Annotated in this window: 55 protein-coding genes (1 of these 55 running past the window's edge); 24 read left to right on the top strand and 31 right to left on the bottom strand. The window is 57.9% G+C overall.

Annotation, left to right across the window (positions count from 1 at the left end; genetic code table 11):
* Nucleotides 1-201 carry the 3' portion of an L-tyrosine/L-tryptophan isonitrile synthase family protein gene (locus AKL27_RS15635; RefSeq protein WP_050463781.1) on the top strand. Its footprint begins 795 nt before the window's first position, so the window shows 201 of its 996 coding nt (coding positions 796-996); its start codon lies off the left edge, out of view; the stop codon is at nt 199-201.
* Between the two features lie 22 nt (nt 202-223).
* On the opposite strand, the gene AKL27_RS15630 is transcribed toward AKL27_RS15635, so the two are convergent.
* Nucleotides 224-1,129 carry a LysR family transcriptional regulator gene (locus AKL27_RS15630; protein ID WP_050463780.1) on the bottom strand — a complete coding sequence of 302 codons (906 nt, stop codon included), beginning with the start codon at nt 1,127-1,129 and terminating at the stop codon, nt 224-226.
* Between the two features lie 106 nt (nt 1,130-1,235).
* Between AKL27_RS15630 and AKL27_RS15625 the strand changes: the two genes are divergently transcribed.
* From AKL27_RS15625 to AKL27_RS15615, 3 genes are read left to right on the top strand one after another with little or no spacing between them, the layout of a single operon-like run.
* On the top strand, nt 1,236-2,132 hold the full coding sequence (locus AKL27_RS15625; RefSeq protein WP_083439085.1) for an MBL fold metallo-hydrolase: 897 nt from the start codon (nt 1,236-1,238) through the stop codon (nt 2,130-2,132).
* A gap of 49 nt (nt 2,133-2,181) precedes the next feature.
* Entirely contained in the window at nt 2,182-2,793 is a 612-nt protein-coding gene (locus AKL27_RS15620; RefSeq protein ID WP_050463779.1) for an NAD(P)-dependent oxidoreductase, read from the top strand.
* A gap of 28 nt (nt 2,794-2,821) precedes the next feature.
* A complete protein-coding gene (locus AKL27_RS15615; protein WP_050463778.1) occupies nt 2,822-3,490 on the top strand; it encodes a DsbA family protein in 669 nt (222 codons plus the stop codon).
* Here AKL27_RS15615 and AKL27_RS15610 read toward each other — a convergent pair.
* On the bottom strand, nt 3,482-4,927 hold the full coding sequence (locus AKL27_RS15610; protein WP_050463777.1) for an aminotransferase-like domain-containing protein: 1,446 nt from the start codon (nt 4,925-4,927) through the stop codon (nt 3,482-3,484). The genes AKL27_RS15615 and AKL27_RS15610 overlap by 9 nt on opposite strands.
* 144 nt (nt 4,928-5,071) lie before the next feature.
* Here AKL27_RS15610 and AKL27_RS15605 point away from each other — a divergent pair, with 144 nt between their 5' ends.
* The 11 genes from AKL27_RS15605 (at nt 5,072) to AKL27_RS15560 (ending at nt 16,850) form a co-directional block, all read left to right on the top strand.
* On the top strand, nt 5,072-6,394 hold the full coding sequence (locus AKL27_RS15605; RefSeq protein ID WP_050463825.1) for an aspartate aminotransferase family protein: 1,323 nt from the start codon (nt 5,072-5,074) through the stop codon (nt 6,392-6,394).
* Nucleotides 6,395-6,407: 13 nt separating this feature from the next.
* A complete protein-coding gene (locus AKL27_RS15600) occupies nt 6,408-7,901 on the top strand; it encodes a CoA-acylating methylmalonate-semialdehyde dehydrogenase (protein ID WP_050463776.1) in 1,494 nt (497 codons plus the stop codon).
* Between the two features lie 334 nt (nt 7,902-8,235).
* Nucleotides 8,236-8,364, top strand: coding sequence for a hypothetical protein (locus AKL27_RS28650; RefSeq protein ID WP_269749228.1), 129 nt, complete (start codon nt 8,236-8,238; stop codon nt 8,362-8,364).
* 107 nt (nt 8,365-8,471) lie between these two features.
* Entirely contained in the window at nt 8,472-9,668 is a 1,197-nt protein-coding gene (locus tag AKL27_RS15595) for an ABC transporter substrate-binding protein (protein WP_083439090.1), read from the top strand.
* Nucleotides 9,669-9,759: 91 nt separating this feature from the next.
* On the top strand, nt 9,760-10,620 hold the full coding sequence (locus tag AKL27_RS15590; RefSeq protein WP_050463775.1) for a branched-chain amino acid ABC transporter permease: 861 nt from the start codon (nt 9,760-9,762) through the stop codon (nt 10,618-10,620).
* Nucleotides 10,621-10,630: 10 nt separating this feature from the next.
* Nucleotides 10,631-11,626 (top strand): branched-chain amino acid ABC transporter permease, encoded by a 996-nt coding sequence (locus AKL27_RS15585; RefSeq protein ID WP_050463774.1) that lies wholly within the window; start codon nt 10,631-10,633, stop codon nt 11,624-11,626.
* Nucleotides 11,623-12,390, top strand: coding sequence for an ABC transporter ATP-binding protein (locus AKL27_RS15580; RefSeq protein WP_050463773.1), 768 nt, complete (start codon nt 11,623-11,625; stop codon nt 12,388-12,390). Before AKL27_RS15585 ends, AKL27_RS15580 begins: the two co-directional genes overlap by 4 nt.
* Nucleotides 12,387-13,091, top strand: coding sequence for an ABC transporter ATP-binding protein (locus AKL27_RS15575; RefSeq protein WP_050463772.1), 705 nt, complete (start codon nt 12,387-12,389; stop codon nt 13,089-13,091). Before AKL27_RS15580 ends, AKL27_RS15575 begins: the two co-directional genes overlap by 4 nt.
* 33 nt (nt 13,092-13,124) lie before the next feature.
* The gene (locus tag AKL27_RS15570; protein WP_050463771.1) at nt 13,125-14,384 is read left to right on the top strand and encodes a Zn-dependent hydrolase; all 1,260 of its coding nucleotides are present in this window, start codon (nt 13,125-13,127) and stop codon (nt 14,382-14,384) included.
* 25 nt (nt 14,385-14,409) lie between these two features.
* A complete protein-coding gene (locus tag AKL27_RS15565; RefSeq protein ID WP_050463770.1) occupies nt 14,410-15,903 on the top strand; it encodes a M81 family metallopeptidase in 1,494 nt (497 codons plus the stop codon).
* 44 nt (nt 15,904-15,947) lie between these two features.
* Complete coding sequence (locus tag AKL27_RS15560) at nt 15,948-16,850, top strand: DMT family transporter (protein WP_050463769.1); 903 nt, start codon at nt 15,948-15,950, stop codon at nt 16,848-16,850.
* A 13-nt stretch (nt 16,851-16,863) separates the two neighbouring features.
* Here the strand turns inward: AKL27_RS15560 and AKL27_RS15555 are convergent, their stop codons facing one another.
* Nucleotides 16,864-18,912, bottom strand: a complete 2,049-nt coding sequence (locus tag AKL27_RS15555) for a putative bifunctional diguanylate cyclase/phosphodiesterase (RefSeq protein ID WP_198155983.1) — start codon at nt 18,910-18,912, stop codon at nt 16,864-16,866.
* Nucleotides 18,909-19,466, bottom strand: coding sequence for a heme NO-binding domain-containing protein (locus AKL27_RS15550; protein ID WP_050463767.1), 558 nt, complete (start codon nt 19,464-19,466; stop codon nt 18,909-18,911). Before AKL27_RS15550 ends, AKL27_RS15555 begins: the two co-directional genes overlap by 4 nt.
* A gap of 296 nt (nt 19,467-19,762) precedes the next feature.
* Here AKL27_RS15550 and AKL27_RS15545 point away from each other — a divergent pair, with 296 nt between their 5' ends.
* Nucleotides 19,763-21,454 carry a methyl-accepting chemotaxis protein gene (locus AKL27_RS15545; protein WP_050463766.1) on the top strand — a complete coding sequence of 564 codons (1,692 nt, stop codon included), beginning with the start codon at nt 19,763-19,765 and terminating at the stop codon, nt 21,452-21,454.
* Between the two features lie 46 nt (nt 21,455-21,500).
* On the opposite strand, the gene AKL27_RS15540 is transcribed toward AKL27_RS15545, so the two are convergent.
* The 5 genes from AKL27_RS15540 to AKL27_RS15520 all read right to left on the bottom strand — a co-directional run bounded on the left by AKL27_RS15540 (nt 21,501) and on the right by AKL27_RS15520 (nt 25,022).
* A complete protein-coding gene (locus AKL27_RS15540) occupies nt 21,501-22,028 on the bottom strand; it encodes a peroxiredoxin family protein (RefSeq protein WP_050463765.1) in 528 nt (175 codons plus the stop codon).
* Between the two features lie 152 nt (nt 22,029-22,180).
* Nucleotides 22,181-22,843: a BON domain-containing protein gene (locus tag AKL27_RS15535; RefSeq protein WP_050463764.1), complete on the bottom strand. Its 663-nt coding sequence runs from the start codon at nt 22,841-22,843 to the stop codon at nt 22,181-22,183.
* Nucleotides 22,836-23,432, bottom strand: coding sequence for a phosphoheptose isomerase (locus AKL27_RS15530; RefSeq protein ID WP_050463763.1), 597 nt, complete (start codon nt 23,430-23,432; stop codon nt 22,836-22,838). Before AKL27_RS15530 ends, AKL27_RS15535 begins: the two co-directional genes overlap by 8 nt.
* A 48-nt stretch (nt 23,433-23,480) precedes the next feature.
* A complete protein-coding gene (locus tag AKL27_RS15525) occupies nt 23,481-23,867 on the bottom strand; it encodes a YraN family protein (RefSeq protein WP_050463762.1) in 387 nt (128 codons plus the stop codon).
* Nucleotides 23,868-23,876: 9 nt separating this feature from the next.
* Nucleotides 23,877-25,022 (bottom strand): penicillin-binding protein activator, encoded by a 1,146-nt coding sequence (locus AKL27_RS15520; protein WP_050463761.1) that lies wholly within the window; start codon nt 25,020-25,022, stop codon nt 23,877-23,879.
* Nucleotides 25,023-25,034: 12 nt separating this feature from the next.
* Here AKL27_RS15520 and rsmI point away from each other — a divergent pair, with 12 nt between their 5' ends.
* Nucleotides 25,035-25,943, top strand: a complete 909-nt coding sequence (gene rsmI, locus AKL27_RS15515) for a 16S rRNA (cytidine(1402)-2'-O)-methyltransferase (protein ID WP_050463760.1) — start codon at nt 25,035-25,037, stop codon at nt 25,941-25,943.
* Between the two features lie 32 nt (nt 25,944-25,975).
* Here rsmI and AKL27_RS15510 read toward each other — a convergent pair whose 3' ends face one another.
* The 7 genes from AKL27_RS15510 to AKL27_RS15480 form a co-directional block, all read right to left on the bottom strand.
* Nucleotides 25,976-26,308 (bottom strand): DMT family transporter, encoded by a 333-nt coding sequence (locus tag AKL27_RS15510; RefSeq protein ID WP_050463759.1) that lies wholly within the window; start codon nt 26,306-26,308, stop codon nt 25,976-25,978.
* Between the two features lie 48 nt (nt 26,309-26,356).
* A complete protein-coding gene (locus AKL27_RS15505) occupies nt 26,357-27,457 on the bottom strand; it encodes a septal ring lytic transglycosylase RlpA family protein (RefSeq protein ID WP_232311005.1) in 1,101 nt (366 codons plus the stop codon).
* 134 nt (nt 27,458-27,591) lie between these two features.
* Nucleotides 27,592-28,701, bottom strand: coding sequence for a rod shape-determining protein RodA (rodA, locus tag AKL27_RS15500; protein WP_050463757.1), 1,110 nt, complete (start codon nt 28,699-28,701; stop codon nt 27,592-27,594).
* A gap of 8 nt (nt 28,702-28,709) precedes the next feature.
* On the bottom strand, nt 28,710-30,638 hold the full coding sequence (mrdA, locus tag AKL27_RS15495; protein WP_050463756.1) for a penicillin-binding protein 2: 1,929 nt from the start codon (nt 30,636-30,638) through the stop codon (nt 28,710-28,712).
* A gap of 13 nt (nt 30,639-30,651) precedes the next feature.
* Nucleotides 30,652-31,164: a rod shape-determining protein MreD gene (gene mreD, locus AKL27_RS15490; RefSeq protein WP_050463755.1), complete on the bottom strand. Its 513-nt coding sequence runs from the start codon at nt 31,162-31,164 to the stop codon at nt 30,652-30,654.
* Complete coding sequence (gene mreC, locus AKL27_RS15485) at nt 31,161-32,279, bottom strand: rod shape-determining protein MreC (protein ID WP_083439083.1); 1,119 nt, start codon at nt 32,277-32,279, stop codon at nt 31,161-31,163. The genes mreD and mreC overlap by 4 nt, the downstream gene beginning before the upstream one ends.
* A 213-nt stretch (nt 32,280-32,492) precedes the next feature.
* The gene (locus tag AKL27_RS15480; RefSeq protein ID WP_050463753.1) at nt 32,493-33,536 is read right to left on the bottom strand and encodes a rod shape-determining protein; all 1,044 of its coding nucleotides are present in this window, start codon (nt 33,534-33,536) and stop codon (nt 32,493-32,495) included.
* 259 nt (nt 33,537-33,795) lie between these two features.
* On the opposite strand from AKL27_RS15480, the gene gatC reads away from it, so the two are divergent.
* The 5 genes from gatC (at nt 33,796) to AKL27_RS15455 (ending at nt 38,853) form a co-directional block, all read left to right on the top strand.
* Nucleotides 33,796-34,098 carry an Asp-tRNA(Asn)/Glu-tRNA(Gln) amidotransferase subunit GatC gene (gatC, locus tag AKL27_RS15475; protein ID WP_050463752.1) on the top strand — a complete coding sequence of 101 codons (303 nt, stop codon included), beginning with the start codon at nt 33,796-33,798 and terminating at the stop codon, nt 34,096-34,098.
* A gap of 36 nt (nt 34,099-34,134) precedes the next feature.
* Nucleotides 34,135-35,601: an Asp-tRNA(Asn)/Glu-tRNA(Gln) amidotransferase subunit GatA gene (gatA, locus tag AKL27_RS15470; RefSeq protein ID WP_050463751.1), complete on the top strand. Its 1,467-nt coding sequence runs from the start codon at nt 34,135-34,137 to the stop codon at nt 35,599-35,601.
* 30 nt (nt 35,602-35,631) lie between these two features.
* Nucleotides 35,632-37,107, top strand: coding sequence for an Asp-tRNA(Asn)/Glu-tRNA(Gln) amidotransferase subunit GatB (gene gatB, locus AKL27_RS15465; RefSeq protein ID WP_269749231.1), 1,476 nt, complete (start codon nt 35,632-35,634; stop codon nt 37,105-37,107).
* Between the two features lie 192 nt (nt 37,108-37,299).
* Nucleotides 37,300-38,208: a TauD/TfdA dioxygenase family protein gene (locus AKL27_RS15460; protein WP_083439082.1), complete on the top strand. Its 909-nt coding sequence runs from the start codon at nt 37,300-37,302 to the stop codon at nt 38,206-38,208.
* Between the two features lie 153 nt (nt 38,209-38,361).
* Nucleotides 38,362-38,853, top strand: coding sequence for a LapA family protein (locus AKL27_RS15455; protein ID WP_050463749.1), 492 nt, complete (start codon nt 38,362-38,364; stop codon nt 38,851-38,853).
* 45 nt (nt 38,854-38,898) lie between these two features.
* On the opposite strand, the gene pyrE is transcribed toward AKL27_RS15455, so the two are convergent.
* On the bottom strand, nt 38,899-39,561 hold the full coding sequence (gene pyrE, locus AKL27_RS15450) for an orotate phosphoribosyltransferase (protein WP_050463822.1): 663 nt from the start codon (nt 39,559-39,561) through the stop codon (nt 38,899-38,901).
* Between the two features lie 105 nt (nt 39,562-39,666).
* Between pyrE and AKL27_RS15445 the strand changes: the two genes are divergently transcribed.
* Nucleotides 39,667-40,443, top strand: a complete 777-nt coding sequence (locus tag AKL27_RS15445) for an exodeoxyribonuclease III (RefSeq protein WP_050463748.1) — start codon at nt 39,667-39,669, stop codon at nt 40,441-40,443.
* A gap of 7 nt (nt 40,444-40,450) precedes the next feature.
* Here AKL27_RS15445 and AKL27_RS15440 read toward each other — a convergent pair whose 3' ends face one another.
* From AKL27_RS15440 to AKL27_RS15375, 14 genes are all read right to left on the bottom strand, one after another.
* Complete coding sequence (locus AKL27_RS15440) at nt 40,451-41,314, bottom strand: DMT family transporter (RefSeq protein WP_050463747.1); 864 nt, start codon at nt 41,312-41,314, stop codon at nt 40,451-40,453.
* 122 nt (nt 41,315-41,436) lie between these two features.
* Nucleotides 41,437-43,125, bottom strand: coding sequence for a Na/Pi cotransporter family protein (locus AKL27_RS15435; protein WP_050463746.1), 1,689 nt, complete (start codon nt 43,123-43,125; stop codon nt 41,437-41,439).
* Nucleotides 43,109-43,912, bottom strand: coding sequence for an HAD-IIB family hydrolase (locus tag AKL27_RS15430; RefSeq protein WP_050463745.1), 804 nt, complete (start codon nt 43,910-43,912; stop codon nt 43,109-43,111). Before AKL27_RS15430 ends, AKL27_RS15435 begins: the two co-directional genes overlap by 17 nt.
* Nucleotides 43,909-44,757 (bottom strand): endonuclease/exonuclease/phosphatase family protein, encoded by an 849-nt coding sequence (locus AKL27_RS15425; RefSeq protein WP_050463744.1) that lies wholly within the window; start codon nt 44,755-44,757, stop codon nt 43,909-43,911. The genes AKL27_RS15430 and AKL27_RS15425 overlap by 4 nt, the downstream gene beginning before the upstream one ends.
* A gap of 16 nt (nt 44,758-44,773) precedes the next feature.
* On the bottom strand, nt 44,774-45,607 hold the full coding sequence (locus tag AKL27_RS15420; protein WP_157056948.1) for a carbohydrate ABC transporter permease: 834 nt from the start codon (nt 45,605-45,607) through the stop codon (nt 44,774-44,776).
* Nucleotides 45,604-46,479 (bottom strand): carbohydrate ABC transporter permease, encoded by an 876-nt coding sequence (locus tag AKL27_RS15415; RefSeq protein WP_050463743.1) that lies wholly within the window; start codon nt 46,477-46,479, stop codon nt 45,604-45,606. Before AKL27_RS15415 ends, AKL27_RS15420 begins: the two co-directional genes overlap by 4 nt.
* 83 nt (nt 46,480-46,562) lie before the next feature.
* The gene (locus AKL27_RS15410; protein WP_050463742.1) at nt 46,563-47,858 is read right to left on the bottom strand and encodes an ABC transporter substrate-binding protein; all 1,296 of its coding nucleotides are present in this window, start codon (nt 47,856-47,858) and stop codon (nt 46,563-46,565) included.
* Nucleotides 47,859-47,909: 51 nt separating this feature from the next.
* Nucleotides 47,910-48,962, bottom strand: a complete 1,053-nt coding sequence (locus AKL27_RS15405; RefSeq protein WP_050463741.1) for an ABC transporter ATP-binding protein — start codon at nt 48,960-48,962, stop codon at nt 47,910-47,912.
* A gap of 31 nt (nt 48,963-48,993) precedes the next feature.
* Nucleotides 48,994-50,511 (bottom strand): glycerol-3-phosphate dehydrogenase, encoded by a 1,518-nt coding sequence (gene glpD, locus AKL27_RS15400; RefSeq protein ID WP_050463740.1) that lies wholly within the window; start codon nt 50,509-50,511, stop codon nt 48,994-48,996.
* Nucleotides 50,508-51,518, bottom strand: coding sequence for a sugar-binding transcriptional regulator (locus AKL27_RS15395; protein ID WP_050463739.1), 1,011 nt, complete (start codon nt 51,516-51,518; stop codon nt 50,508-50,510). The genes glpD and AKL27_RS15395 overlap by 4 nt, the downstream gene beginning before the upstream one ends.
* Nucleotides 51,519-51,794: 276 nt before the next feature.
* On the bottom strand, nt 51,795-54,443 hold the full coding sequence (locus AKL27_RS15390; RefSeq protein ID WP_050463738.1) for a DNA topoisomerase III: 2,649 nt from the start codon (nt 54,441-54,443) through the stop codon (nt 51,795-51,797).
* A 213-nt stretch (nt 54,444-54,656) separates the two neighbouring features.
* Nucleotides 54,657-55,133, bottom strand: coding sequence for a DUF494 family protein (locus AKL27_RS15385; protein WP_050463737.1), 477 nt, complete (start codon nt 55,131-55,133; stop codon nt 54,657-54,659).
* 102 nt (nt 55,134-55,235) lie between these two features.
* Complete coding sequence (dprA, locus tag AKL27_RS15380) at nt 55,236-56,324, bottom strand: DNA-processing protein DprA (protein ID WP_050463736.1); 1,089 nt, start codon at nt 56,322-56,324, stop codon at nt 55,236-55,238.
* On the bottom strand, nt 56,317-57,225 hold the full coding sequence (locus AKL27_RS15375; protein ID WP_157056947.1) for a peptidoglycan-binding protein: 909 nt from the start codon (nt 57,223-57,225) through the stop codon (nt 56,317-56,319). Before AKL27_RS15375 ends, dprA begins: the two co-directional genes overlap by 8 nt.
* A gap of 158 nt (nt 57,226-57,383) precedes the next feature.
* Here AKL27_RS15375 and AKL27_RS15370 point away from each other — a divergent pair.
* On the top strand, nt 57,384-57,671 hold a 288-nt coding region (locus tag AKL27_RS15370), incomplete at its 3' end, for a peptide deformylase (RefSeq protein ID WP_198155982.1).

Below are 57,671 nucleotides of genomic sequence, written 5' to 3'. Positions count from 1 at the left end.
ATGCCCAGCAGAGATGACTGGCTCACGCCGTGGCATGGCGTCGCGGTGAATACCGGCGATCACTTCGTGTTGATGAAGCGCAGCGAAGTCATCGCTCTCGGTGGCAAACTGGCCAGCATCAACGGCCGGCCGAGCCACTATCTGATGCCGCCAGAATCTGCCGCGAGCCGGACTCATCAGCCTGGCCGTCTGGCATCGTGACGCAGCGCCGAACGGTTCGCGATTACGCCGGCGCATCCCAGACCGGTGTCAGCGTCAGCCGTTCGGCCAGAAAGTCCAGCATGCTGCGCAATGCTGCCGACATATGCCGGCGCGAGGCATATACGCCGTAGATATCCAGCTGGCTTGGCTCATACTCCGGCAGCAAGGCCACCAGCTTGCCGCTGCGAATCAGCGGCCCGGCCGAATAAGTCGGCAGAAATGCAATGCCGGCGCCGGCCAGCGCCGCATGCAACAAGACCATCGATTCATTGGCGCTGATATTGCCGCTGACCGCCACCGAACTCGGCTCGCCATCGCGCGTGAATTGCCACAGGCTTTTGCCGACATACGAATGCGTCAGGCAATTGTGCAAAGCCAGATCTTCCACCCGCAACGGCTTCGGATGTTTATGCAGATAGGCCGGTGAAGCGCACACCACCGAACGACACACCGATAACTTGCGCGCGATCAGATTCGGATCAAGCCGGTTGGTAATGCGAATCGCCAGATCAATCCGGTCTTCGATCAGATTGACGGTGCGATCAAGTATCACCATGTCCACCGCTACCTCGGGATAGCGCGCGCCATAGTCCGCGACCACCTGCGCCAGTTGCATCTGAGCAAATGAGGTGCTGGCGGTGATGCGCAGCAAACCGCGCGGCGCCTGTTGCGGCTGGTGCACGGCGCTTTGCATGTCGCCGGCGAATTCCAGCATTTTGCGACTGCGTTCCAGAATGTCAGCGCCGGCCGGCGTCAGACTCAGGCGACGGGTGGTCCGGTGCAGCAAACGGGCGCCGACCCATTCTTCCAGTTCTGCCAGATAACGCGACACCACCGGACGCGACAAGTCCAGTTGCACCGATGCCGCCGACTGGCTGCCGCTATCGACCACCGCGACAAACACTTGCATTGCCGTCAATTTATCCATGATTTGACCGATTTCAGAAACAAACTATGTTCAATTATGCGGTTTTTCTGAGCTTAATAAAGTTTTATTCTTTTGCTTGTCGAATTACTAATCGCATCGGAAATTCATGAACACCCTTATTCGCTCCCTGCTCTTCACCATGGCTGTCGCCGGCGTCATCAGTGCCGCCCCGGCCAGTGCCGCAACACCGGCATCCGCTCCCGCGCTGACGCTGGATGTCTACAATCCGGGCGACAGCGCCATCTTCCCGGTCTCTTCGGTGCTGGTCAGCGGCCAGCACGACGCGATTCTGGTCGACGCTCAGTTCGGCCGTACCCAGGCAGCACAGGTGGTCGAGAAAATCCGCGCCAGCGGCAAGAAACTGGTGGCGATTTACATCAGCCATGGCGATCCTGACTATTACTTCGGTCTCGCGACCATCAAGGCGGCCTATCCGGACGTTCCGGTCTGGGCCACGCCACAGACCGTGGCGCATATCAAGGAAACCATGCAAGCCAAGCTCGGCTTCTGGGGTCCGCAACTGGCCGCCGACAAACCGGAAACGCTGATCGTGCCGGAAGTATTGCAAGGTGACCGGCTGACCCTGGAAGGCAAGACACTGAATGTGATGGGTCTCAAGGGTCCGCAACCGGATCGCAGTTTCGTCTGGATTCCATCGATCAAAGCAGTGGTCGGCGGTGTCGTGGTGGCTGGCAATCTGCATGTGTGGATGGCCGATACGCAAACTGCACAGTCGCATCAGGACTGGCTGGCGACGCTGGCGCAAATCGAACACCTGCATCCGAAGACCGTCGTCCCGGGACACTTTGCCGCCGGTACGCCAATGACAGTAGCGGCGGTGAAGTACACCCGCGATTACATCAAGGCCTTTGATGCAGAAACCGCACGGGCGGCAAATTCTGCCGAACTCATTGCAGCCATGAAGAAACGTTTTCCGGCAGCGCACGAAGAATCATCCCTCAACCTGAGTGCCAAAATCGCCAAGGGCGAAATGAAGTGGTAAGGCATTCCCGACCGCAATAATGAAGTCCCCTCTTGTTAAAGGAAATTATATGAACATCGCCATCATCGGTGCCAGCGGCAATGTCGGCAGCCGTCTTCTGGAAGAAGCCCTGCGTCGTCATCACAGCGTTACCGCCATCGCCCGCAACACGGACACCATTGCCAAACGCGCCGGCGTCACCGCCGTCAGCGTCGACGTGCACGACAGCGCGGCACTGACCGCCGCACTCAAGGGACATGACGTCGTGATCAGCAGCGGCCGCTTCGCCACCATCGGCGCGCAAGATGTGCTGGGTCCGGTCAAGCAGGCCGGCGTCAAGCGCTTGCTGGTGGTCGGCGGTGCCGGCAGCCTGGAAGTCGCTCCCGGCGCAGCGCTGGTCGATACTCCGCAATTCCCGGCCGAGTACAAACCGGAAGCGCTGGCAGGTCGTACCTTCCTCGAAAATCTGCGCAATGAAGCGACGCTGGACTGGACCTTCCTGTCACCGTCGGCACTGTTTACACCGGGTGCACGTACCGGAAAATTCCGTCTCGGCAAGGATCAGTTGTTGACGGATGCCGGCGGCAAAAGCTGGATCAGCATGGAAGATTACGCGATCGCCATGCTCGATGAAATCGAGCAACCACAACACGCGCGGCAACGATTCACCGTAGGGTACTAAGGTCGGACATCAGGACAAGGAGAAGCACATGAGCAGCCCGGTATTGCATTACATTTACGATCCGTTGTGCGGCTGGTGTTACGGCGCGGCACCATTGGTGGCGAGCGCACGTGACGTCATCGAAGTGGTGGCGCACGCCGGCGGCATGATGACCGGCAACAACCGGCAAACCGTCAGTCCGACGCTGCGCAACTATGTCATGCCGCATGATCACCGCATTGCGGCACTGACCGGGCAAGTCTTCAGCGAAGCCTATTTCGACGGCCTGTTGCTGGATCCCAAGGCGGTGTTCGACTCGGCACCGCCGATCACTGCCATTCTGGCAGTGCAGACGCTGACCGGGCGCGGGCTCGATCTGCTGGCGCGGATGCAGATTGCGCATTATGTCGAAGGCCGCCGGATTGCCGACCGCGATGTGCTGACTGCGCTGGCGGTGGAACTCGGGGTCGACTGGGAAGCTTTTGCCCGTGAATACCAGCGCGTCGAACAGGAAGAACTGCAACCGCATATCGACGCCAGCCGGCAATTGCTGGCGCGTGTCGGCGGGCATGGCTTTCCGACCTTCGTGCTGGAGCAGGATGGCCGCATGCATGCTTTTGATACCGGCCACTGGCTCGGACGTCCGGAAGAATGGCGCGACCATTTGCGCCAATACACTCCGGCAGCGGCGGCACCAGCCGCACTGAGTTCAAGCTGAAGCAGTACCTGCCTGCGCCTGTAACTCGCGGAAAAATGCAAACAATTCCGGGGCATCGGCGTAGGCCACATTGAAGCGAAACCACTGGTGTTCCGGCGGCGATAAATGAAAGAAGTCGCCGGGCGCCAGCCAGATGCCTTTTTGCCGTGCGAGGTCGGCCACATCGCGTGCCGACAGCGCACTGTTTTCCATGCGCGCCCATGAAAACATGCCGCCGCGCGGTGTCGTGAACGGCACCAGTCCGGCTTCCGTCAATTTGGCGTTGACCCGCGCCTGCGCCCCCAGCAGCGAGGCGGCCAGACTTTCGACATGGCGCCGGTGATGACCCTCGGTCAATACACTGTGCACCAGACGTTCATTGATTTCGGAATTGGTCAGGCTCAATACCATCTTGGTATGCACCAGTTGCCGTGCCAGTTCGCGCTGGCACACCACAAATCCCACGCGCAGCGAGGGCGCGATGGTCTTGGAATAACTGCCGACATAAATCACGCGCTGCAAGCCATCGAGCGCTGCCAGCATGGGATCGGTGGCTTGTCCCAGTTCGCGGAAAATATCGTCTTCCACTACCCAGAATCCATGTCGCTCAGCGGCCTGCAACACCCGCATCGCACACGCCGGGGTATAAGACGTGCCGGTCGGATTGTGCAGCACGCTGGTGGTGAAAAACAGTTTGGGCCGATGGATGCGCGCCAGATTTTCCAGCATCTCGGTATCGATGCCGGTCGGAGTGCGCGGAATGCCGATCACGTTGAGGTCGGCCATCTTCAGCATGGCGATCAGATTGCAGTAACCGGGATCATCCACCATCACCGTGTCGCCGCGCTTGACCATGGTGCGGATGATCAGGTCCAGCGCCTGTGTCGCACCGTGCGATGTCAGGATCTGGTCGAGCGACACTTCCAGCGACCAGTTGCCGAGAAATTGCGCGATGATCTGCCGCAAGGGCGCATAACCGTAGGGATGACCATAGCCGACCTGCTGCGCTCCCGGCGAGCGGATGATGCGCCGCTCGGCCTGATGCAAGCCCTCATCGTCCAGCCACTTGCCCGGCAGCCAGCCGCAACCGGCCTTGATCGGCACCCGTTCATCGGCAAACATTTCGGATAGCAGCCAGGCCGAGTCGATCACCGGCTCGGGCGGCGTGAACGACAGCGCCGGACTGATCTGAGTGCCGCGCGCGGCGACGAAAAAGCCGGCGCCACGCCGGGCTACCAATACACTTCTGGCAACCAGTTGTTCATAAGCTTCCACCACGGTGGAGGCGCCGATATCGTGCTCCTCGGCAAATTGGCGCACCGACGGCAAACGTTCGCCGGACCGCAATTCGCCCTGAGCGATAAGCTGAGAAAGGCCATTGACCACTTGCTCGACCAGCCGCGAAGGGCCGTTTCTCTGCAAATCGAGACGGAATCCGCTGCGTGAATTTTTTGCCATCGTCGCTGCCAGCCTTGAAGTGTGAACAATACAGATTATTAAAAACGGCAATACAGTTTTTCATCTAATTGAAAAGTGTATCTGACAATATTGCTGATGTCTCGCAATAATCAGATCATTCTCAACTCGCCGATGGTGCGCCCCATGAACAGCCCTGCAAAAGCTTCCGACCTGTCCGCTTACTGGATGCCGTATACGGCCAACCGCAATTTCAAAGCCAGTCCGCGCATGCTGGTATCGGCTGAGGGCATGTATTACCGCGACGATGCCGGCAATGCGATTCTGGACGGCACCGCCGGCTTGTGGTGTGTACCGCTCGGCCATGCGCAACCGAAAATCGTTGCCGCCGTGCAGAAATCGGTCGCCACTCTGGATTACGCACCTTCGTTCCAGCTCGGTCACCCGGATGCCTTCAAACTGGCCGAACGCATCAAGCAATACACCGGCAATCGTTTCGATCACGTGTTCTATACCGGCTCCGGTTCCGAAGCGGTCGACACTGCGCTCAAGATTGCGCTGGCCTATCACCGCGTGCGCGGCGATGCCACCCGCACCCGCATGATCGGCCGTGAACGCGGCTATCACGGCGTCGGCTTCGGCGGCATGTCGGTCGGCGGCATCGGCGGCAACCGCAAAACCTTCAGCACCGCTTTGATGGCCGGCGTCGATCATTTGCCGCACACCCACAATCTGGAAAAGAACGCTTTCACCCGTGGCGAACCCGAATACGGTGCACATCTGGCCGATGAACTCGAGCGTCTGGTGGCGTTGCACGATGCGTCCAACATCGCCGCCGTGATCGTCGAACCGGTAGCCGGCTCCACCGGTGTTCTGATTCCGCCCAAGGGTTACCTGAAACGCTTGCGCGAACTCTGCACCAAGCACGGCATCCTGCTGATTTTCGATGAAGTGATTACCGGCTTCGGTCGCCTCGGTACACCGTTCGCATTCGATTACTTTGATGTCGAACCGGATATCGTCACCACCGCCAAGGGCCTGACCAACGGCGTCGTGCCAATGGGCGCGGTATTCGTCAAGAAGCACGTACATGATGCCTTCATGAACGGTCCTGACGGTATCGAACTGTTCCACGGCTATACCTATTCCGGCCACCCGCTGGCCTGCGCCGCCGGCCTGGCGACACTCGATGTGTTCGAACAGGAAGGCGTTCTGGAACACGCCCGCAGCGTGGCTGACTACTGGCAAGATGCTGCGCACGCGCTGCGCGGTCTGCCGCACGTGATCGACATTCGCACCATCGGCATGATCGTCGGCATCGAACTGGCGTCGATTCCCGGCAAAGTCGGCGCCCGCGCCTACGATGCGTTCCGTCGTGCCTTCAATGACGGCGTCCTGATTCGCGTCACCGGCGACATCATTGCGTTGTCGCCACCGCTGATCATCGAAAAGAAACACATCGACGATTTATTCGGCAAGCTCGCCGCCATTTTGAAAACACTGGACTAGGACGTATCGCGACATGGAAACAATTACCCACTTCATCAATGGCCGTCGCGTTGACAGCAACAACGACCGTTACGCCGATGTCTTCAATCCGGCGCTCGGCGTGCCGGTGGCACGCGTCACGCTCGGCACTGCTGAAGATACCAATGATGCCGTCGCCGCGGCGGCGGCCGCATTCCCGGCATGGTCCAACACCCCGCCGCTGACCCGCGCCCGGGTGCTGTTCAAATTCCTGAATTTGCTGCAGCAACACGCGGATGATTTCGCCACGATTCTGACCCGCGAACACGGCAAGACTTTTTCCGATGCGCAAGGTGAAGTAGCGCGCGGTATCGAAGTGGTCGAGTTTGCCGTCGGCATTCCGCAAATGCTCAAGGGTGAATACACCGACCAGATCGCACGCGGCATTGATGCCTGGTCGATGCGCCAACCACTCGGCGTGGTCGCCGGCATTACCCCGTTCAACTTCCCGGCCATGGTGCCGATGTGGATGTTCCCGATTGCACTGGCATGCGGCAACTGCTTCATCCTGAAACCTTCCGAACGCGATCCGTCGGCATCGTTGCTGATGGCAGAATTGCTCAAGCAAGCCGGTTTGCCAGATGGCGTGTTCAATGTCATCCAGGGCGACAAGGTCACCGTCGATGCCTTGATCGATCATCCGAAAGTCAAGGCCATCAGCTTCGTCGGCTCTACTCCGATTGCCGAATACATTTATGCACGCGGCAGCGCCAAGGGCAAACGCGTGCAGGCATTGGGCGGCGCCAAGAATCACATGGTCGTGATGCCGGATGCCGACATGCAGCTCGCAGTTGACGCGCTGATCGGTGCCGCTTACGGTTCTGCCGGCGAACGCTGTATGGCGATTTCGGTGGCGGTCGCGGTCGGCGATGCCGGCGACAAGCTGGTTGCAGCACTGGCGGAACGCACACGCAATCTGAAGATCGGCGATGGCATGGAAAAAGATGCCGAGATGGGTCCGGTGGTGACTGCTGCCGCCAAAGCCCGCATCGAAGGCTTGATCGGCAAAGGCGTGGAAGAAGGCGCTACGCTGGTAGTCGATGGTCGCGGTTTCAAAGTCGCCGGCCGTGAAAAAGGCTTCTTCGTCGGCGGCACTTTGTTCGATCACGTGACCCCGGAAATGACCATCTACAAGGAAGAAATTTTCGGCCCGGTCTTGTGCGTTTTGCGCGCCCCCGATGTCGCTACCGCAGTCGATCTGATCAACGCCCACGAATACGGCAATGGTGTTGCCGTGTATACCCGCGATGGCGGTGTGGCGCGTGAGTTCGTACGTCAGATTGAAGTCGGTATGGTAGGTGTCAATGTGCCGTTGCCGGTGCCGATGGCATTCAGCAGTTTCGGTGGCTGGAAGCGCAGTCTGTTCGGCGACCATCACGTCTACGGCCCTGAAGGCGTGCGGTTTTACACACGCGCCAAAGCGGTCATGCAACGCTGGCCGAACACTGCCAGCGCAGGCGCCGAGTTCGCTTTTCCGCAAATGAAATAAGCGTGGCAAACAGCTGAGCAACGATGCAAGAAAAACGGCATGACTGATCCTCATGCCGTTTGCTTTTTTTGGTGCGACGGCTTGATTTGATGGTGCGTCATCCGTTGAAAATGCACTGTTGTATGGAGCAGTATTTTAAGTATGACGGAATGATTTTTTCCACATGAAAACTTCAGGAGAAAACAAAACGAATTTAACAGATGCAGCAGTAAAAATTTGCGGTAGCATGCAATACCGACATGACATTGATGATGTGAAAAATCACATTGCATGATCTGCTCGGCGCAGTAAAAAAATATAAAAATCATCGAGACGTTAAACCGGAGGAGAAATCATGACCAAACAAGTTCATGGGCAGCGATTTACGCGCAATCACATCATTCCGCGGTCGTTCATCAATATTCATTTCTCTGCAATTGCACCCGCTGGTGCAAATAAAATTGCAGTGCGTTGTCACGTCTAAACGCAATACAATTCATGGCGCAAAAAATCGCGTCATGGGCATGGAACTTGCGTTACTCAACCCAGATGCAAATTTTGAATGAACCATCCTTTTTTGGAGATTTGAACATGATCAATCGTCGCGACTTTCTCAAGCTGTCCGCTCTGGCTGCACCTGGTGCACTTTCGTTCTCGGACGTGTTCGCGCAATCGGATGCCATTCAGTTCGGCTGTCCGGTGCCGATGTCGGGACCGTTCGCAGCGAACGGCAAATACGCTGACATGGGCATGAAACTGGTTCTGCAAAAATATGGCAAGGTGCTGGGAAAAAATCTCAGCTATACCGCCATCGATACCGAAGGCAAGCCGGCCACAGCGGTGCGCAAGGTGCAGGAATCCATCGAAAAGGGCACCCGCTTTTTTGCCGGCGGCATTCTGTCATCGGAATCACTGGCGATGGGCAAGGAAGCCGAAAAGGCCAACAGCATTTTCATCACCACTGCCGGCGCCGATGAAATCACCGGTACCGAATGCAATCGCGCCACCTTCCGCTGGTCGGTGCCAACCTTCGGCGCCATTGAACAAACCGTACGGCCGTTGCTGGAAAAATTGCCGAACGCCAAGCGCTGGTACACCATCACGCCGCAATACGTATTCGGCGACGGCCTGCTCAATGCGGCCAAGGCCATCTTCAAGGAAAAAGGCATCGAACACGTCGGCAACAGCTATCACTCGCTGGCCGAAAAAGAATTCAGCGGCTATCTGACCAACGCCATGGCGGCCAAGCCGGATGTCTTGTTGCTACTCAATTTCGGTTCGCAATCTTCGGACACGTTGCGTCAGGCAGTCAGCTTCGGCATGAAGAACAACATGACGATTCTGATGGCATGGGCCTCGGGACTGGAACAGTTCGAAACGCTGGGTGCAGATATTTGCGACGGCGTGTATTTCGGCGCGCAATACTGGCACGCCATCGACGCACCGTTCAACAAGGAATTCGTGCAATTCGTCAATTCCAGCCTGAAGATCGATCCGAATTACAGCCTGGCCGGTTCTTATATCTGTACCAAGATCATTCTCGACGCCATCATCAAAGCCAACAGCACCGATCCGAAAGCGGTGATCGCGGCGATGGAGGGCATGAAGTATGAAGGTCTGACCGGCACGGAAGAAATTCGCAAGGGTGATCATCAGGTCATCAAGAATTACTACCTGCTCAAAGGCAAGGCGAAATCGAAGATGCGCAACAAGAATGACTTTGCCGACATCGTCTCGTTCGGAAAATCGTTCCTGCCGCTGGACAAAACCATGTGCAAGCTGGGCTGATCAATCACCGGCAATGCTCTGCTGCCGTTCCGGTCCGGCCGGAACGGCAATCTGCGGCAGTTGACGCAAGTCTTCAATGTATTGAGGTGTCATGAATATCTATTTGCTGCAAATCATCAACGGCGTCGGCATCGGCATGCTGTATTTCCTGCTGGCAGTGGGATTGAGCATCGTCTTCGGACTGCTGCGTTTCGTCAATTTTTCCCACGGCGCATTCTTTCTGCTCGGTGCCTATTTCTGCTTCGAGCTGGGACAGATGGGTGTCAATTTCTGGTGGACGCTGTTGATCGCACCATTATTGGTGGGCCTGTTTGCATGGCTGGTAGAAAAATTCGTACTGCGGCACATCTACGCCCTGCCGCATCATTTCCATATTCTGTTCACGGTCGGCCTGGCACTGGTGATACAGGAGGCCGTGATTTCTTACTGGGGCCCGCTCGGCAACAATATTTCGCCGCCCGATCTGCTGCAAGGCGTGGTCATGATCGGCAACTTCGTCTATCCCAAATACCGTTTGTTCGTGATCGCCTTTACTGCGGTCATGGCCTTGCTGCTGTGGTGGGTGCTGGAAGGTACGCGGCTCGGATCGATTGTCCGTGCCGGCAGCGAATCGACTGAAATGGTATCGCTGCTGGGTCTCAATATCGACCGCATCTTCAGCCTGGTGTTCGCGCTCGGCGCGGTAACGGCCGGTCTCGCAGGTGCGCTGGCAGGACCGATTCGCGGCGTCGAACCCTTCATGGGAATCGAAGCGCTCGGGATTGCGTTCGTCGTGGTGGTGATCGGCGGCCTCGGCAGTTTCTTCGGCGCCCTGGCCGGCGGCATTCTGGTCGGCGTGGTGCAAAGTCTGATGAGCACGATCTGGTCGGAAGGTGCCCATCTGATGATTTACATCGCGATGGCAGCGGTCATGCTGTTGCGTCCCAATGGCCTGTTCGGCCGCGCCAGTTAAGGAGATGAACATGAAAAACTTCATTCATTTCCGTTACACGCTGCTGGTGATCGCGGTGGTGCTGATCCTGCCGTTGACGGTCAGTTCCGGTACCCTCGCCACCGAAGTCCTGATCTTCGCGCTGGCGGCACTGGGCTGCAATCTGTTACTCGGCTATACCGGCCTGATGTCATTCGGCCAAGGGATTTTTCTCGGTGTCGGCAGCTATGCCACCGGCTTGTCCCTGCTGCATTTGCAAGTGCCATTGCTGGTGTCGCTGCTGATTGCCATGGTGGTCGGCGCTCTCGCCGCATTGCTGGTCGGCTCGTTTTCGATCCGCCAGCGCGGCACGTACTTCGTGATGCTGACGCTGGCATTCGCGCAAATGTTTTACTTCCTGGCCTACACACTGAAAGATGTCACCGGTGGCGATAACGGTTTGCTCAACATCCCGCGTCCCAACCTGTCATTGCTCGGCAATACCCTGATCCCGACCGCCACGCCATGGCAATACTATGGTTTCGTGGCACTGGTGTTCGTGGTGGTGTTCTGGCTGCTGCAACGCATCGTTGACTCGGTATTTGGCCGCACCTTGCTGGCGATTCGCGACAACGAAGCGCGCGCCTCGGCGGTCGGCTACGACATCACCCGTTTCAAACTGGCGGCGTTTGTGATTTCCGGCGCGGTCACCGGTCTGGCCGGCGGCTTGCATGCCATGATGACCGGCATCGCACCTTTGTCCAACATCGAATATCACGCCAGCGAATCGATCCTGATCATGACGGTCATCGGCGGTACCGGCAATCTGTTTGCCTCGGTACTCGGCGCCACCTTTTATGTACTGGTCGGCAACTGGCTGTCCACCTTGTGGCCGCGCTGGCTGATGTTGCTCGGCTTCTTGCTGATCGGTGTCAGTCTGTACATGCACAAAGGCCTGTTCGGTCTGGCGCACTCGCTGTTGCAACGCTTCCGCCCGGCGCGTGCAGAACCCGCAGAACGCGCCTCCATCAAAGAAGGACACTCATGACGCTGCCTATTCTGAAAGCGATCAACGTGACCAAGCGCTACGGCAAGTTCACGGCGGTCAATGATATTTCGCTCGACATCATGCCCGGCAACGTGCATTCGGTGATCGGTCCCAATGGCGCCGGCAAGACTACCCTGTTCCATACCCTGACCGGCACCACGCCGATCACCACTGGCAGCATCCTGATCGAAGGTGAGGAAATCGCCCATCTGCCCGGTTACAAGCGGGTGCTCAAAGGATTGGCACGATCCTTCCAGGTCACCAGTCTGTTTCCCAATCTGACGGTATGGGAAAACCTGCGGCTGGCAGCGCAGGGGCGGCAACCGACGCAAGCATTCAATCCATGGCGCCGGGCCGAGTCGATCAGCGCCGTCTGTGAAACCGCCGATACGTTGCTGGCACGGCTGAATCTGGGTCAGGTGGCGCAACGACTGTGCGGCGAACTGTCGCACGGCCAGCAACGACGGCTGGAAGTCGGCATGGCCATGGCCGGCAAACCCAAGGTAATTTTTCTCGACGAGCCGACCTCCGGCATGGGCATCGATGACATTGCCGAGATGAAGCAACTGATCCGCAGCCTGCGCGACAATTACACCGTGGTGCTGATCGAACACAACATGGACATCGTCATGGATATTTCGGATCGCATCACCGTCATGCAGCAAGGACAGATTCTGGCGCAGGGACGTCCGCACGACATCCGCAATGATGAACGCGTGCGGCGCGCCTATCTGGGCAACATGATTACCGGAGGCAAAGCATGATTCTCAACGTCGATGACATTCATGGCTACTACGGCAAAAGCCATATCCTGCAAGGCGTCACATTCAACGTCGATGCCGGCGAAGTGGTCACGCTGCTGGGACGCAACGGCGCCGGTAAAAGCACCACGCTCAAGACCATCGTCGGCGTAGTACAGCCGCGTCAGGGCAAAGTCTTGTTTCAGGGGGATAATGTGGCCGGTCTGCCGGCTTACAAGATTGCCGCGCGCGGCGTCTGTCTGGTGCCGGAACATCGCGGTATCTTCAAGCTGCTGACGGTGGAAGAAAATCTGACCATGGCAGCGCGTCGTGATTCTGCCTGGAGTCTGGAAGATATCTACAAGATTTTTCCGCGGCTGAAAGAGCGTCGCAAGAATGGCGGCGGTCAGTTGTCGGGCGGCGAACAGCAAATGCTGGCCATCGCCCGCGCGCTGATGACGCACCCCAAGGTCTTGATGCTGGATGAACCGGTAGAAGGATTGGCGCCGGTGATCGTGGAAGAGATCGTGGCGCAGCTGAAACTGATCAAGGCCACCGGCATGTCGATCATTCTGGTGGAACAGAACCTGGAAGTCTGCACGCAACTGGCAGACCGCCATTACATCGTGGAACAGGGGCGCATTGCTTACAGCGCCAGCAACGCCGAATTCATGGCTGACGATGCCGCCAAGGATCGCTACCTTGGCGTCAATCTGGCAGCCTGACTGATCAAACTGAATGAAATTGACGGAGTCATCATGGACATGAAAACATCATCTGACGTCAGCGCCCTGCGCATCGACGGTTCGCGCTTGTGGCAATCGCTGATGGAACTGGCAACCATCGGCGCTACCCGGAAGGGCGGCGTCTGCCGTCTGGCGCTGACCGATCTCGACAAACAGGGCCGCGATCTGGTCAGCAACTGGGCGCGCCAGGAAGGCATGAGCGTGACGGTCGATCAGATCGGCAACATCTTCATGCGCCGGCCCGGCCGCAACAATGATCTGCCGCCGGTGATGACCGGTTCGCATATCGACACCCAACCGACCGGCGGCAAGTTCGACGGCAACTACGGCGTGCTGGCGGGAATGGAAGTGGTACGCACATTGAATCAGCACAAGATCCAGACCGAAGCGCCGATTGAAGTTGCCGTCTGGACCAATGAAGAAGGCTCGCGCTTCGTGCCGGTGATGATGGGCTCGGGTGTATTTTGCGGCGCCTTCACCCTGGAGCATGCCTACAACGCTACCGACACCGCCGGCAAGAACGTCAAGGATGAACTGACGCGCATCGGCTATATCGGCGAGCAACGTTGCGGCGACCATCCGATCGGCGCGTATTACGAAGCCCATATTGAACAGGGTCCGGTGCTGGAAAATGCCGACACCGTGATCGGTGTGGTGCCGGCAGTGCTGGGACTGGCATGGTACGACTGTACCGTGACCGGCTTTGAATCGCATGCCGGTCCGACGCCGATGGAAATCCGCAAGGATGCGTTGCAGGTATCGACTTACATCATGCAGGAAGTGGTAGCCATCGCCAAACGCTATCCGCCATACGGGCGCGGTACGGTCGGTTCGGTGCAGGTGATGCCGAACAGCCGCAACGTGATTCCGGGCCAGGTCAAATTCTCGGTCGATCTGCGCAACGTCAATGATGAAACGCTGGATCGCATGAATGCCGATCTGTTTGCCTACATCGACCGCGTGCGTGCCGATACCGGCCTCAAGATCGAACTGGAGCGGGTCTCGTATTTTCCACCCTGCCCGTTCCACCCCGACTGCGTCGGTCAGGTGCGACAAGCGGCCAGCATGCTCGGCTACGCCACGATGGACGTGGTTTCCGGCGCCGGTCACGATGCCATCTATGCCGCACGCGTGGCGCCGGCAGGCATGATTTTCGTGCCTTGCAAAGACGGTGTCAGCCATAACGAAATCGAAGATGCCAAGGCCGAACATCTGGAAGCCGGCGCCAATGTCTTGCTGCATGCGATGCTCGCCAGCGCGGTGGCGATCTGAGCTGTAGTTCTTCAAGGAAAATTTTATGCCGTTGAAAATTGTCATTGCCAGACTGAATCACGAAACCAATACTTTCTCGCCAATCCCGACGCCGCTCGAAGCATTCGAGCCAAGCTGGGATGAGGCGGCATACCGTTCGCAAAAGGGTGCGCGCACTGCCATGGGCGCATTTCTCGATATCGCCGATGGCATCAATGCCACTATCGTTACGCCGTTGTCGGCGACTGCCAACCCCAGCGCCACCGTAGCGGCAGATGCTTATACGCTGATGACGGACGCCATCGTGCGCGCCATTGAAGCCGGTTGCGACGCCATCATGCTGGATCTGCACGGCGCTATGGTGGCCGAGAACGCCGATGATGGCGAAGGTGTCTTGCTGGAGCGAATTCGCAAGATTGCTCCGCATGTACCGATGTGCGTGGCGCTCGATCTGCACGGTAACGTGACGCAAAAAATCGTCGATCACGCCGATATCGTGGTCAGTTTCAAAACCTATCCGCACATCGACATGTATGAAACCGGCGCCCATGCCGGACATTTGCTGATGGACATGTTGCAGGAAAAATCCCGGCCGCTGGTCGGCTGGCGGCAACTGCCGATCCTGTCGGCGACGCTGACCAGCAATACTTCGGCCAGCGCCATGCAACGCGCGGTGGCGGCAGCATTCGCGGCTGAAAAGGAAGACGGCGTTCTGGCGGTATCGATCTTCGCCGGTTTCCCGCTGTCCGATTTTCGCGATGCCGGCATGTCGGTCGTGGTGGTCGCCGATGGTGACGCCGCGTTGGCCGATCAGGTAGCGGAAAAGATTGCACGCCAGATGTGGAATGAGCGCCAAGGCTTTTTCTACGACAGCACACCGTTGCGCCAATCGCTGGCGCATGCACGCGAACTGGCGGCCGGTCCCGGCACTGGCCCTGTCTTGTTGCTCGATCACAGCGACAACGTGATGTCGGGCGGCACCTGCAATACCATGGATGTACTGGAAGCGGCGCTGGCCGAAGGCATGACCGATATCGCCGTCGGCCCGACAGCGGATCCGCAGGCGGTAGCAACGCTGATCAGCGCCGGTCTCGGCGCCACCGTCACGGTCGCCGTCGGCAACAGCGTGGCACTGGCACAGCAAGGCATCACCAAGACGCCGCTGCAACTGACCGGCAAGGTACTGGCGATTACCGATGGCAATTTCCGTGTCAGCGGTCCGATCTACACCGGCTCGACGATACAGATGGGGCGCAGTGTGTTGTTCGATATCGGCGCCGCCCACATCGTGATCACCGAAGAACGGGTCGAACCCTATGACCTTGGCGTGTTCACCAGTCTCGGTCTGGATCCGGCCAGCAAGGCATTTCTGATCCTCAAATCGCGCATGTATTGCCGGCCGGTGTTTGTACCGGTCAGCAAGGGATTGGAAGAGTGTGATTCCGACAGCGGCGGTCCGACCAGTTCCAATTTTGATCTGTTTCCGATCCGCAAAGTGCGTCGTCCGATCTATCCGCTCGATGCCGACACTCGCTGGTAAACCCCACTATCCCGCACGCGTTGCGGGATTGGTTACAGGCCACCATGCCACTATCTGACAACGCCAAGGCGCGCGCCATGCTCGTATTGCTCGGGCTGGTATGGGGCTTGAACTGGCCCGCAGTAAAAGTTTCACTGAGCGGGGTTTCACCATGGACCTTGCGCACCATTGGACTCGGCGCTGCTGCCTGCACGGTATTTCTGCTGGCACTGGTGCGTCGCCGCAGCCTGCTGATTCCGGCCGGCCGCGACCGCTTTCACGTCATCACCACCGGGATATTGAACATCGCCATGTTCAATATCCTGCTGACGTTTGCGCAACTCGGTGCGGCCACCTCAAGAGTCGCCATCATTACGTATTCCATGCCGCTGTGGGCGACGCTGATTGCACGCCTGGCACTCGGTGAACGGATCGATGTCATGCGCGGCGCGGGCTTGTTGCTGGGCGCGTCCGGTCTGGCCATCCTGATTGCACCGCTGCTGCACGGCGGCCTGCCCTCCGGCATTCTGTATGCGCTGGCGGCGGCACTGACCTGGGCTACCGGTACGGTCTATACCAAATGGGCCCGCATCGCCGCCGAGCCACTGGCAATTGCCGCATGGCAATTACTGATCGGGGCTACCGTAGCGCTGGCCGGATTGCTGAGCTTTGAGGGCATTCCGCATTTGGGACACTTGCAGACACCGGTAATCCTGGCGCTCGGTTACCACATCTTTTTCGGCATGGCGCTGGGTTATATTCTCTGGTTTGAAATCATTGTCCGCCTGCCGGCCGGGGTGGCGGCACTGGGTACCTTGCTGGTGCCGGTAGTCGGTGTCAGCGGTGCCATCCTGCTGTTGGGTGAACACCCGAGTATCAGCGATATAGCGGGTTTTGCATTGGTATTTTGCGCGGCCATCTGTGTCTTGCTGCCAGCCGGCATGTTGCGGCGACGCCGCAGTTCCTGAATCGTTTGCAACCTCAGCGCGGGGCCCGCAAGGCGTTACCGTACGCGGCATTCAGGACCCGGTACGGGACCCGCAACAAATTGCCGACATCCTCGGCGGTCAATGCATGCGAAAAGAAAAAGCCTTGCACGAAGTTGCAACCCATCGCACGCAGACGCTCGACCTGTTCTTCATTCTCGGTACCTTCTGCCACCACCTCAATGCCGAGGTTGCGCGCCAGCGTCATGATGGTTTGCACGATTTGCAGGCGCTCATGATCATCGTTCATGTGGGCGACGAAAGAGCGGTCGATTTTCAGCACATCGAGCGGGAAACGATGCAGATAACTCAGCGATGAATAACCAGTGCCGAAATCATCGATGCTGAACCGGATACCGAGCGAACGCAGTTGCGACAGAATCTTGATGCTGCGTTCGACGTCGCCCATGGCGACGTTTTCGGTGACTTCCAGTCGCAAGGTCGCCGGATCGATACCGGTCCCGATGATGATCTCGTGCACCTGCTCCACCAGATTCGGCTGTGCAAACTGACGCGGTGAAATATTGACGCTGATCGTCAATGGTTTGCTGCGTGGAAATTGCTGATGCCACTGATGCATCTGACGGCATGCCTCGCGCAATACCCACATGCCGATCGACAGAATCAGGCCGGTATCTTCGGCAACGTCGATGAATTCGCCGGGATACACCAGTTGCTGCGGCGAACGGCGCCATCTGATCAATGCCTCGACGCCAATGATTTCGCCGGCCTGCAATTCGATGATCGGCTGATAATGCAGCACGAACTCTTCGTTTTTCAGCGCCCGCCGCAAATTGGTTTCCATCGTCAGACGACTGACCTTGCCGCTGTGCATGCCCGGAATGTAAATTTCGTAGCGGTTCTTGCCGAGCGCCTTGGCGCGATACATGGCCAGATCGGCGGCGCGCAATACCTGGTCGGCGCGGGTATAGCCGGTCTCACTGGAAACAATGCCGATACTGACGCTGACATAAATTTCCTGATCCCGGACCAGGAACGGCAACGACAACGCCGCCTGCACCCGTTCCGCCGCGGCCACGGCATCGCAAATACCATCGATGCCGTCGAGCAGCACCGAAAATTCATCACCCCCCATGCGTGCCAGTGCACAACTGTCCGGCGACAACTGCAAGGCCTGTGTCAGACGGCTGGCAACTTCGATGATCATGGTGTCGCCGGCCAGATGACCAAGACTGTCATTGATGATCTTGAAGCGGTCGAGATCGATGAACAGCACCGCAAAGCCGTCATGAGCGTCGTGCCACTGGCGCAACAGCGCCTGATCCAGCTGACACAGAAACTGTTTGCGATTGGGCAGGCCGGTCAGCGCATCATGCGCGGCATCATGAATCAGCCGCTGCCGGGCCTGCTTGCGTTCCACTACGCGCCCCAACTGACGTCCGATCTGCGACATCTGCCGGAGCAGAACCATGTCAGGTTCGTGCCTGCGGCTGGAAAAGAATTCGAGAACACCGACCACGTCGCCACCGCTGACCACCGGAAATGCAAAGGCAGCCCGCAACCCGCAAACCCGCGCCGCGTCCACGCGCCAGAAACTCTTGTCGTCGTTGACATCGGCAATCCAGGTTGGCGCCCCACTGGCCAGCACTCGTCCCGGCAAACCCTGGCCGGCAGCAAATGTCATCTGTACCGAGACCTGGCAAAAAGTCCGCAATGATTCGTCGTCATCGCCATACCAGATGTCGGTCGACACCAGGCGTTGCTGGCCGTCGCATGGTTGGGTCAGGTAGCAGTGCCCCAAAGGCCAGCTGGTATAGCGGCAAATCTGTTGCAATGCAAACTGCAGCGCCTGCTCAATCGACTCGGCCTGATTGGCGGCAGCGGCAATCGCCTCCTGCAATTGCAGTTGTTGCTGTTTTTCGTAGAGCTGGCGCAAGCCGCGCTCGGCGATGGCTTCCGCCTGCAACCGCGCATCGCGTTCACGTTCCAGCCGCAGCGTCAGTTTCTCGACTTGCGCCGCCAGATCGCTGATTTGTGATGGCAACCCGTCATCGCTTGCCGGCCGTGGCAACTCTCGCTTCATGCTGCCTGCCAGCGCTTTGTTTTGCTGCTGATGCGGCACACGCACAGGGCATCGCCGCGATGCATGCATTGCAGATGTGTCACCGCCACCACTTCCTGATAATGGTCCGCAGCGCCTTCGATAAAACCGTGCGCCAGTGCGCATAATTTGCGGGGCGAACGATATTCCATCAGCAAGCCGTCATCGCCTTCATGGCGAAACACGAATCTGGGCACCTCGGCACCGGGGTAGATTTTTCTGACTTCGGGATGAATGTACTCGTTCACACTGAGCACAAATGACCGCACGTCATGGTGCGCTGCAAAGAAGCGCGGATAGCGTTGGAACAGCAGCGGCATGGCCGCCCGGCCGAACCATTGCAGTACCTCTTGTTCCGACTTCTGCTGCGAGCTTGCCACGACCTGCACCAGCGCCTGCATGTCGCGATCCGGATAACTGCCCAGCGATGAATAAGCGCCCTTGAGGTTGGCGTCAGCCAGCAGGCGGTCCCAGGCGTCATCGCCATGGGCAGCCACTACCACCTGTTCCAGCAGATTGAAAACAACCCCCTTCATGCCAACCCCAAGAAGAAAAGAAATCCCGGTATCACGCAAAAACACGCATTGCGGACGATATTTTTTTCATAACATCGCGGCGATTATAGCGGTGACTGATCACCAGCGGACACTCGCAGCCCTGTCAAATCATCAAATAATTCCTGCAGAATTATCGCGGATTGTCGTCAAACAATCAGAGCACACGGTTTTGCATGTGATACGCTCAGCCAAAAGAACAATAACTGCTTGAGTCGGGAAAGCTGCTTCAGCTTCTGCATGACTTCATATTCTTGAACCTGAGCAAGGGAGACACAATGAAAAATCTTAAAATCGGGATGCGTCTTGGCATCGGCTTCGTGGCAATGTTGATGTTGATGGCGGCCATGGTCATCATCGGTATCTGGCGCCTGGAAAACATTGGCGATGCTACTGCCGACATGGTTGGCAATGCCTTGAAAAAAGAACGCGATGCCACGCACTGGCATGCCGCCATCAAGGAAAACGGCGTACGCACCTTTGCCGTGATGAAAAGCGACAACGTCGAATTCCAGCAATACTTCCAGAAACAGATTGATGCCGAATCCAAGAAAGTCAGCGAAACCCAGAAGCGGGTAGAGGCGGCGATCAGCAGTCCGGAAGAAAAACAATTGTTTGATGAGGTCGGCAAACTGCGTGCGGCCTATCGCAATACCCGCGAAGACATCTTCAAGATGAAAACCGAGGGCAAGGCGGAGGAAGCGCGGCAACTGACCGACAGCAAGCTGGTGAAGATGATGGATGACTATTCCGGCAGCGTCCTCAAATATGCCGACTTCCAAAAGGGATTGATTGATCAGTCGGCAGTGCATATTGACCAGAACTACCAGTCCGGCCGCACACTGCTGATCGGACTTGGCATCATCGAACTGATTCTCGGCGCCGGACTGGCATGGATCCTGACCATCAGTATCACGCGTCCGCTCAATCAAGCGGTCAAGATTGCGGAAACCGTCGCCGCCGGTGACCTGACTTCCACCATCGACAGTTCCGGCAAGGATGAGACTGCGCAATTGCTGCAGGCACTCAAGGCCATGAACGACAACCTGCTCAATATCGTTGGCCAGGTCCGTGTCGGCACCGACACCATCGCCACCGCATCCAGCGAAATCGCCACCGGCAATATGGATTTGTCGTCCCGTACTGAACAACAAGCCGGCTCGCTGGAAGAAACCGCCTCGGCCATGGAAGAACTGACTTCCACCGTCAAGCAAAATGCCGACAATGCCCGCCAGGCCAATCAACTGGCGACGTCTGCATCCGCGGTGGCGCAACAAGGCGGCACCGTGGTCGGTCAGGTGGTAGACACCATGGGTTCCATCAATGCGTCGTCACGCAAGATCGTCGACATCATCAGCGTCATCGACGGCATTGCATTCCAGACCAATATCCTGGCATTGAATGCGGCAGTGGAAGCGGCACGCGCCGGCGAACAAGGGCGTGGCTTCGCGGTAGTGGCCTCGGAAGTGCGCAGCCTGGCACAACGCAGCGCGGCGGCGGCCAAGGAAATCAAAACCCTGATCGATGATTCGGTGGAAAAGGTCGGCAATGGCAGCAAGCTGGTTGAGCAAGCCGGCCGCACCATGAGCGAAGTGGTCGACAGCGTCAAACGGGTGACCGATATCGTGGCGGAAATCAGTTCTGCCAGTCAGGAACAAAGCACCGGGATCGAAGAAGTCAATCGCGCCATCACGCTGATGGATGAAGCCACGCAACAGAATGCGGCGCTGGTGGAACAGGCCGCCGCCGCAGCGCAATCCTTGCAGGATCAGGCTGCCAATCTGGCCGGCGTGGTCAGTGTATTCAAGCTGGATCAGCGCCACGGGGCCGTAGCGCCACCGCTGAGAACCGTCAATATCGCGCCGCGCGCGACAGTAGCAGCCGCTGCGCCACGCAAACTGGCCGCCACCACGACAGGCAGCGAGATCAGGACGGCAAAGAAATCAGAAGATGACTGGGAACAGTTCTGACGAACTGAACATATTGCGGCACGGCGCCTGCCGTGTCCGCAGATAATCAGGCGGCGAGTGCCTGTTCCAGCAATTGATGCAGTTCGGCGAATTTCGGTTCGCCGACATAACGCTTGAGGATGCTGCCATCCTTGCCGATCACGAACGTGGTCGGAGTCAGCTTCACGTCACCGAATGCCTTGGCCAGCGTATCTTGCGGATCCAGTGCCACGTTGAATGGCAGCTTGCGGGTTTCCGTGTAATTCAAGACATAATTCGGCGGATCGTAGCTCATTGCCACGGCGACAAAGTCGAGGCCCTGATCCTTGTATTTGTTATAGGTCGAAATCATCTGCGGCATTTCGGCCACGCAGGTGGTACAACTAGTGGCCCAGAAATTGACCATCACCACTTTGCCGCGCAAGTCCTTGAGCGCCAGCTTTTGTCCATCGAGTTTGACGAATGTGACATCCGGGGCGCTGTTGCGTGCCGACAGCGAGGAATAACCGAACACGGCAATCGCGGCCACCACAAGCAATCCACCGAGTTTGATCCAGAGGCGGTTGCGCGGTACTGCAGTGGTTTTAGCTTGCATGATTTATCCGTTATGAAAATTGCCTGGAGCCAACATTGCATCTGCCGGCATCGGTGCGCTCATTATAGGCGTCCAGTTTCCATTCTGCAGAAACGGCCGCCGAAATGAAAACCGCCGGGAGATAACCCCGGCGGCGTCCTGCCATCAGCGTGTCAGCTGGTGGACTGATTGGTGCTTGGCGGTGTTTGCCGGTTGTATTGTTTCAATTCCTCTTCCGAGATGTATTCAAACAAGGTCACGACCTTTTGCACGCCGCTGACGCCACTGGCAATTTCTGCCGCGCGTGCACCTTCGCGCTGTGTCACGCGTCCCATGAGATATACATTGCCGCGTTCAGTGGTTACCTTGAAAGCGCTCGAATAGAGATCCTTGGCATCGACCAGACTTGCCAGCACCTTGCTGGTGACCAGCGCATCGCCCGAGCGTGCCGAGAAGTTGGAAGAACCCGATACCGCCAGTTCGTTGTATACCGTTTCGACCCCCGGTATGCTCTTCATTTCAGTTTCCGCTGCGGCTTTCGCAGCTTCGGTCGGCACTTCGCCGCTCAGCAATACCTTGCGGTTGAAACTGGTCACGTTGACATGCGATCCTTCCGGCACCACGCCCGGAATACGCGACTCACCCTTGACCACAATGCCTTTGTCTTCAGTCTGGGCACCCAGCGTACGGCGATCGGTAGCAGCAAATGTCCCCATCAGCGCACCGCCGGCCAACACACCAAAACATCCCTGCAAACCTACTGCCAGCATGCCGCAAACCGCAACTGCGGCCAACGGACGACGCATCTTGCTCCAACCAGCTTGCACATCAATCATTCGCATCACCTCCAAATAGCGCAACGTCAATACCGTCGCAAATACAATGTAGTGTTACCAGATGCACTTCCTGAATCCGCGCGGTGCGGTCGTGCGGGACACAGATATGCACATCGGCATCCGTCAGGCGCTTGCCTATTTCGCCGCCACCCTTCCCTGTCAGTGCCACTACCCGCATGTCACGCTCCAGCGCGACATCAATTGCGGCCAGTACATTGCCGGAATTACCGGAGGTCGAAAATGCCAGCAGGATATCGCCGGCCTGGCCGAATGCCTGCACTTGTTTCGAGAAAATTTCCAGATAGCTGTAGTCGTTACCTACGGCAGTCAGGATCGAGGTATCGGTGGTCAATGCCAGCGCCGGCAAAGGCAGGCGTTCGCGTTCGAAACGTCCCACCAGTTCAGCGGCGAAATGTTGGCAATCTGCTGCCGAACCACCGTTGCCACAAGCCAAAATCTTGTTGCCGTTGGACAGTGCCATGAACATTAGTTCAATCGCCTGCTCGATCGGCTGAGCCAGTACCGAGGCGGCGTGCATTTTGAGTTCGGCACTTTCCTGGAAGTGCGCGAGGATACGTTGATTTGTCATGGGGCGATTATAGGATAGTTAGCCGGTTAGCCACGGCGGAGTATGGTTTCAAAATGATTCCGGGGTTGCCTCAAAGGCATTTTTCAGCCAGTGCATATTATCGCCGTCGAAGGCGATCACATCAAACCGGCACGGGGGCGGCATGCGATACCGTTGTAAAAATAGCTGGGCGGCAATAATCAGCCGGCGCTGTTTGGTGCGGGTAACGCTGGCTGCGGCATCGCCGTGCGTGGCACGGGTGCGTCGGCGTACCTCAACGAACACCAGCGTGGCACGATCTTGCATGATCAGATCGATCTCTCCGCCGCGGCAACGAAAATTACGCCGGATCTCGGTCAAACCCTGCCGGCACAACCATTCCAGCGCGATTTGTTCGGCCTCGGCACCGCGCCGGTTACTATCGCCACGCGCCAGCAAACGGTCGGACCAGGCCATCGCTGCCGGTCAGTGCTGATCCGCGTACGGGACCGGCACGCCATCCTGATACACCGCCTGCATTTCAGCGCGCTGAAAATAGGTAGTGCCGCCACTGACCATGTTGACGTGGATCTTGCCGGTCACGCCGTCGATATCGAAACCGGAGCGTTGCTGGGCAATTTCATGCGCTACCCGGTAGGCATCGATACCCAATGCGTACAGGCGTTCCAGATCAGCATTCGGTTTGGCATCGGCGGCCGCCAGCGCATGCGGATAAATCATGACGGCCGGATGATCGGTCTGCAATTGCCATGGCATATCTACCAGACGCACGCCGTCGAGTTCGGGCAAACGGTTATCGGCGGTACGGCCGGTCAGTGTCAGCGGATTGAGTTGCGAGGTGCCGTACAAGGCGACGTCGGTGCCGATGGCACTGCGCAACTGGATTGCCTGCGAAGCATCCAGCGCCACGAACAGCAAGGCCGGCTGCTCGGCTTGCACGCGCTGGCCCAGTTGTGCCAGACCGCTGGCGCTGAGGACATTGCCCGGCGTGCTCAATTCAAGACTCTCGACTTTCATGCCAATGCTGCGGGCCTGCGTCACGAACGCCTTCACTGCACGCTTCTGCCATGCGACATTGGTCGATACCGCGAAAATCTTGCCCGGGGTCTTTTCACGTTCGACCCACGAAGCCACCTGGCGCGCCTCATCCTCGACCGATAATCCGGCCATCAGCATTTGTTTCGGCAACATGGGTTCGGCTTCGGCCGGCAAATCCGGCTGCGCCAGCGCGATGGTCGGCTTGAGCACCTTGCCGCTCATGGCAATTGCGGTCACGGCGCTGCGCGACAGCGGACCGACGATGACGTCGTAATTGTCGCTGGCGGTGCGATAGGCATCCACCATATCTTGGGTGGTATCGCCGGTTTCGATGATGGTGATCGCAATGCCTTCCTTTTCGCGCTCGTAGGCGGTCAGGAAACCGGTGCGCACGGCGTCGGCGGCAGCACCGAAAACACCTGAACGCAATGGCAACATCAACGCCAGCCGGGTAACGCCGGGGACCGGCGGGGTCGCGGCGCTATCGTCGGCTGTTGTGTTTGCCTGCGCAGGAGCGCACAATCCGCTCACTACGCTAGCCAGCAACAGCGCTTTTGCCATTTTTCCCAACATTCGCATTCTCCAATGAATCACAACCCACCCAGCACGCTTGCTTCTTTGCCGGTCATCAACGAAGTCGCTCAGCAAACCTATCCTGTTTCGGCATTATATGTGCTGGCCACGCCCATCGGAAATGTTTGCGACATCAGCCTGCGCGGTTTGCATCTGCTGTCGATTGCCGACGCCATCGCCTGCGAAGACACCCGCAATACCAGCCATTTGCTGTCGCGCTATGGCCTCAACCGGCCGTTGCTGGCTGCGCACGAACACAATGAACGGGAAGCGGCAGACAAGATCATCACGCGCTTGCAACAGGGCGAACGTATCGCGCTGGTCTCGGATGCCGGCACGCCGGCGGTGTCCGATCCCGGCGCCCGTATCGTTGACGCCGTGCGCAACGCCGGCCTGCAAGTGATTCCCCTGCCCGGCGCTTCGGCCTCGATCACCGCGCTGTCCGCATCAGGACTGATCAATGATCGCTTCTATTTTGTCGGCTTCCTGCCGAGCAAGGCGCGGCAACGGGAAAACGAACTGAATGCGTTGCTGAGCCAGACCGCGACCCTGGTCTTTTATGAAGCGCCGCATCGCATTGTCGACACCATCGATGCGCTGTTGCAGGTATTCGGTCCGGCCCGGCAAATCGTGCTGGCGCGGGAATTGACCAAACTGTTCGAAACGGTTCATCGCTGCCCGCTGGCGGCGGCGCCGGCATGGCTGGCAGAAGATGCCAATCATCAGCGCGGCGAATTCGTGATTGTGCTGGAAGGCGCGCCGCCGGCGGAAGATGACAGCGCCGAAGCGGATCGCATTCTGCAGATCTTGCTGGCAGAGTTGCCGCTCAAACAGGCGGCAGCACTGGCGGCGCAAATTACCGGGCAAAAGAAAAACGCACTGTATGAACGCGCGTTGCAGCTCAAGGATCAGGCCGGATAACGCACCGCGCTGCCCGGATTCCGGCAACAGCCTTAATGCGCGGTCGATTTGGAAAACAAGTTCAATACCACTACGCCGGCCAGAATCAGACCGATACCGATCAGCGCCGGGGTATCGAGCGATTGTCCGTACACGAAGTAGGCCACCACTGAAATCAGCACGACGCCGAGGCCGGACCAGATTGCATAGGCAATGCCGACCGGAATCGATTTGAGCGTGATCGACAGGAACAGAAACGCCAGCGCATAACCGATAACCACCACGACTGACGGAATCAGCCGGGTAAAACCATCGGCAGCGCGCAATGCCGAAGTGGCAACAACTTCCGAAATGATCGCGATGGCCAGTGCCAGATATGGATGCATGAATTCCCCTGTGTCCCGTAATTATTGATGTGCAATTCTTGAATGCGCTTAGCGTTCTACGACAAATGGCGTGATGCTGCTGCGCTGACGTACGATCTGGGCCGCATCTTGCGCCGCCGGACGACTGGTGTAAGGCCCGGCATACAGTCGGTACAAGCCATTGACGGCAACCGCTTCCACTTTATCGATGGCACCGCTCAGACTTTGCAGCAACTTGTCGCGCGCCACGCGTGCATTGGCTTCCTGCGAATACGCCCCGAACTGCAAATAGAAACCGCCGGCCAGCGGGCTGTCGGCAGGTCGTGCCGTTGCGGCGGCCGGCGCCGACGTCGCCACCATGACTGGCGTATCAAGTGTCTGCGGCGTGACCGAACCCAGCGTCACGGCTTCCGGCACGGCTGCAACGGGCGCTGACTGCGCAGTTGGCGGCGCAGATGCCTGATTGCTCGCCAGCGTCGTGATGCCCGGTCTGCGGTTGGCCGCCAGCTGGTTGATTTCCTCGGGCAACAAACGTTCGACTTCCAGCTCGCTGCTGCCGGACGACAAGTATCCCAACTTCAACGCAGCGGTATAAGACAGATCGATAATGCGCGTCGAATGGAATGGGCCGCGATCATTGATGCGCACGATCACCTGGGTGCCGGTTTTCAGATTGGTGACGCGGGCATAGGAAGGAATCGGCAAGGTCGGATGCGCTGCGGTCATCTTGTACATATCGTACAACTCGCCGGAAGAGGTCTTTTGGCCGTGGAATTTCTTGCCATACCAGCTACCGATGCCGCGCTGCTTGAAAGGCTTGTCTTCCAGCATCGGCGTATAGGTTTTGCCAAACACCACATACGGGCGGCTGGCGGCCTTCGAATACGGTTCAACTTTAGGTTCGGCATCCGGAATATCGAGCAAGCCATCAGGCGGCTGATCACCCGGACCATCATCCTTGTAATAACCGCCACGGCCGGAACCGGCTGCCGGCAGCGCCGGCAACGGTTTGCCGGAAGTGGTCCGGGCCACCGGCGGCGACTGCGACGCAGTTTTCAGTGGCGGCGCGCTGCTGCATGCGACCAGCCCTATCGGCAACAGCAAAGACAGCAGGCGCAGGGCACGCTGCATCTGCGGTCGCGATGGCAATGGCGATGTGAGATCAAGCATCGGAAGTCCAGTCAGTAACAGTTTATTCGCGGCAACAGGCCGGCGAATCCGAAGTGTCGCTAAGATACCAGAGTCTGGCCGAAATGCCGAAAAATTGCCCGCAGGAAATCGAACCGTGCCGGATACGCTGTCGCTCAGGTCTGCACCAATTTGCGATGACGCTGAATGCTCATCAAAATACCCGCACCCAACCCCAGGGTTACCAGCGCGGTGCCGCCATAACTCATGAAGGGTAGCGGTACCCCGACCACCGGCAAGATGCCGCTGACCATGCCCATGTTGACGAAGGCGTAGGTAAAGAAAATCATCGTGATGGCACCGGCCAGCAAGCGCGTGAACAAGGTCGGCGCATTGGCGGTGATCATCAGGCCGCGACCGATCAGCAGCAGATACAAGGCCAGCAGGATCAGGTTGCCGATCAGGCCGAATTCTTCCGAGTAAACCGAAAAGATGAAGTCGGTAGTGCGCTCCGGAATGAATTCGAGGTGAGTCTGGGTGCCCATCAGCCAGCCTTTGCCGGTGATGCCGCCGGAACCGATGGCAATCGTCGACTGGATGATATGGAAGCCTTTGCCGAGCGGATCGGAAGTCGGATCGATCAGCATCATCACCCGTTGTTGCTGGTAGTCATGCATGAATGACCAGATCACCGGCAGGCTGGCGCCGACCGCAATCACCAGACCGGTCAGTACTTTCCAGGACAGGCCGGCAAAGAAAATCACGTAGAAGCCGGCCGCCAGCACCAGCAAACCGGTCCCCAGATCGGGCTGACGCACGATCAGACCGACCGGCACCGCCAGCAGCAAGGCGGCAATCAGAAACACATACCAGCGGATCATGCCTTCACGTTTCTGGAAATACCAGGCCAGCATCAGCGGCATGGCGATTTTCATGACTTCCGATGGTTGCACCACCATGCCGATGTTGATCCAGCGGCGCGAGCCTTTCTTGATGATGCCGAACAAAGCCACCGCAATCAGCAGGGTGACGCCAATCGTATAGATCGGCACCGCAAAGCGCAGCAAGGTCTGCGGCGATACATTGGCGGCAATCCACATCGCGATGAACGCAATCAGGATATTGCGCAACTGATCTTCCACCCGCCCCGGGAAATTCATGCCGGCCGAATACAAGGTGACGATGCCGACCGACATGATCAGGAAGATGATCAGCGACAAGGCACCGTCAAACACCGCCAGATGCGGTTTGATGATTTGCCAGATGGGCGGACGATGCAGACTCATGTGTGCGGTTAATCCCTGAGATTGTTGGCAGGTACGGCGGCTGCCGCTGCTTCATCGCTCTTGTCGGCGGCAGTCGCTTTGTCTCCGGCCTTCTTGCCCAACAGATAGTAATCGAGCGCCTTGCGTACCACCGGTGCGGCCGCGGTGGCACCCCAACCGCCGTTTTCCACCACGACCGCAATCGCAATGCGCGGTTTGTCGGTCGGTGCGAATGCGGTGTACAAGGCATTGTCCAGCAAGTGGGTCGCCAGTTTCTTGGCGTCGTACTTCTCGTTTTTCTTGATCGATACCACCTGCGCCGTACCGGTCTTGCCGGCCGAGGTATAGCCGGCGCCGGCAAATACCCGGGCCCCGGTACCTTCGGTGTTCACGCCGGCCATGGCATGTTTGATGACATCGATGTTTTCCTGCTTGAGCGGAATCCGGTAGCTTTCCTTCGGTACCGTGATGGTGCGGGTATGGGTAATGCCGTCCTCGATCATCTTCACCAGATGCGGCTTCATCACCACGCCGTTATTGGCCAGAATCGCGGTGGCCTGCGCCATCTGGATCGGCGTGAAGGAGTTGTAGCCCTGGCCGATGCCGAGCGAAATCGTTTCACCGGCATACCATTTCTTTTGCTCCGGCTTGCGATAGGCGTTGCGCTTCCATGCGGTCGACGGCAACAGACCGCGCCGTTCATGTTCCAGATCGATGCCCGTGATCTGGCCAAAGCCGAACGGTTTCATGAAGTCATGGATGGCATCGACGCCCATGTCATTGGCCAGCATGTAGTAATAGGTATCGCACGACGCCACAATCGACTTGTACATGTCGACCACGCCGTGGCCGCCTTCCTTGTCATCGCGGAATTTGTGATTGCCGAGCCAGAAAAAGCCGGGGTCGCGAATCGAATCGGACGGTTTGCGCTTGCCCAGTTCCAGTGCCGCCAGCGCCATGAATGGCTTATAGGTCGAACCCGGCGGATAGGTGCCGCTCAATGGCCGGTTGACCAGCGGCCGGTCCGGTGAATTGTTCAGCTCATCCCAGCTTTGCTGGTCGATCCCTTCAACGAATACGTTGGGATCGTAAGACGGCTGTGAAACGTAGGCCAGAATATCGCCGGTGGCCGGATCGATTGCCACCAGTGCGCCCTTGCGGTCACCAAAGGCATCTTCGATGACCTTTTGCAATTCGATATCGATCGACAGAATCAGGTTCTGCCCCGGGCTGGCCGGGGTGTGCGACAACGTGCGCACGGCGCGGCCGCCAGCCGAGATTTCGACTTCTTCATAGCCGGTGGTGCCATGCAGTTGTGTTTCGTAACTCTTTTCCAGGCCTTCCTTGCCGATATAGTCGGTGCCGCTGTAATTGGCTTCATCGTCAGAGTCGGCAATGCGCTCAGCATCCTTCTGGCTGATACGGCCGATATAGCCGATCACGTGCGCGGCCGTCTTGCCGTACGGATATTGCCGGAACAGACGGGCCTGAATATCAACGCCGGGGAAACGATAGCGCTGCGCCGTGAACCTGGCGACTTCTTCATCGGTCAAGCGGGTTCTGATCGGCAAGCTCTCGAAATTCTTGGATTCTTCCAGCAGCTTGCGAAAACGACGCCGGTCTTTCGGTTGAATATCGACCAGCGTGCTCAGCTCGTCGACCAGATCATCGAGGCTGGTCTGGATCTTGGACGGCGTGATTTCGAGCGTGTAGGCGGAATAGTTGCGCGCCAGCACCACGCCATTGCGGTCCAGAATCAGGCCGCGATTGGGAACGATGGGCACCACCGAAATGCGATTGTCTTCGGCTTGCGCCGCATAGGCATCGTGGCGCACCACTTGCAGCCAGACAAAGCGTGCCACCAGCAGGGAAAAGCACACCAGCACCAGCACCGCCACCGCGAGCAGACGCAGCCGGAACAGCCGCAGTTCGTGCTCGGTGTTTTTGAACTCAGTCATGCCTGCTCATGCCTCAGATCGGACGGTTGTCATCGCGATTGATGGCGCGTCGTTGCGGCGCCAGCAACAACCAACACACCAATGGCCACAGGATGGCGCAGACGAAACTCTCGCTGAAGTAATACCAGTGCGGGAATTTACCGCTCACCATGAGCTTGACGACCAGTTGCACCGCCTGCGACAACAAGAGCAATGGCAGGATGTGCAAGGCCTGGGTGCCGACCGGAAACCACAGGACACGACGGTGAATCGTGATCGAGAAGTACGACAGCACGGTGTAGGCCAATGCATTTTCGCCGAGCAGGGACGCTTGATTGACATCCATCAGCACGCCCATCAGGAAGGCAATACTGATGCCGACCTTGCGCGGTTCGTGGATGCTCCAGAACACCAGCACCAGGGCGACGAAGTCCGGCACGCCGACCCACTGCCCCCACGGCAGCAAGTTCAGCAGAAAAGCGGCAATCAGCGTCAGTGCAATAAACCAGGGACTGGCCGGCAACAGAATGTAATGCGGATCGTTCATTGAGCAGCGTTCCTGGCAGGTGGCGCAGCCGGCTTCGGCGCCGGAGTTACTGCAGGGGTAGTGGCCGGTGTCGCTGCCGGCCGGGCCGCAGCGGCCGGCGTTGCAGCAGCGGGAGTGGCGGCCGGTGTGACGGCGTTGCCGGGAGCAACTGCAGCGGCGCCTTTACGCGCTTCGCTCGGTGCTTCCTTGCTGGCAGTTTCGGTTTCCTTGCTGCTGTCACGCAGGCGGCGTTTGAGCAACTTGTCGCTCTTGTCGTTATTGCCTTCCGGCTCCGGACGCGGCGATTTGTTTTGTTCCACCAGCAAGATCAGCAATTGCTTGTGACGATCCACCCCGGCCGATGGCAAACAGACAATATGAGCAAATGCGTCGGCCGACTTGGTTTCGACTTGCAACACACTGGCCACTTGCAAGCCCGGCGGGTAAACACCGTCGATGCCGGAAGTCACCAACGCATCGCCTTTTTGAATATCGGCATTCGCCGCCATGAAGCGCAAGTCCAGCACGCCCGACTGACCGCGCCCGTATGCCACGCTGCGCAAACCGTTGCGCAAGACCTGCACCGGAATCGCCTGATCCTTGTCGGTCAGCAGCGTCACTTCGGCGGTGAACGGAAACACCCGGGTCACCTGGCCGACAATACCGATATCGTCGATCACCGGCTGGCCGGGTGCGACGCCTTGCTGGGAACCGCGATTGAGGATGATCTTGCGTGTGAACGGATCGCGCGCGTCGTACAGAATTTCACCGACGACCGATTTGATGGCAATCCGCTGTTGCATATTCAACAAGCTGCGCAACTGGGCGTTTTCGACGGCCATTTGTTTCTCTTGTTGCAACAGTTGGGCATTGACTGCCTGCTGGTGCCGCAATTCCTGATTTTCTTTTTGCAAACCCGACAGCGAAGAAAAGTAATCTCCTGCCTTGTAAGCAGCGTCGCGTGGCATCAATGCCAGCATTTGAAACGGGTAAAGTACAGTGCCAACTGCTTGCCGGATGGTCGACAGCGCATGCATGCGGGCGTCGACGATCAGCATCGCAACCGCAATCAGTGCAAAAAAGCCGGCGCGGGCGCGGGCCGAGGCACCTTGCTTGAAAAGTGGTGGAGTATCCATTGTGGTCAGGCCGAAACCAAAACTTGCGGCCCGCGGCGGGGCGGCAACAACACAACACCAACAGGCGCCAGATCGGCGAGGACGCAGAACGATGAACGAGCAGCCGAGGTTTCGCCGTCTGACGGATCAGTGATCCGCCCAACCGGCAACGTCGGCTTGTGCTCTGTCATATTCTCGTTTCAGTTCCTCGGATTGAAAAGGCTCCCGGCGCTGTTATTCGTTGGAGAAGATCGAACCCAGCTTGTCCATGCGATCCAGCGCCATGCCGGAACCACGAACCACGCAGGTCAGCGGGTCTTCCGCCACGATCACCGGCAGGCCGGTTTCTTCCATCAGCAAACGGTCCAGATCGCGCAGCAAGGCGCCACCACCGGTCAGCATCATGCCCTTTTCGGCAATGTCGGCACCCAGTTCCGGCGGCGTCTGTTCCAGCGCGTTCTTGACGGCCGAGACGATGTTGTTGAGCGGATCGGTCAGCGCTTCCAGAATTTCGTTGCTGGAAATGGTGAACGAACGTGGAATGCCTTCGGACAGATTGCGGCCCTTGACTTCCATTTCCTTGACTTCGGAGCCCGGGAACGCAGAGCCGATGGCCTTTTTGATGGCTTCAGCAGTTTGTTCGCCGATCAGCATGCCGTAATTGCGACGGATGTAGTTGACGATGGCTTCATCGAACTTGTCGCCGCCGACCCGGACCGATCCCTTGTAGACCATGCCGCCGAGCGAAATGATACCGACTTCAGTGGTACCGCCGCCGATATCGACCACCATCGAGCCGGTGGCGTCGGAAACCGGCAGACCGGAGCCAATCGCTGCTGCCATCGGTTCTTCGATCAGATAAACCTGGGAAGCGCCGGCGCCGAGCGCCGATTCGCGAATGGCGCGACGTTCCACCTGCGTCGAGCCGCACGGTACGCAAATGATGATGCGTGGTGACGGACGGAACAGCTTGGAGTCATGCACCATGCGGATGAATTGCTTGAGCATTTGCTCAGTCACGGTGAAATCGGCAATCACGCCGTCTTTCATCGGGCGAATCGCTTCGATATTGCCCGGGACCTTGCCCAGCATCTGTTTTGCTTCTTTGCCAACTGCCTGAATCGTCTTCTTGCCGTTGGGGCCGCCTTGCTGGCGGATCGCCACAACCGACGGCTCGTCCAGCACGATGCCTTGGCCGCGCACGTAGATCAGTGTGTTCGCTGTACCCAGGTCAATGGCGAGGTCGTTAGAGAAATAACTGCGTAAAAATCCAAACATGAATTGTCCTGATGCGCCAAAACTGCGCGCTTTGCATTTTGAGTGGGGGGATGTCTTTTATGACTGCGGCGACACAAATACGGCGCCAGCGAGGCATTAGTCGTGCATTCTACCTTATAATTTGGCAGAAACCAGCAGGCATCTCAGTCAAAAATCCTCGCTTGATGCAAGATTTTTCGATGTTTTTGCCCGCATTTACGAGCTATAAGACGCGCCTTTTCAACATTCTTGCCTCGCGCACCTTGCGCCCCTTCCTATCATGTCACTCGTCCTTTCCGATGTAAAACGTATCGCCAGCCTGTCCCGTCTCGAATTGACGGATGAACAGGCCGGCCAGACGCTTGAAAAACTGAACGGCATTTTTGCGCTGGTCGAACAGATGAAAGCCGTCGATACCACCGGCATCGAACCACTGAGCCATCCGATTGCGGCCTTCACCGACAACATCGCGCTGCGTCTGCGCGACGATGTGGTGACCGAAGAAAATCACCGCGCGGATTATCAGCAACCGGCCCCTGCCACCCAGGACGGCCTGTATCTGGTGCCCAAGGTCATCGAATAAAAAAGCAGCATCGAACATATAGCGACTACTCTTCTCATGCATACCAAAACCATCAAAGAATTATCGGCCTTGTTACAGTCGCGGAAAATTTCCGCGACCGAACTCGCCACGCTGTTTCTCGACCGCATCAAGCACAGCGATCTCAATGCATTCCTGCATGTCGACAGCGCGCTGACACTGCGCCAAGCCGCCGCTGCCGACCAGCGTCTGACGACCAATGACGTGACGCCACTGACCGGTGTGCCGATTGCGCACAAGGATATTTTCGTCACCCGCGACTGGCGCACGACTGCCGGTTCGCGCATGCTGGAAAATTACACCAGCCCGTTCGATGCAACCGTGGTGCAGCAGTTCAACGCCACCGGCACCGTCACGCTGGGCAAGCTCAACTGCGACGAATTCGCGATGGGTTCAGGCAATGAAAATTCCTATTTCGGCGCGGTCAAAAATCCATGGGACAAGACCGCCGTACCCGGTGGTTCTTCCGGCGGTTCGGCAGCGGCGATTGCGGCGCGTCTGACACCGGCCGCCACCGCCACCGACACCGGTGGCTCGATCCGGCAACCGGCTGCTTTCTGCGGCGTCACCGGTATCAAACCGACCTACGGCAGCGTCTCGCGCTTCGGCATGATTGCCTTCGCATCGTCGCTCGATCAGGGCGGGCCGATTGCCAAGACTGCGGAAGATTGCGCGCTGCTGCTCAACGCCATGACCGGTTTCGACCAACGTGATTCGACCAGCCTGGAACGTCCGCAAGAAGATTTCACGCGCTCGCTCAATGACAGCCTGCAAGGTTTGCGCATCGGTGTGCCGCGTGAATTTTTCGGCGCCGGCCTGGCACCCGATGTGGAACAGGCAGTACGTGAAGCATTGCGCGAATACGAAAAGCTGGGCGCCACGCTGGTCGATATTTCGCTGCCGAAAACCGAGTTGTCGATCCCGGTGTATTACGTGATTGCACCGGCTGAAGCATCGTCCAATCTGAGCCGCTTCGATGGCGTCCGTTATGGTCATCGCGCAGCCGATTACAAAGATCTGGCCGACATGTATCAGAAGACCCGCGCCGAAGGTTTCGGCGATGAAGTCAAACGCCGCATTCTGGTCGGTGCTTATGTACTGTCGCATGGTTATTACGACGCCTACTATTTGCAAGCGCAAAAGATTCGTCGCCTGATCGCGCAGGATTTCCAGAATGCCGTCACCGGTCCGAACCGGTTGTGCGACGTCATCATGGGTCCGGTAGCACCAACCGTGGCATGGGATCTCGGCGACAAGACCGATGATCCGGTGGCTAATTATCTGGCGGATATTTTCACGTTGTCGACCAGTCTGGCCGGCTTGCCGGGCATGTCGGTTCCCTGTGGTTTCGGTCAGGGCGAAAAGAATGCGAAACGTCCGGTCGGCCTGCAAATCATCGGCAATTATTTTGATGAAGCCCGGTTGCTGAATGTCGCGCACCAGTTCCAGCAAGCGACTGACTGGCATCAACGCGCACCGGCCTGAGCCTGACGGCATCGCCACCAATCAAAAAGAATTCGTGAGGACACCATGCAGTGGGAAGTAGTCATCGGTCTGGAAACGCATACGCAGCTTTCGACCCAATCCAAGATTTTCAGCGGTTCATCAACCCGTTTCGGTTCTGAACCCAACACCCAGGCCAGCCCGGTTGATCTGGCATTGCCCGGCGTGCTGCCGGTGCTCAATCGCGGCGCCGTGGAACGGGCGATTCAGTTCGGCCTGGCGATCGGTGCGACGATTGCGCCGCGCTCGATCTTTGCGCGCAAGAATTATTTCTATCCGGATTTGCCCAAGGGCTATCAGATCAGCCAGTTCGAAATTCCGGTGGTGCAAGGCGGCAAGGTGTCCTATGTGCTGGAAAAAGATGGCAAGAGCGAAATCAAATCGCTGCAACTGACCCGCGCCCATCTGGAAGAAGATGCCGGCAAGTCACTGCATGAAGATTATCAGGGCATGACCGGGATCGACCTCAATCGTGCCGGCACACCGCTGCTGGAAATCGTGACCGAACCCGACATGCGCAGCGCCGCCGAAGCAGTGGCTTATGCCAAGGCCTTGCATTCGCTGGTGATGTGGCTCGGCATTTGCGACGGCAACATGCAGGAAGGTTCATTCCGCTGTGATGCCAACGTCTCGGTACGTCCGGTCGGCCAAAAGGAGTACGGCACCCGCTGCGAAATCAAGAATCTGAACTCGTTCCGTTTCATGGAAGACGCGATCAACTTTGAAGTGCGACGCCAGATTGAATTGATCGAAGACGGCGGCACGGTGCGGCAGGAAACCCGCCTGTACGATCCGGATCGCAAAGAAACCCGCTCCATGCGCAGCAAGGAAGATTCACAGGATTACCGCTACTTCCCGGATCCCGATCTGCCGCCGCTGATGATCGCGCAAGAATGGATTGATCGCGTCAAGGCTTCAATGCCGGAATTGCCGGCCGCGATGCGCGAGCGTTTCGTCAGCGATTACGCCTTGCCTGAATATGATGCGCTGGTGCTGACGCAATCGAAGAGCATGGCCACTTACTTTGAAGCGGTGGTCGCGCAAGCGGGCAAGGATCAGGCCAAGCCGGCCGCCAACTGGCTGATGGGTGATGTGGCCTCGACCGTGAATCGCGAAGGCATCGATATCGCCGCCGCTCCAGTCAATGCCGTGCAATTTGCGCTGCTGCTCAAACGCATCGCCGACGGCACCATTTCCAACAAGATCGCCAAGGAAGTCTTTGCCGGCATGTGGGAAGCCAACAGCGACAAGAAAACCCTGGCCGATGACATCATCGAAGCCAAGGGCCTCAAGCAGATTTCCGACAGCGGCGCGCTGGAAGCGATTGTCGATCAGGTGCTGGCGGGCAATGCCAAGTCGGTGGAAGAGTTCCGCGCCGGCAAGGAGCAAGCCATCAATGCGCTGATCGGGCAAGCAATGAAGGCTACCAAGGGCAAGGCCAATCCGGCCCAGCTGACGGAGTTGCTGCGCAAGAAACTGACTGCCTGATTCGCGCTGTCGACGTTTGAGATCAAGGCTGCTGCCGGCAACGGTAGCAGCCTTTTTCATGTCGCAACGGATCGCGCGACAAGTCCGCATAACCATATGCGATCTTATTATTTGCAGCGATAGCAGGTGTGCGAGTGTAATGACAGATTGCACGGCGCGTTGGCCAGCGCCCGCCTCTTTCGGAGTCCATTCATGTCTGGTACCACCGCCTTGCTCACGCCCGCCTCTGCATCTGCGGCAGCGCGCAACACATTTACGATCCGGCGGCTCGACGATGCGCCGCTGGGCGCGGAAATCACCGGTCTCGATCTCAGCCGGCCGCTGGCCGAAAAAGAGCTGGCCCGGATTCGCAGCGCGCTGGTGGAACATGGCGTGCTGGTCTTTCGCGAACAACGCATATCACCGGAACAACACATCGCCTTCAGCCGCCGCTTCGGTCCGTTGCAAGTGCACGTATTGAATCGCTTCCATCTGCAGCATCATCCGGAAATTCTGATCGTTTCCAACGTGATTGAAAACGGCCAGCCAATCGGACTGGTGGATGCTGGTGCCGACTGGCATTCAGATTTGTCCTACATGCCCAAGCCGAGTCTCGGTTCATTGCTGCATTCGCAGGAATTACCAGCCGAGCAAGGCGATACCCAATTCGCCAATATGTTCGCCGCGTATGACAGCCTGCCGGCCGATGTCAAACAGACACTGGAGGGACGGCGTGCGGTGCACTCCTATGTCTACCGCTATCGCCGCCTGCAAAAACTCTCTCCGTGGCGGGCCGACCTGACGCAACAGCAAATCGACGCCGTGCCCGAGGTGGATCATCCGGTCATCCGCATCCATCCGGAAAGCGGACGCAAGGCCTTGTTTGTGAGTGAAGGGTTCACCTCGCATATTCTCGGCCTGCCCCAGGATGAAAGTGATGCCCTGCTGAAATTTCTGCATGAGCACAGCGTACAAGCCGGCAACGTCTATCGCCACCGCTGGCGCGCGCATGACATGGTGTTTTGGGACAACCGCAGCACCATGCATTACGCGCCAATCACCCCGCAACATCTGCGCCGCACCTTGTACCGCACCACGGTCGAAGGTGACGTGCCGCTGTAAGCCGCCAGGCTGCCGTCCGGTCTTTTGATGCAGTTCCTTGCCATTTCTGCAATGGCAAGGAACATCATCGTCATGCTACAGTCCAATCCGCGTACTCCGGTTCCGACCGGTCATTTCCCAAAATCAAAATATCGCCACCAGGAGGAAACGTCGATGACCTTTCGCACAACGTTCTTGATCGCAGTACTTGCGCTCGTTGGCATTTTTGCCGCCATCAACTGGTCCGCATTCCTCACGCCGACCGCGTTGTCGCTGGTGTTCACCGACTTTCAGGCCCCGCTGGGGCTGGTCATGCTGGGTATCGTGATTGCCCTCAGTGCAATTTTCCTGTTGTACATTCTGGCGCAACAGACTTCGGTGCTGCTCGATAACCGGCGTCTGACCAGGCAACTGGAGTCGCAACGCGACCTGGCCGATCAGGCAGAAAAATCCCGGTTTACCGAATTGCGCGCGTTTCTGCAGGCCGAATTGCTACAACTGCAACAACGCAGCGATGGCTATCAGTCGGTATTGACCGGCAAACTGGAGGCGCTGGAACGGGAAGTGAACCGCCGCGCCGAGCAAACTGAAAATACGGTGGCGGCACAGGTAGGAGAACTGGATGACCGGTTGCAACGTCTGGGCGTTGGCATCAAACCGGTCTAGGAGACGCATGAATCAGCCATGCGGCTTGTGCCGCATGGCAAGCAATCAAACCCCGTAGCGCGTGCGATACGCTGCTACGGCATCCTTGTATTGTCCGAGCTGGGCATCGGCACCGGCACGCGACAGGTATGTCAGCAAATCATCCAGATTACCGATTGAAATCACCGGCATGTCGAACTCCCGGGCCACTTCCTGCACGGCCGAATTGGCCGACAGTGCATCATCCTTGCCCGAGCGCTCCATGCGGTCCAGCGCAATCAGCACGGCGCACGGCGTAGCACCGGCGGCACGGATCAGATTGACCGACTCGCGCACCGACGTCCCCGCCGACACCACGTCATCGATAATCACCACGCGGCCTTGCAGTTTGGCGCCGACAATCGTGCCGCCTTCGCCGTGATCCTTGGCTTCCTTGCGGTTGTAGGCAAACGGCACGTTACGGCCTTTGCCTGCCAGGGCAACTGCGGTCGCCGATGCCAGCGTAATGCCTTTATAGGCGGGGCCGAACAGCATGTCGTACTCAAGGCCGGAGTCTTGCAACGTCTGCGCATAGAATTGCGCGATCTGCGCCAATGCCACGCCTTCATTGAACAAGCCGGCGTTGAAGAAATACGGCGAGGTACGCCCGGCCTTGGTGACGAATTCGCCAAACCGCAAAACGCCGGCGGAAACCGCAAATTCGATGAATTCCTGTCTTAAGTTGCTCACGTGCATTCCTGAAAAATGAAATCGGTTGATTCCGGGAACAAACCCTGGATAACCCGCATTTTAAATGAATCGGTTATGCTCTGATTTTTTTCAGACCGATACCCGATGCCTAAAATCATTTCCGCCAATCTGAACGGTATCCGCTCCGCCGCCAAAAAAGGCTTCTTTGAGTGGATCGCCAAAGAATCTGCCGATTTCATCTGCGTACAGGAATTGAAAGCGCAAGAACCCGACATGACCACCCAGTTCCTGACGCCGGATGGCTACATCGGGCATTTCCATTACGCCGAGAAAAAGGGTTACTCCGGCGTCGGCGTGTATAGCAAGCGTCAACCCAACGCCGTGCGCATCGGCTTTGGCGATGCCGAGTTCGATGCCGAAGGCCGTTACGTCGAATGCGATTTCGGTGACCTGACCGTGATTTCGCTGTATTGCCCGTCCGGCTCATCGAGCGAAGAACGTCAGGCCGCCAAGTTCCGTTTCATGGAAGTCTTCCTGCCGCACTTGCAGGCATTGAAAGACAGCGGCCGCGAAATCGTGATCTGCGGCGACTGGAATATCGCCCACAAGGAAATCGATCTGAAGAACTGGAAGAGCAATCAAAAGAATTCCGGCTTCCTGCCAGAAGAACGGGCATGGCTGACGCGCATTTTCGATCAGCTCGGACTGGTTGACGTCTACCGCCGCCTGCATCCGGACACCACCGGCGAGGCGTATACCTGGTGGAGCAATCGCGGTCAGGCCTGGGCCAACAACGTCGGTTGGCGCATCGATTATCACATCGCTACTGCCGGCATTGCCGCCAAGGCCAAGAGCGCATCGATCTACAAGGATGAGCGCTTCTCGGATCACTCGCCGCTGATCATCAGCTACAGCGAATAAGCCTGTTTCAGGATGGCTGTCGGCTGCGGCGCTGCGAACGGATGTTTCCCAGCAAGGCTCCCGACAGAATCGCCACCGTGGCGAATTTGGTTTCGGTAGTGAAGGCATAACCGTTCACCAGAATCAGCAACAAGGTCGACAGCAAGGGCGTCAGATAGGCCAGTGCGCCGACCGCGCGCGGATCGCCGTGTTTGAGTGCGATATCCCAAGTCAGGAAAGCGACACCCATTGGCCCCAGACCGAGTCCGGCGAGCAGCATGACATCTTGGGCGCTCAGATCGAAGATGGCCGAACTGCCGTACAACGCCAGATGTAGCAATACCGATCCGGCACCCGCCATCAGGCAGCAGGCAGCGATCGCAGCGGTTGGAAACGGTGGCAGACGGCGACAGCCAAGCGAGTAACTGGCCCAGACAAAAGCGGCGGCAATGGCGCTCAGATAACCCCACACATGTTCGCCTGACAGCGACAACCGGTCACCACCGAGAATCATCACGGCGCCGCTGCAACCGAGCAAGGCGCCGATGATATTCCAGCCACTGAGACGATTGCCCGGCAAGAACAGCGGCGTCAGCAATACGATCAGCAACGGCCACATGTATTGCAGCAGATTGACTTCGACCGCCGGCGCCATGGCAAACGCGATGAACAGCAGTGCGTGATAACCGAACAGGCCGCCGGTAGCCAGCAGATAAGTCTGCGGCGAGGCGGACCACGCACCGCGCTGCCAGACCCCGGTGAGACCGCCCACCATCAGCGCCAGCCCGGAACTGAGCAATGGCGGCACATGGCTGATGCGGTCCGTGAGCAAGGCCAGCGAAGCCCAGACGACAATCGTAAACAAGGCTGCCAGCAGCGCCCGTGCATTCATCTGCTACTCTCCGAAGTGGGTTCGGGCGGCCGCAATGGCCGGCGCCGAAAGTCCGGTATTGTAGAACAATGCTTGCGTGATCAATAAATGATTGCCAGCGGCGATTGCCGGCCGGCAATGCATCAGCGGTGGGCCTGGCTGCGCATCGGCGCCGGTTCGGCGGTTTCTTCCTGGCTGGCGTTGATGCGGCTCTTGCGCAGCATGCCGGCGGCGTCCAGCACCGCGTAGGCGGTCGAACAGAACAGCGAGTGCATGCGGCGCATGTCGCTGATCAGGTCCAGATGCAGCGAGCTGGTTTCGATACTCTGCTGAGTCTCGCCGGCCAACCGGATCAGGTGGGTCTGGGCATAAGTGCGTTCCAGATCGCGGAAGGCTTCCTTTTCGGCCAGCAGCCGCCGCGCGCTTGGCAGATCGTTATTGAGAAAGACCGACAAACCGAGCCGCAAACTGGTCAGCAACCGTGCATGCATTTCCGTGACTTCACTCATGCCGGCCTGAGAGAAGGTTTTCTGCGGTGCAATTTTCTTGCTCTCGACCCCCTTCACAATCCGTTCGATGATATCGCCGGCCTGCTCCAGATTGATGGTCAGTGTCACGATGTCGGTCCAGCGCCGCACTTCCCTGGCGCTCAGTTCTTCACGCGAAACCCGCGCCAGATACATTTTGACTTCGGTGTACAACTTGTCGACATCATCATCGAGCTTGCGGATCTGGTCGGCGCGCAACTGATCATTATCGCGAATCACCAGCAGCAGACTGACCAGCATGCTTTCGATGATGTCGCCGATGCGCAGCACTTCACGCGCGGCATTGGCCAGCGCCAGCGACGGCGTATCGATGGCGGCCGGATCCAGATGACGCGACTTGATCATGTCGCCGTCGCTTTCCGATTCCGGCAACAAGCGCACGCACAAGCGCGCCATCGGTTCGACCAGCAACAGCAGCAGACTGCAACGCACGGAGTTGTAAAGCACGTGAAACGCCACCACGCCAAAGCGCAGGTCAGTCGTCAGGAAGCTGATCCAGACCTGAACATAATCAACCAGCGGCAGCACCACTACCGCACCGCTGAGCCGGAACAGCATGCTGCCCAGCGCTACCCGGCGACCGGCCACATTCTGGCTGGCGGCGCTCAGCAAGGCCAGAATGCCGCTGCCCAGATTGGCGCCGATGACCAGACACAACGCCACTTTCAATGAAATCACGCCGGAGGTGGCCAGCGTCGCCGCCAGCAACACCGCCGCCAGACTGGAATAGGTGAGCATGGCGAACACCGCGCCGATCACCGCGTCGAGCATGACATCGCCGGTCAGCGATGAGAACAGCACCTTCATGCCGGCGCCTTGCGTCATCGGCCGGGTAGTGGCGCTGATCAGTTCCAGCGCCAGCAGAATCAGGCCGAGTCCGATTGCGGCGCGGCCGAGCCGGCCGATATGGGTATGCCGGCGCGACAGATAGACCAGCACGCCGCAGAAAATCAGCAACGGCGACAACCACGACAGATCGAAACTGAGCACGCCGGTCATCAGTGCCGTACCGACATCGGCACCGAGCATGATGGTCAGCGCCGGTGCCAGACTGATCATGCCCTGCGCGACAAAAGAACACACGATGACGGCGGTGGCGTTACTGCTCTGGACCAGACTGGTGACGCCGATGCCGGCCATGAATGCAAAACTGCGACGCGTGATGCTGGTACTCAGAACACGTCGCAGTTGTGCTCCGTACACGCGCAGGATATCAGTGCGGACAATATGCGTGCCCCACACCAATAATGCCAGCGACGATAACAGATTAAGCAGTGTGGTCATGGCCCGATAAAAGGTGCTGCGTCAATTCGGCGAACCCGGCGCCGTAGGAATGATGGGTGATGAAATGCGGCGGATGCGGCAAGCGATCGGCAAACTCAAGTACATTGGCAACGCCGACCGACAGCGGGAAATACGCAAACATCGGTGCATCGTTTGGCGAATCGCCGGCAAATACACAACGGGCGCGTTGCGCCGCATCGCTCAAATCGATGCCATAGCGTTCTTGCATCATGATGCGCGCCATGCTCAGTTTATCGTAATCGCCGAACCAGCCGTTGACATGAATCGAACTGATCTTGGCAGTCATGCCGGCCGCTTCCATGATAGCGACAATACGGTCAATATCATCATGCCCCAGCGCCGGCACATCTTCGCAAAAATCAATCGCCACATCATATTGACGGCAAAACTGATCGGATGCCACGGCGCATCCCGGCACTTCTTTCAATACTTGAGCGATCACGGCATCCATGCGCGCGGCATTGGCGGCACGGCTGCCGGCATCGAGCAAATGCCGGGTATGCATTTTGTGCGATACCGGGTCGTGCCACATGTACAGTGCGCCGTTTTCGCCAATGATGCCATCCACCGGCCACATGCGGGCGATCTGATCGCACCAGCCGGCCGGACGACCGGTGACCGGAATCACGCGCAGACCAGCACGTTGTAAAGTTTCCAGCGCCGCATATGCCTGCGCGCTCAATTTGCCATCGGTCGTCAGCGTATCATCGATATCGGTGAAGACGGTGGTGACCTGCCCGTACGGCAACTGGTCCAGTGATTTCATGCCAACTCCAGTAACTGCGGTTGATGATCCGACGCCTTGGTCTTGCCATCGATTTTGAAAGTGCGTACATGCGGCAGCAAATCTTCGCTGGCGAAAATGAAGTCACAGGCGAATGCTTCTTCCCATTGCTCGCGATCATAGACACCGACATTGTGCGGATGCGGTTGATTGCCGTTGAGGTACTCCCAGGTATCGACCAATCGCGGCACGCCGGGTTCCAATTTTTCCTGCAAACGCTCGTGCAAAGGATCTTCCGGACGGAAATTGAAATCGCCGGTCAGAATCACTTTGCTGGTTTGCGCGAACGCGTGATACGGCGACGGGCCGGTCTCGCACACCCGGCTGCGCAGCGCGCGCAAGGACGTTTCGGCGTGATAGTTGCGGATCGCTTCTACCTGCTGTTTGCGCTGCAATTGCGAATAGTATTCAAGATGGGTATTCATGACGCGCACTGGTCCCAGCGGCGTATCCAGCGTCACTTCCAGCAACACCCGCGGCATGCTGATGACGTCGGCATCAGCCGGCCACGGCAACTGATGGCGCAGGACGCGCAACACCGGATAGCGCGACAGCACCATGTTGCCGAAACAACGGCGGCTGCCGTCGGCGGCGGCCACATCGACTGCTGCGGCCGGCACCGGCGTAAAGCCGGGCAGCAAATCCGCAAATATTTCGAACTGGTTTTCGCCAGCGCTGCCGGCCAGCGACGGAAAATTCGCCGCCACTTCCTGCAGGCACAGGACATCAAAATCACCCAGCTTGCGCGCATCGGCAACAATGCGCTGCGGATCAACCTTGCCGTCGACCCCGCGCGACCATTGGATATTCCAGCTAATCAGTTTCACGATATCCCCTTTGCGCTTAACGAATCCCGGCGCGCATGAACGACTGCACGAACTGACGCTGGAACAACAGGAACGCCAGCAACAACGGTGCCGATGTCATCAGCGTGGCCGAGGTGATGATCGACCAGTCAACGCCCTGATCGGTCGAGGAAAACACTTGCAGACCGACGGTGAGCGGACGCGATTCCACCGAATTGGTTACGATCAGCGGCCACAGGAAATTGTTCCAGTGGGTACTGACCGACACCAGCCCGAATGCCAGGTAAATCGGCTTGGCCAGCGGCACATAGACTTTCATCAGGGTCTGCCAGGCGCTCGCGCCTTCCACGGTGGCGGCTTCATCGAGCTCACGCGGCACGGTCTTGAACGTTTGTCGCAACAGGAAAATGCCGAACGCCGAGGCAAAGTAAGGCAAGCCGATCGACAGAATCGTATCGCGCAAGCCGAGCAGATTCATGGTGTTGTAGTTTTCCACGATCAGGATGTCGGGCATCACCATCAATTGCATCAGGACCAGCATGAACATGATGTTGCTGCCGCGGAATTCAAATCGTGCAAACGCGTATGCAGCCATGGTCGACAACACCATCTGCGCGGCCAGAATCATCGTTACCAGCAAGAAGGTATTGAGGAAGTAACGCGGAAACGGCGCTGCTTCCCAGGCATTGATGAAATTCTGCATCGTCAATGGCGCGGTCAGCGAAAAGCGCGTGGCGAATTCAGCCGGATGGAATGCGGTCCAGATGGCATACACCAGCGGCAACAACCAGAGTATTCCCAATACCCAGGCAGCAATGGTTTCCAGTATCTTGTTCGATTCGCCGAACGGATTGGTTTGTGCGGAGATCATTGGTAGTGTGTCCTGCGGTCGAGAATACGGAATTTGATAATGGCAACCACGGCCAATACCATCAACAACACTACCGTCAAGGCAGCGGCATAAGCCGAATCCCAGAAACTGAAACCGACTTCATAAATGTAGTACAGCAGCAAGGAGCTGGCGTTGTCCGGTCCGCCCTTGGTCATCACCACGATATGGTCAACCAGACGGAACGAGTTGATCAGCGCATTGATCAGCACGAACAAGGTGGTCGGCATCAGCAGCGGAAATTGCACGCGCCAGAAATACTGCCAGCGCGAAGCGCCTTCCAGGCCGGCGGCTTCGGCCAGTGTCGGTGAAATCTGTTGTAAGGCGGCCAGATAGAAAATCATGAAGAAGCCGGCTTCTTTCCAGATCGCCACCACCATCATCGAACCGAGGACGGTATTCGGATTGCCGAGCCAGTTATGCGACGGCAAGCCGAGGGCCTGCGTCACCTGCTCCAGCAAGCCATATTGCGGGGTATAAAAGAACAGCCAGATATTAGCCACGGCAATCATCGGCAGCACCGTCGGCGTGAAATACGCCAGTCGCAGCACGCCACGTCCGAGCAGTTTGTCGTTGACCCACAAAGCCATCATGATCGCCAGCGCAATCGATACCGGGATGGTGCCGAGGGCAAACCAGAGATTGTTGATCAGCGCTTTCCAGAAAACCGGATCGTCAGCCATCAACGCATAGTTTTCCAGGCCGACAAAAACTGCCGGATTAGCGCCCTTGGGGGTCGAAAAAAAGCTGTGCCAGATGGTCGCGATGGCCGGATAGTGCGTAAACGCCACCAGCAACACCAGTGCCGGCAACAGCAGCAACCAGGGCGTTACGGAAGAGTGAGTGCGATTCATGAAATGCCTTTGCCGTCATGCGGCAGTATCTTTAGGTCGTAGTGCGGTGCGGCGGTATCAAACAACCGCCGCACCGCGGGCGATCAACGGTTCCAGCTACGCAGAATGCGGTCTGATTCGCGTTGTGCGTCCTTGAGTGCAGCTTCCGGCGTCTTGGTGCCGGACAATGCAGCTTGCAGGTTATCGTTGAGTGCCTTGGTCACGCGTTGGTTGTCATGGGTCGACAACTCGGCCACGCTGTACTTCAATTGCTCACGTGCCACACCAGCGGCCGGAACTTCTTGCAGGTACTTCTTCATTTCCGGGGTATCCCATGCATCCTGACGGGTTGCCACGTAACCGGTAGCGATACTCCATTGCGCCGCGCGTTGCGGTTCGGTCGACCAGCGAATGAACTTCAACGCCGCCTTTTGCTGTTCCGGCGTGGTCTTGTTGAACACGTAGAAGTTGCCGCCGCCGGTCGGGCTTCCCGGATGCTTGGCTGCCGGCAGCATGGCCACGCCGAACGGGAAGCTGGCGTTGGCGCGCAGGTTGGTCAGATTGCCGGTGGTGGTCCAGATCATGGCCGCTTTCTGCTCCAGGAAGTCCTTCGGCGTAGTACCCCATTCGATCACGCCGCTTGGCATCACCTTGTGCTTGGCCGACAGATCAACCCAGTATTGCAGGGCTTCTACTGCACCCGGTTTGTCGAAGTAAGTCTTGGTACCAGCCTGATTCATCAGGATCGTATCGTTCGGCGTGGTCATGCCCTGGAAAATCCAGTAAGTGAAGCCGGTCGATGGAATCTTGATACCCCATTGCTGGACGTTGCCGTTGGCATCGCTCTTGGTCAGCTTCTTGGCGAAAGAAACGGTTTCCGCCCAGTTGGCCGGCGCCTTTTCAGGATTCAGGCCAGCTTCCTTGAACAGATTCTTGTTCCAGAACATGACGATGGTCGAACGCTGGAACGGAATGCCCCAGGTCTTGCCGCCGGTCTGGCTGTTTTCCATGAAGCCCTTGTAGAAGCCGCCGATCCATTTCTTGTCGTCAGCCGACGAGGCCAGGCTGTCGATCGGGACGATGGCGTTTTCATCCACCAGCGTAAACAAGTCGGTCGACAACAGTACGGCGACGGTCGGCGGCGTGCCGCTCTTGTGCGCAGTCAGCGCCTTGACGATACTTTCCTGATACGTGCCGGCGTACACCGCCTTGATCTTGATATCGGGATTTTGTTTTTCAAACTCGGTCACCATGCTGTCGATGGTCTTGGTGACCGGGCCGCCAACGGCGACCGGGTAATACAGCGAAATTTCGACTGGATTGGCAGCAAACGCCGGGGCCGCACCAAGTGCTGCACCAGCGGCCAGGACGGCCATGGATTTCAGTATGAATCTACGCATGAGGATCTCCCCTGTTTAATAATCGTGAAATGGATGGAAAAGCGAATTACATCAAGCGACCTGACGCCGCAAACCGGTCTTCTTGTCGAAGAAATATTGGTTCGCCACATCCCAGCCCAGTTGAACGGTGTTGCCCGGCACCAGTGCCAATTGCCCGGGTACGCGCACCAGCAGTGACGCAGTCCCGATTTTGGCGCCCACAATCGTGTCGGCACCGAAATATTCAATGTTTTCCACTTGCGCGGCGACACCTTGCTCAACCAGTTGGATATGCTCCGGACGCACGCCCAGTTGCCATTCTTCGCTGGCGTTGTGCGGCAGGATCGCCGGTCCGTTGCTACCCTCGATCACCATACCGGCCGGGGTCTGGCTCAGCGACAGGATGTTCATTGGCGGTGTGCCGATGAAACGGGCGGCAAATACCGATGCCGGTTGCGCATACAGTTCCGCCGGTGGCGCATCTTGTTCGATACGGCCATCGCGCAACAGGATCACTTGATCCGCCATGCTCATCGCTTCGGTCTGATCATGCGTGACGTACACCATGGTGATGTTCAGTTGCTGTTGCAGCGCACGGATTTCGCGCCGCATTTCTTGCCGCAATTGCGCATCCAGATTCGACAACGGTTCATCCATCAGACACACCGGGGTTTCGGCGATGATGGCGCGACCCAGCGCCACGCGCTGTTGCTGACCGCCGGACAACTGTCCCGGACGCCGGTCCAGCAAATGGCTCAAACCGAGAATGTCGGAGACACGCTTGAGACGCGATTCGAAATTCTTGCTCGGTTCCTTGCGCACGCGCACGCCGAACAGAATGTTGTCGCGCACATTCAGATGCGGAAACAAGGCGTAGGATTGAAACACCATGGCGATCTTGCGTTGTGCCGGCGGCAGGTTGGTGACATCGCGTTCACCGATGCGAATCACACCGGTCGACGGTGTATCGAGACCGGCAATCAGACGCAAGGTGGTCGACTTGCCGCAGCCCGACGGGCCAAGCAAGACCGTGAACGCACCCGATTTCACTTCGAAATCAATGCCTTTGACGGCTTGGGCATCGCCCCAGTTTTTTGTGATGCCTTGTAGCGAAATTGCTGCCATCGCGCAGTCCCCTCAATAGTAGATAGTTGATTCAGTTCGCCGCTTTGGCGGCAAGATATTCGGCAAATGCAGTACGTTGCTGTTCACTCATGTGCAAGCCGCATTTGGTACGACGCCACAAGATATCGTCGGCATCGCGTGCCCACTCATTGAGGAGCAGGTACGCCACTTCACGTTCCACCAGACCGCCGCCGAAATCACGCCCCAGTTCAGCCTTGGTTTGTGCTTCCCGCAGAATTTCGTAGGCATTCAGACCATGCCGTCCGAACAGGCGGGTCAGGAAATGCTGATCGAGTTGCGGGTATTTCTTTTGCAACAGGTCCAGCTGACCGGCACGATTGACGCGCTCGAATTCGCCACCGGGCAAAGCTTCGCCGGCAGTCCACGAACCGCGTTTGGTTTTGATCCACGGCGTCAGCTTGTCCAGCACCGATTCCGCCAGACGCCGGTAGGTGGTGATCTTGCCGCCGTATACCGACAGGCATGGCAGCTGGTCGCTTTCCTGTACCACCAGCGTGTAATCGCGGGTCACCGCCGACGGATTATCCGACTGGTCATCGAACAACGGCCGCACGCCGGCGTACCGCCAGACGATGTCTTCATGCTGCACCGGCTTGACCAGATAGGCATTCACCGCCCGCAGCAGATACGCTTCTTCCTCGACCGTAATGCGGGCGCCGTTATCCATGTTTTCCTGCGGCACATCCGTGGTACCGATCAGCGTGTAATCGTTTTCATAAGGAATCATGAAAACGATGCGTTTATCGTCATTCTGCAAAATGTAGGCGTGTTCGCCGGCGAACAGGCGCGGCACCACAATGTGACTGCCGCGTACCAGCTTGACGGCAGCATGCTCGCCGCGCTCCTGCACATGCGGATTGAGCAACTGATCCATCTTGGCGACCCACGGGCCGGCGCTGTTGACGATGGCGCGCGCGGTCACGGTGCGACGGGATCCGGTCGCCACCTGTTCCAGTTCACATTGCCATGCGCCGTTGCTGCGCACGGCACTGACCAGACGGGTACGCGCGAAAATGTCAGCGCCATGTTCCTGCGCGCTCAACAGATTGAGAATCACCAGCCGGGCATCATCGACCCAGGCGTCGGAATAGGCAAAACCGCGCGTGATGTCCTTGCGCAAGCCGCTTGGATTAGCCATGCGATCAAGTGCGATGCTTTTCGAATGGGGCAGGCTGATGCGGCCACCGATATGGTCATACAGCCACAAACCGAGGCGGATCATCCAGCGTGGCCGCAGACCTTTGACATGCGGCATCACGAAACGCAGCGGCCATGAAATATGCGGTGCGATATTCAGCAAATGTTCACGTTCGGCCAGTGCTTCTGCCACCAGCCGGAATTCGTAATATTCCAGATAACGCAAACCGCCATGGATCAGCTTGGTACTGGCCGACGAGGTAGCGCCGGCAAAGTCGCTCTGTTCGCACAATGCCACCGACAGACCGCGACCGGCAGCATCACGCGCCACGCCGGCACCATTGATGCCGCCGCCGATAATCAGAATGTCGTAGGAGTCGGAATTTTTCATCTTGTCTTCTTGCCTGTTTTATTCGCCGCTGGCGGTGGCGCATCTGTTGCGCTCGCCGCCAGCGCTCTTGCGGTTGGTTCATCGATGATCAGTTCATTGATGAAGCCGCCCAGCAGTGCTGCCTGCAATCCCGGAATCTTGCCGCTGCCCGAGACCACACAAATCGAATGCGGTGCGCGTTGAAAGCGATCCAGATCGGGGCCGCTGCTACGCGCATTGACTGCGACATCGCGCCAGCTTCCGTCTTGCCGGAAAAATACTGTGGCGATATCCCCTACCACGCCATCCTTGCGAATGTCGCGAATGTCCTGCTTGTCCAGATAGCCGCCGGTATGTACGTGACTGCCGGTTTCTTCGACGCCGATGCTGAACAACAAAATCGAGGCCCGGTCCTGCAACGCGCGCAACGATTTGATACTGCGTTCACGCCAGAGCGCGGCGCGGGTGTCGGCATAATCGAAAAATGCCGGCACTGGAAAACTGTGCGCGCGGGCGCCATAGTTCTGGGCGAAGCGCGACACGATCGATTCCCCGAAAGTGTTGACAATATCAACCCCGGTCGCCGAGCCGTTGAGCTGTACCACGTCAACATCATGTACCCGCTTGGGCACCAGATTGTCGGCAATGGCTGCCACCGTATTGCCCCAGGCCAGCCCGATCACCGAGGATGGCTTGATCAGCGTATTCAGATAAGCCGCCGCCTGTGCCGCCACGCCACGCAAGGTTTCCTTGTCATCCGCAGCAGACGCCACCGGCACCACCTGAATCAGGCGCAAGCCATAACGCTGCTTGATGGCAGCTTCCAGCTGGCCCGATTGTTCATTCGGATCATGCACCCGGATTTCCACCAGGCCATGCTCCATGGCATAGGACAACAGTCGCGACACGGTAGCGCGCGAGGTCCCCATCTCTTGCGCGATAGCGGCAGTCGTCATGTCCTGAAAATAGTACAGACGCGCCACGCGCACAGCGGAAGAAGCAATATCCTGACGATCCCCGGTAGCCATTTTTTGTTATGAACAAATGATCATTGATTGTGAACGTTTGCACATTAATCGAATTGGATGCGGAAGGCAAGCCTCTTGCATGATGCGTTGCGACATCGCGCAGCCCCGCCCGACAGCCCTGTAGCGAGGCCGACACAAGCAATGCATGAATGACAACAGAAACCGCCGTGAGCATCAGCGCGAGGCAAATGCATCAGCGCTGGCGGGCGAGCGCCCAAGAAAAATGCCGTTCAGTGCAGCACTGAACGGCATTCGGAGAACTGCTCGTCAATCAGATCAGGCGCTGGCGGCCTTCTTCGGCGCAGCTTTGCGTACTGCCGGTTTCTTGGCAGCCGGCTTTTTGGCGGCGGCTTTCTTCACCGCCGCTTTTTTTGCTGGTGCTGCAGTTTCTTCGCCTCCGTCAGCATCGCCCTTGTCGGCAGCAGCTTTGCCTTTGGCCGGGGCCTTGGCTTTGCGCTCTTCGAATTCGAAGCTGATCTTGCCGTCTTTCCCACGCGCCAGGAATGCCTTGAATGGACGACGCGTACGTTGCGAGACAAAGCCCGGCAACAAATCCGTCTTGCCATCGTTGAGCAGCTTCGCCATTTGCTCCGGCAAGATTTCTTGCTGGAGAATGATGCGGCCACTGCGGAAATCGCAAGCCTTGGGCTTGGCTACAGTCTTTTCACAAACATAGGCCAATCCCATTTCGTAGACGCCGCTGCCGCATTTCGGGCAAGCGCCCAATGGCGTCTGGCCGGTGAAATCGACGCCCTCGCCATCTTCGCCTTCGCCGTCGTTCTGACCGAAATCGAATTCGAGTTTGAAGTTGTTGATTTCGTTATCACGCGAGATCTTGAGAATGGCCGCGAACGGCCGTCCCATTTTCGAGCGGAAACCTTGCAACGGACCGATGGTGCGATTGGTCAGCAATTCCTCGACTTCCGGAATTTCAAACTGACGGCCACCCGGTACTTTGCTCATCGAGAATTCGCACTTGGTGCAGGCAAAGCGACGGTAGTTTTCCTTCACCACGCTGCCGCAATTCGGGCACGGTGTCTGCAATGTCGCGTAGTCACCCGGAATCGTGTCGTTGTCGTATTCCTTGGCGCGCTTGACGATGATTTGCGTCATCTGCGCGATCTCGCGCATGAATTCGTCACGGCTGATATTGCCGCGCTCCATCTGCGCAAGCTTGTGCTCCCATTCGCCGGTCAGTTCCGGTTCAGTCAATTCATCCACGCCGAGACCGTGCAACAGCGTCATCAACTGGAATGCCTTGGCGGTCGGCATCATTTCACGACCTTCGCGAATCAGATAGCGTTCATTGAGCAAGCCTTCGATGATCGCCGCGCGGGTAGCCGGCGTGCCGAGACCCTTGCCGGCCATGGCGTCGCGCAACTCTTCCGAGTCGATCAGCTTGCCGGCACCTTCCATCGCCGACAACAGTGTCGCTTCCGTATAGCGCGCAGGCGGCTTGGTGACCAGGCCGTTGGCGGTCACTTTCTCGGTCTTGACCTTTTCATCCTTGGCTACCGGCACCAGCATGCCGCTGCCTTCTTCCTTCTCGTCAGCAGCCGCTTCCTTGCCGTAGATCGCCAGCCAGCCGGCGTTGGTCATGACCTTGCCTTCCGTCTTGAACTGATGGCCTGAGACTTCGGTGAAACGGGTCGTGACCTGGAATTCAGCGGCCGGGAAAAACACGGCCATGAAACGGCGCGTCACGAGATCGTAAAGTTTTTGTTCCGGCTCCGACAGATTCTTCGGCACCTGGGTGGTCGGGATGATCGCAAAGTGATCACTGATTTTCGTGTTGTCGAAAATCCGCTTGTTCGGCTTGACCCAGCCCTTGTTCAGGATCTGCGATGCGAATTGCTGGTAGTTATTGTTTTCCGCGACCGCGCTCAGCGTTTCCTTGACCGTTTGCAGATAGTCTTCCGGCAAGTGACGGGAATCGGTTCGCGGGTAAGTCAGCACCTTGTGTTTTTCGTACAGTGCCTGCGCCAGACCGAGCGTGTTCTTGGCGGAAAACCCGAAGCGCGAGTTGGCTTCACGTTGCAGGCTAGTCAGATCGAACAGGCCCGGCGCCATCTGCGTGGTGGGCTTGGACTCTTCGGTGACGGTGCCGATCTTGTTGCGGCAGGCGGCCACGATCGATTCGGCGGCAGCCTTGGCCCACAAACGTTCAGGGCGTTTTTCCGGATCGCTTTCATCCTTCTTGTGTGCCTTGTCGAGCCAGCGGCCTTCATAGATACCGGCGGCGCAGACAAACTCGGCCCGGACTTCCCAGAAGTCACGCGAGACGAATTTCTTGATCTTTTCTTCACGCTCGACCACGATCGACAGCGTCGGCGTCTGCACCCGGCCCACGGTTGTCAGATAAAAGCCGCCCTCTTTGGAATTGAAGGCAGTCATGGCACGCGTACCGTTGATGCCGATCAGCCAGTCGGCTTCACTGCGGCAACGGGCGGCATCTGCCAGCGGCAGCATGTCTTCGTCCTTGCGCAGATTGGCGAAGCCGTCACGGATCGCGCCCGGCGTCATCGATTGCAGCCACAGGCGTTTTACCGGTTGCTTGGCCTTGGTGTATTGCGCAATCAGGCGGAAAATCAATTCCCCTTCGCGCCCGGCGTCACATGCGTTGATCAGGCCAGTGACATCCTTGCGCTTGATCAGGCGCGCCAGTACTTTGAGGCGCGACTCGGTCTTGGCAATCGGGTTCAGGGCAAAATGCGGCGGAATCATTGGCAAATGCGCAAAACTCCATTTGCCGCGTTTGACATCGTATTCTTCGGGTACAGCGATTTCCAGCAGATGGCCGACGGCGGAGGACAGTACGTATTCGTCGGATTCAAAGTACTCATCGTGCTTGGTAAAGCCACCGAGCGTCTTCGCGATATCGTTCGCGACAGAGGGCTTCTCGGCGATGATGAGGGTCTTGCTCATAAATATGGTCTCAAAAGAGGATGCGATAACTGATACGCCGCACACCAAAACGGTGCGCGAACGAGGGAATTCTGATTGCGTTAAGGCAATATCGGCTTATATAGTAGCTAATATTTGGATATCGCGGGGCAATGATAAGCGCGTTGCGGAGCAAACGGCAAGCTTGTCCGTTCGGCTGTGGCTGACTGAGTACGCACCAGAACGGGCGTATTCCTAGTGCAATAGACGCGGTTCAGCGTCTTCTTCATCCAGAAACAGCTCGTCGAACATCAGACCATCGGGCTCCTTGCCTTGACTCCAGAGCACCATCAGGACGATGACTTTGAGTTTTTCCAGCGATACCGGCGCTTCACCCACGGCCAGTGCGCGCTCGATCACGATTTCACGCTGCACGGCATTGAGCATCTTGGCTGATTCCAGAAACTGGATGAAACCAACGGCTTCCGTACCCAGCACATCCATCTCTTGCGAGACATAAATGCGGACACCGAATGAAAAAGCGGTTTGCTTGGGATATTGATCGGCGAATTCGTGATTGGCTTCTTCCAGATCGGTAAGCCAGCCGAGCGCCTTCGAGATTTCTTCTTCTTCAAAACCGATAGCCGACAATTTCTTGACCAATGCAGCCGGTTCGGGGCAAGCGTCGGGGCGATAGTACGTTTCGTACAAATAAACGAGGACATCAAACATGGTTCTACTCTATCGCGAAGGTTGTGATTACACAAGTCTGCGGCTTCAGTATGGCAGGATTTGACGCTTCTCGCTTGGCTATGGCTGTCTGATTGCATTTCGTCAAGACAATCGCCGATACATTCCCGATGGCAATAATTCAATCCGGCCGTCCAGTTCCAACGTCAACAGCTCAGCATTAAGCGTGCCAGCACCAAGGCCGCTGCGTTGCGCCAGCACGTCGGGATGCACCGGATCGAAGCCCATCGCGCACAACAGGCTGCCCGCCGCCGGTGCGACAGTAATCATCTGCGCAGGCGGGATTGGCGATTGCCAGCCCAACTCGTCGAGAATCTCTTCAGCACTCTCTGCCAGTCGCGCACCTTGCTTGATCAGATGATGGCATCCGCGCGACAGTGGCGCGTTGATCGAACCGGGAATGGCAAAGACGTCTCGCCCCTGTTCGGCAGCCATGCGGGCCGTGATCAGCGAACCCGAACGCGCTGCCGCCTCAACCACCAGCACGGCACGCGCCAGGCCGGAAATAATGCGGTTGCGACGCGGGAAATTGGCCGCCAGCGGCGGCGTGCCGAGAGGATATTCGCTGATGATGCAGCCAGCGGCTTCGATTCTCTTTGCCAGCGCCCGGTTGCGCAACGGATAAACGGTATCCAGACCGGTCCCGGTAACTGCGACGGTGGAACCGGCTCCGCGCAACCCGCCTTCGTGTGCCGCCGTATCAATACCCAGCGCCAATCCGGACACCACCGTCAGCCCGGCCCGGCTCAAGGTTTCGGAAAAATGCATGCTGTTGCATATCCCTTGCGCGGTTGCATTGCGACTGCCGACCACGGCCACCGACGGCGCCGCCAGCAAAGCCGGCTGCCCGCTGGCATACAGCAACGGCGGCGGATCGGCGATTTCCAGCAACCATTTGGGATACTGCTCGTCGGCCAGCGTCAGCAAGTGATTGCCGGCTTGCCCGGCCCACTGCAAGGTACTGGCGATATGCGCCTGCGTGTCGGAAGACATCGGAGCCAGCAAGATATGGACGACGCGCGCCGGCACGATGTCAGCCAGTGCTGCCGCACTCGCCGCGAAAACATGCTGCGGCAGACCGAATGCACTCAGCAACTGCCGCACCGTCGCCGCCCCCACTCCCGGGCTCAGCATCAGGCGCAGCCAGGCGCGGATTTCCTCGTCGTCACTCATGTGTGCGACCCGGCCAGCCAACACGGTCGCCTATGTATACCGGCTCGGTTGCCTTCATGATCAAACCGTAGGCGATTCGTTCGCTGACCTTGAATATCAGCATCGTCGCGGTCAGTCGCTCGGGCAGACGCGGGTCTGCATTGGCACCGTCATGTCTGCCGACCTCGCGTGACCGCCGATAGACATTGAGCATGGTGCCCTGATCGATCTTGTCGGCGGCGCCTTTGTTGAGGATCACGATCTGATGCTGCCCGCTCTGAGCAGACCCGGATCGGATCGATATCACCCGGGCATCCACCGGTGCCGGTGGTGCATGCGGATGATAATCCGTTGCCACTTTTTCAATGCCTTGCGTCACCGGCAGCAAGTGATCGCCGATACCGATTTCCTGACGCGCCTCGACAATGGTGAAGACATGCAGTTCATCCCGGGTCCCGACAGCGCCCTGCAAACGTGCGGTACCCAGCCAGACGGCATCATGGGCGAGGACTTCGCTGGTGACCGGATCGGTCAATGCCTGCGCGGTACGAAAGAGCTGGAACACGCGGTGGCCGCCGAGATCACCGTGCACATAAATGCGATCACCGGTGCCGAGGATGACGCGGCCGTCCTGGCCCGCAACAATCTGCGGTGCCCGGGCGAAGTCTTGTGCCGCCACTTCCAGCGACTGCTCCAGAAACGGCAGGATCTGCTGCGCCCGGATCGGTGCCGTCATGACATCGGGTACTTTGCCGTAGCGGATATGCGGAGACGCCGCCGCCGGTCGCCGCGGATCATCGACAGGATTCCGATAGCGCTGCTGTCCCTCCGCCATCTCCGGAGTCGCCGCAGCGTACGCCAGACAACTTGCCAGGAGGAGCAGCAACGCGGACCATGGGGTTGCTGTGCTAAACTTTTTCATAAGTCATCCTTTATGGAAAGAAGACCCGAACCGTTCGACGTCGCGATAATTGCATTTTGGAAACAAATTATCAAAATGATCAGACTTTGTCCACCGATCCTTGATTTAGCAAGAAAAAGCCACAGCTATAGCGATATAGTGCGTGAGTGAAAAAACGTATGGCCTTATTGAATATTCTTCGTTACCCCGACCCGCGCCTGCACAAGATTGCGAAACCCGTTGCAGTGTTTGACGCGCGCCTGAAAAAGCTGGTCGCCGATATGGCCGAGACCATGTATGAGGCGCCCGGCGTGGGATTGGCCGCGACCCAGATTGATGTGCACGAACAAATCGTGGTCATCGATGTCTCCGATACCAGCAATCAGTTGCAAGTGTTCATCAATCCCGAAATCATCTGGGCCAGTGAAGAAAAGCAAATTTATGACGAGGGCTGTTTGTCGGTGCCC

Source organism: Herbaspirillum autotrophicum (assembly GCF_001189915.1).
Classification (GTDB): Bacteria; Pseudomonadota; Gammaproteobacteria; order Burkholderiales; family Burkholderiaceae_D; genus Herbaspirillum; species Herbaspirillum autotrophicum.
This window is presented reverse-complemented; position numbering and strand designations above follow the sequence as displayed.

Coding starts and splice junctions, on each gene's coding strand:
- AKL27_RS15630 (WP_050463780.1), bottom strand. CDS start 1,129: ATGGATAAATTGACGGCAATGCAAGTGTTTGTCGCGGTGGTCGATAGC.
- AKL27_RS15625 (WP_083439085.1), top strand. CDS start 1,236: ATGAACACCCTTATTCGCTCCCTGCTCTTCACCATGGCTGTCGCCGGC.
- AKL27_RS15620 (WP_050463779.1), top strand. CDS start 2,182: ATGAACATCGCCATCATCGGTGCCAGCGGCAATGTCGGCAGCCGTCTT.
- AKL27_RS15615 (WP_050463778.1), top strand. CDS start 2,822: ATGAGCAGCCCGGTATTGCATTACATTTACGATCCGTTGTGCGGCTGG.
- AKL27_RS15610 (WP_050463777.1), bottom strand. CDS start 4,927: ATGGCAAAAAATTCACGCAGCGGATTCCGTCTCGATTTGCAGAGAAAC.
- AKL27_RS15605 (WP_050463825.1), top strand. CDS start 5,072: ATGAACAGCCCTGCAAAAGCTTCCGACCTGTCCGCTTACTGGATGCCG.
- AKL27_RS15600 (WP_050463776.1), top strand. CDS start 6,408: ATGGAAACAATTACCCACTTCATCAATGGCCGTCGCGTTGACAGCAAC.
- AKL27_RS28650 (WP_269749228.1), top strand. CDS start 8,236: ATGACCAAACAAGTTCATGGGCAGCGATTTACGCGCAATCACATCATT.
- AKL27_RS15595 (WP_083439090.1), top strand. CDS start 8,472: ATGATCAATCGTCGCGACTTTCTCAAGCTGTCCGCTCTGGCTGCACCT.
- AKL27_RS15590 (WP_050463775.1), top strand. CDS start 9,760: ATGAATATCTATTTGCTGCAAATCATCAACGGCGTCGGCATCGGCATG.
- AKL27_RS15585 (WP_050463774.1), top strand. CDS start 10,631: ATGAAAAACTTCATTCATTTCCGTTACACGCTGCTGGTGATCGCGGTG.
- AKL27_RS15580 (WP_050463773.1), top strand. CDS start 11,623: ATGACGCTGCCTATTCTGAAAGCGATCAACGTGACCAAGCGCTACGGC.
- AKL27_RS15575 (WP_050463772.1), top strand. CDS start 12,387: ATGATTCTCAACGTCGATGACATTCATGGCTACTACGGCAAAAGCCAT.
- AKL27_RS15570 (WP_050463771.1), top strand. CDS start 13,125: ATGGACATGAAAACATCATCTGACGTCAGCGCCCTGCGCATCGACGGT.
- AKL27_RS15565 (WP_050463770.1), top strand. CDS start 14,410: ATGCCGTTGAAAATTGTCATTGCCAGACTGAATCACGAAACCAATACT.
- AKL27_RS15560 (WP_050463769.1), top strand. CDS start 15,948: ATGCCACTATCTGACAACGCCAAGGCGCGCGCCATGCTCGTATTGCTC.
- AKL27_RS15555 (WP_198155983.1), bottom strand. CDS start 18,912: ATGAAGCGAGAGTTGCCACGGCCGGCAAGCGATGACGGGTTGCCATCA.
- AKL27_RS15550 (WP_050463767.1), bottom strand. CDS start 19,466: ATGAAGGGGGTTGTTTTCAATCTGCTGGAACAGGTGGTAGTGGCTGCC.
- AKL27_RS15545 (WP_050463766.1), top strand. CDS start 19,763: ATGAAAAATCTTAAAATCGGGATGCGTCTTGGCATCGGCTTCGTGGCA.
- AKL27_RS15540 (WP_050463765.1), bottom strand. CDS start 22,028: ATGCAAGCTAAAACCACTGCAGTACCGCGCAACCGCCTCTGGATCAAA.
- AKL27_RS15535 (WP_050463764.1), bottom strand. CDS start 22,843: ATGATTGATGTGCAAGCTGGTTGGAGCAAGATGCGTCGTCCGTTGGCC.
- AKL27_RS15530 (WP_050463763.1), bottom strand. CDS start 23,432: ATGACAAATCAACGTATCCTCGCGCACTTCCAGGAAAGTGCCGAACTC.
- AKL27_RS15525 (WP_050463762.1), bottom strand. CDS start 23,867: ATGGCCTGGTCCGACCGTTTGCTGGCGCGTGGCGATAGTAACCGGCGC.
- AKL27_RS15520 (WP_050463761.1), bottom strand. CDS start 25,022: ATGTTGGGAAAAATGGCAAAAGCGCTGTTGCTGGCTAGCGTAGTGAGC.
- rsmI (WP_050463760.1), top strand. CDS start 25,035: ATGAATCACAACCCACCCAGCACGCTTGCTTCTTTGCCGGTCATCAAC.
- AKL27_RS15510 (WP_050463759.1), bottom strand. CDS start 26,308: ATGCATCCATATCTGGCACTGGCCATCGCGATCATTTCGGAAGTTGTT.
- AKL27_RS15505 (WP_232311005.1), bottom strand. CDS start 27,457: ATGCTTGATCTCACATCGCCATTGCCATCGCGACCGCAGATGCAGCGT.
- rodA (WP_050463757.1), bottom strand. CDS start 28,701: ATGAGTCTGCATCGTCCGCCCATCTGGCAAATCATCAAACCGCATCTG.
- mrdA (WP_050463756.1), bottom strand. CDS start 30,638: ATGACTGAGTTCAAAAACACCGAGCACGAACTGCGGCTGTTCCGGCTG.
- mreD (WP_050463755.1), bottom strand. CDS start 31,164: ATGAACGATCCGCATTACATTCTGTTGCCGGCCAGTCCCTGGTTTATT.
- mreC (WP_083439083.1), bottom strand. CDS start 32,279: ATGGATACTCCACCACTTTTCAAGCAAGGTGCCTCGGCCCGCGCCCGC.
- AKL27_RS15480 (WP_050463753.1), bottom strand. CDS start 33,536: ATGTTTGGATTTTTACGCAGTTATTTCTCTAACGACCTCGCCATTGAC.
- gatC (WP_050463752.1), top strand. CDS start 33,796: ATGTCACTCGTCCTTTCCGATGTAAAACGTATCGCCAGCCTGTCCCGT.
- gatA (WP_050463751.1), top strand. CDS start 34,135: ATGCATACCAAAACCATCAAAGAATTATCGGCCTTGTTACAGTCGCGG.
- AKL27_RS15460 (WP_083439082.1), top strand. CDS start 37,300: ATGTCTGGTACCACCGCCTTGCTCACGCCCGCCTCTGCATCTGCGGCA.
- AKL27_RS15455 (WP_050463749.1), top strand. CDS start 38,362: ATGACCTTTCGCACAACGTTCTTGATCGCAGTACTTGCGCTCGTTGGC.
- AKL27_RS15445 (WP_050463748.1), top strand. CDS start 39,667: ATGCCTAAAATCATTTCCGCCAATCTGAACGGTATCCGCTCCGCCGCC.
- AKL27_RS15440 (WP_050463747.1), bottom strand. CDS start 41,314: ATGAATGCACGGGCGCTGCTGGCAGCCTTGTTTACGATTGTCGTCTGG.
- AKL27_RS15435 (WP_050463746.1), bottom strand. CDS start 43,125: ATGACCACACTGCTTAATCTGTTATCGTCGCTGGCATTATTGGTGTGG.
- AKL27_RS15430 (WP_050463745.1), bottom strand. CDS start 43,912: ATGAAATCACTGGACCAGTTGCCGTACGGGCAGGTCACCACCGTCTTC.
- AKL27_RS15420 (WP_157056948.1), bottom strand. CDS start 45,607: ATGATCTCCGCACAAACCAATCCGTTCGGCGAATCGAACAAGATACTG.
- AKL27_RS15415 (WP_050463743.1), bottom strand. CDS start 46,479: ATGAATCGCACTCACTCTTCCGTAACGCCCTGGTTGCTGCTGTTGCCG.
- AKL27_RS15410 (WP_050463742.1), bottom strand. CDS start 47,858: ATGCGTAGATTCATACTGAAATCCATGGCCGTCCTGGCCGCTGGTGCA.
- AKL27_RS15405 (WP_050463741.1), bottom strand. CDS start 48,962: ATGGCAGCAATTTCGCTACAAGGCATCACAAAAAACTGGGGCGATGCC.
- glpD (WP_050463740.1), bottom strand. CDS start 50,511: ATGAAAAATTCCGACTCCTACGACATTCTGATTATCGGCGGCGGCATC.
- AKL27_RS15395 (WP_050463739.1), bottom strand. CDS start 51,518: ATGGCTACCGGGGATCGTCAGGATATTGCTTCTTCCGCTGTGCGCGTG.
- AKL27_RS15390 (WP_050463738.1), bottom strand. CDS start 54,443: ATGAGCAAGACCCTCATCATCGCCGAGAAGCCCTCTGTCGCGAACGAT.
- AKL27_RS15385 (WP_050463737.1), bottom strand. CDS start 55,133: ATGTTTGATGTCCTCGTTTATTTGTACGAAACGTACTATCGCCCCGAC.
- dprA (WP_050463736.1), bottom strand. CDS start 56,324: ATGAGTGACGACGAGGAAATCCGCGCCTGGCTGCGCCTGATGCTGAGC.
- AKL27_RS15375 (WP_157056947.1), bottom strand. CDS start 57,225: ATGAAAAAGTTTAGCACAGCAACCCCATGGTCCGCGTTGCTGCTCCTC.